The 55,611-nt window shown below is 68.0% G+C and carries 57 protein-coding genes and 1 pseudogene (1 of these 58 running past the window's edge); 31 read left to right on the top strand and 27 right to left on the bottom strand.

Annotated elements, in window-relative coordinates:
- The 4 genes from ELQ92_RS01970 to ELQ92_RS01985 all read left to right on the top strand — a co-directional run.
- On the top strand, positions 1 to 922 hold the 3' portion of the coding sequence (locus tag ELQ92_RS01970; RefSeq protein ID WP_128497271.1) for an aldo/keto reductase. 29 nt of this gene lie to the left of the window's left edge; the window shows 922 of its 951 coding nt (coding positions 30-951); its start codon lies beyond the left edge, outside the window; it ends in the stop codon at positions 920 to 922.
- A 149-nt stretch (positions 923 to 1,071) separates the two neighbouring features.
- Complete coding sequence (locus ELQ92_RS01975) at positions 1,072 to 2,868, top strand: circularly permuted type 2 ATP-grasp protein (RefSeq protein ID WP_128497272.1); 1,797 nt, start codon at positions 1,072 to 1,074, stop codon at positions 2,866 to 2,868.
- On the top strand, positions 2,862 to 3,791 hold the full coding sequence (locus tag ELQ92_RS01980; protein WP_128497273.1) for an alpha-E domain-containing protein: 930 nt from the start codon (positions 2,862 to 2,864) through the stop codon (positions 3,789 to 3,791). The genes ELQ92_RS01975 and ELQ92_RS01980 overlap by 7 nt, the downstream gene beginning before the upstream one ends.
- The gene (locus ELQ92_RS01985; protein WP_128497274.1) at positions 3,788 to 4,633 is read left to right on the top strand and encodes a transglutaminase family protein; all 846 of its coding nucleotides are present in this window, start codon (positions 3,788 to 3,790) and stop codon (positions 4,631 to 4,633) included. The genes ELQ92_RS01980 and ELQ92_RS01985 overlap by 4 nt, the downstream gene beginning before the upstream one ends.
- Positions 4,634 to 4,691: 58 nt before the next feature.
- On the opposite strand, the gene ELQ92_RS01990 is transcribed toward ELQ92_RS01985, so the two are convergent.
- Entirely contained in the window at positions 4,692 to 5,087 is a 396-nt protein-coding gene (locus ELQ92_RS01990) for a winged helix-turn-helix transcriptional regulator (RefSeq protein ID WP_424979540.1), read from the bottom strand.
- Between the two features lie 112 nt (positions 5,088 to 5,199).
- Here ELQ92_RS01990 and ELQ92_RS01995 point away from each other — a divergent pair, with 112 nt between their 5' ends.
- A complete protein-coding gene (locus tag ELQ92_RS01995; RefSeq protein ID WP_128497276.1) occupies positions 5,200 to 6,075 on the top strand; it encodes an SDR family oxidoreductase in 876 nt (291 codons plus the stop codon).
- Between the two features lie 174 nt (positions 6,076 to 6,249).
- Here ELQ92_RS01995 and ELQ92_RS02000 read toward each other — a convergent pair whose 3' ends face one another.
- The gene (locus ELQ92_RS02000) at positions 6,250 to 7,035 is read right to left on the bottom strand and encodes a LuxR C-terminal-related transcriptional regulator (protein WP_243694814.1); all 786 of its coding nucleotides are present in this window, start codon (positions 7,033 to 7,035) and stop codon (positions 6,250 to 6,252) included.
- A gap of 98 nt (positions 7,036 to 7,133) precedes the next feature.
- Between ELQ92_RS02000 and hxlB the strand changes: the two genes are divergently transcribed.
- Positions 7,134 to 7,727, top strand: a complete 594-nt coding sequence (gene hxlB / locus ELQ92_RS02005; protein ID WP_128497278.1) for a 6-phospho-3-hexuloisomerase — start codon at positions 7,134 to 7,136, stop codon at positions 7,725 to 7,727.
- A gap of 42 nt (positions 7,728 to 7,769) precedes the next feature.
- On the top strand, positions 7,770 to 8,396 hold the full coding sequence (gene hxlA, locus ELQ92_RS02010; protein WP_128497279.1) for a 3-hexulose-6-phosphate synthase: 627 nt from the start codon (positions 7,770 to 7,772) through the stop codon (positions 8,394 to 8,396).
- A gap of 137 nt (positions 8,397 to 8,533) precedes the next feature.
- Here the strand turns inward: hxlA and ELQ92_RS02015 are convergent, their stop codons facing one another.
- On the bottom strand, positions 8,534 to 9,955 hold the full coding sequence (locus tag ELQ92_RS02015) for an MFS transporter (RefSeq protein ID WP_128497280.1): 1,422 nt from the start codon (positions 9,953 to 9,955) through the stop codon (positions 8,534 to 8,536).
- Positions 9,952 to 10,377, bottom strand: a complete 426-nt coding sequence (locus tag ELQ92_RS02020) for a MarR family winged helix-turn-helix transcriptional regulator (RefSeq protein WP_128497281.1) — start codon at positions 10,375 to 10,377, stop codon at positions 9,952 to 9,954. Before ELQ92_RS02020 ends, ELQ92_RS02015 begins: the two co-directional genes overlap by 4 nt.
- Before the next feature lie 148 nt (positions 10,378 to 10,525).
- Here ELQ92_RS02020 and ELQ92_RS02025 point away from each other — a divergent pair, with 148 nt between their 5' ends.
- A complete protein-coding gene (locus ELQ92_RS02025; RefSeq protein ID WP_128497282.1) occupies positions 10,526 to 11,368 on the top strand; it encodes an alpha/beta hydrolase in 843 nt (280 codons plus the stop codon).
- 26 nt (positions 11,369 to 11,394) lie between these two features.
- Here ELQ92_RS02025 and ELQ92_RS02030 read toward each other — a convergent pair whose 3' ends face one another.
- Positions 11,395 to 11,985 (bottom strand): TetR/AcrR family transcriptional regulator, encoded by a 591-nt coding sequence (locus tag ELQ92_RS02030; RefSeq protein ID WP_166426677.1) that lies wholly within the window; start codon positions 11,983 to 11,985, stop codon positions 11,395 to 11,397.
- Positions 11,986 to 12,175: 190 nt separating this feature from the next.
- Here ELQ92_RS02030 and ELQ92_RS02035 point away from each other — a divergent pair, with 190 nt between their 5' ends.
- The 4 genes from ELQ92_RS02035 to ELQ92_RS02050 all read left to right on the top strand — a co-directional run bounded on the left by ELQ92_RS02035 (position 12,176) and on the right by ELQ92_RS02050 (position 17,097).
- Positions 12,176 to 13,426 (top strand): aminotransferase class III-fold pyridoxal phosphate-dependent enzyme, encoded by a 1,251-nt coding sequence (locus ELQ92_RS02035; RefSeq protein ID WP_128497284.1) that lies wholly within the window; start codon positions 12,176 to 12,178, stop codon positions 13,424 to 13,426.
- Between the two features lie 96 nt (positions 13,427 to 13,522).
- A complete protein-coding gene (locus tag ELQ92_RS02040) occupies positions 13,523 to 15,139 on the top strand; it encodes an ABC transporter substrate-binding protein (protein WP_128497285.1) in 1,617 nt (538 codons plus the stop codon).
- Between the two features lie 72 nt (positions 15,140 to 15,211).
- Positions 15,212 to 16,225 carry an ABC transporter permease gene (locus ELQ92_RS02045; RefSeq protein WP_128497286.1) on the top strand — a complete coding sequence of 338 codons (1,014 nt, stop codon included), beginning with the start codon at positions 15,212 to 15,214 and terminating at the stop codon, positions 16,223 to 16,225.
- Positions 16,222 to 17,097: an ABC transporter permease gene (locus ELQ92_RS02050; protein ID WP_208004205.1), complete on the top strand. Its 876-nt coding sequence runs from the start codon at positions 16,222 to 16,224 to the stop codon at positions 17,095 to 17,097. The genes ELQ92_RS02045 and ELQ92_RS02050 overlap by 4 nt, the downstream gene beginning before the upstream one ends.
- A 150-nt stretch (positions 17,098 to 17,247) precedes the next feature.
- Here ELQ92_RS02050 and ELQ92_RS02055 read toward each other — a convergent pair whose 3' ends face one another.
- The gene (locus ELQ92_RS02055) at positions 17,248 to 18,933 is read right to left on the bottom strand and encodes a dipeptide ABC transporter ATP-binding protein (RefSeq protein WP_166426678.1); all 1,686 of its coding nucleotides are present in this window, start codon (positions 18,931 to 18,933) and stop codon (positions 17,248 to 17,250) included.
- 155 nt (positions 18,934 to 19,088) lie between these two features.
- Between ELQ92_RS02055 and ELQ92_RS02060 the strand changes: the two genes are divergently transcribed.
- The gene (locus ELQ92_RS02060) at positions 19,089 to 19,913 is read left to right on the top strand and encodes an aldo/keto reductase (protein ID WP_128497287.1); all 825 of its coding nucleotides are present in this window, start codon (positions 19,089 to 19,091) and stop codon (positions 19,911 to 19,913) included.
- Positions 19,914 to 19,937: 24 nt separating this feature from the next.
- On the opposite strand, the gene ELQ92_RS02065 is transcribed toward ELQ92_RS02060, so the two are convergent.
- The 5 genes from ELQ92_RS02065 to ELQ92_RS02090 all read right to left on the bottom strand — a co-directional run bounded on the left by ELQ92_RS02065 (position 19,938) and on the right by ELQ92_RS02090 (position 28,029).
- A complete protein-coding gene (locus ELQ92_RS02065) occupies positions 19,938 to 20,219 on the bottom strand; it encodes a hypothetical protein (RefSeq protein WP_128497288.1) in 282 nt (93 codons plus the stop codon).
- A 179-nt stretch (positions 20,220 to 20,398) separates the two neighbouring features.
- Positions 20,399 to 21,589, bottom strand: coding sequence for a M20 metallopeptidase family protein (locus ELQ92_RS02070; RefSeq protein ID WP_128497289.1), 1,191 nt, complete (start codon positions 21,587 to 21,589; stop codon positions 20,399 to 20,401).
- Positions 21,590 to 21,740: 151 nt separating this feature from the next.
- On the bottom strand, positions 21,741 to 24,965 hold the full coding sequence (locus ELQ92_RS02075) for a glycoside hydrolase family 38 N-terminal domain-containing protein (RefSeq protein WP_166426679.1): 3,225 nt from the start codon (positions 24,963 to 24,965) through the stop codon (positions 21,741 to 21,743).
- Positions 24,962 to 26,815: a class I mannose-6-phosphate isomerase gene (locus tag ELQ92_RS02085; RefSeq protein ID WP_208004206.1), complete on the bottom strand. Its 1,854-nt coding sequence runs from the start codon at positions 26,813 to 26,815 to the stop codon at positions 24,962 to 24,964. The genes ELQ92_RS02075 and ELQ92_RS02085 overlap by 4 nt, the downstream gene beginning before the upstream one ends.
- Positions 26,816 to 26,967: 152 nt before the next feature.
- Positions 26,968 to 28,029: a LacI family DNA-binding transcriptional regulator gene (locus tag ELQ92_RS02090; protein WP_128497292.1), complete on the bottom strand. Its 1,062-nt coding sequence runs from the start codon at positions 28,027 to 28,029 to the stop codon at positions 26,968 to 26,970.
- 158 nt (positions 28,030 to 28,187) lie between these two features.
- On the opposite strand from ELQ92_RS02090, the gene ELQ92_RS02095 reads away from it, so the two are divergent.
- The 3 genes from ELQ92_RS02095 to ELQ92_RS02105 are packed head-to-tail and all read left to right on the top strand — an operon-like array spanning position 28,188 to position 31,164.
- A complete protein-coding gene (locus tag ELQ92_RS02095; RefSeq protein WP_128497293.1) occupies positions 28,188 to 29,438 on the top strand; it encodes an ABC transporter substrate-binding protein in 1,251 nt (416 codons plus the stop codon).
- Between the two features lie 8 nt (positions 29,439 to 29,446).
- Entirely contained in the window at positions 29,447 to 30,346 is a 900-nt protein-coding gene (locus tag ELQ92_RS02100; RefSeq protein ID WP_128497294.1) for a carbohydrate ABC transporter permease, read from the top strand.
- Positions 30,343 to 31,164: a carbohydrate ABC transporter permease gene (locus ELQ92_RS02105; protein WP_208004207.1), complete on the top strand. Its 822-nt coding sequence runs from the start codon at positions 30,343 to 30,345 to the stop codon at positions 31,162 to 31,164. Before ELQ92_RS02100 ends, ELQ92_RS02105 begins: the two co-directional genes overlap by 4 nt.
- Positions 31,165 to 31,262: 98 nt before the next feature.
- Here ELQ92_RS02105 and ELQ92_RS02110 read toward each other — a convergent pair whose 3' ends face one another.
- From ELQ92_RS02110 to bla, 5 genes are all read right to left on the bottom strand, one after another.
- Positions 31,263 to 31,868, bottom strand: a complete 606-nt coding sequence (locus tag ELQ92_RS02110) for a hypothetical protein (protein ID WP_128497295.1) — start codon at positions 31,866 to 31,868, stop codon at positions 31,263 to 31,265.
- A 32-nt stretch (positions 31,869 to 31,900) separates the two neighbouring features.
- Complete coding sequence (locus tag ELQ92_RS02115; RefSeq protein ID WP_128497296.1) at positions 31,901 to 32,563, bottom strand: cation efflux transmembrane domain-containing protein; 663 nt, start codon at positions 32,561 to 32,563, stop codon at positions 31,901 to 31,903.
- Entirely contained in the window at positions 32,560 to 32,904 is a 345-nt protein-coding gene (locus ELQ92_RS02120; RefSeq protein WP_128497297.1) for an ArsR/SmtB family transcription factor, read from the bottom strand. Before ELQ92_RS02120 ends, ELQ92_RS02115 begins: the two co-directional genes overlap by 4 nt.
- Before the next feature lie 28 nt (positions 32,905 to 32,932).
- Positions 32,933 to 33,880: an ROK family protein gene (locus tag ELQ92_RS02125; protein WP_128497298.1), complete on the bottom strand. Its 948-nt coding sequence runs from the start codon at positions 33,878 to 33,880 to the stop codon at positions 32,933 to 32,935.
- A gap of 71 nt (positions 33,881 to 33,951) precedes the next feature.
- A complete protein-coding gene (bla, locus tag ELQ92_RS02130; RefSeq protein ID WP_424979754.1) occupies positions 33,952 to 34,866 on the bottom strand; it encodes a class A beta-lactamase in 915 nt (304 codons plus the stop codon).
- A 174-nt stretch (positions 34,867 to 35,040) separates the two neighbouring features.
- Here bla and lplAB point away from each other — a divergent pair, with 174 nt between their 5' ends.
- Together lplAB and ELQ92_RS02140 are read left to right on the top strand one after the other, a co-directional pair.
- Positions 35,041 to 36,090, top strand: a complete 1,050-nt coding sequence (gene lplAB / locus ELQ92_RS02135; protein WP_128497299.1) for a lipoate-protein ligase LplAB — start codon at positions 35,041 to 35,043, stop codon at positions 36,088 to 36,090.
- Complete coding sequence (locus ELQ92_RS02140) at positions 36,087 to 37,052, top strand: DNA-methyltransferase (RefSeq protein WP_243694816.1); 966 nt, start codon at positions 36,087 to 36,089, stop codon at positions 37,050 to 37,052. Before lplAB ends, ELQ92_RS02140 begins: the two co-directional genes overlap by 4 nt.
- A gap of 117 nt (positions 37,053 to 37,169) precedes the next feature.
- Here the strand turns inward: ELQ92_RS02140 and ELQ92_RS02145 are convergent, their stop codons facing one another.
- Positions 37,170 to 37,487 (bottom strand): GyrI-like domain-containing protein, encoded by a 318-nt coding sequence (locus tag ELQ92_RS02145; protein WP_243694817.1) that lies wholly within the window; start codon positions 37,485 to 37,487, stop codon positions 37,170 to 37,172.
- A 279-nt stretch (positions 37,488 to 37,766) separates the two neighbouring features.
- Between ELQ92_RS02145 and ELQ92_RS02150 the strand changes: the two genes are divergently transcribed.
- The 4 genes from ELQ92_RS02150 (at position 37,767) to ELQ92_RS02165 (ending at position 39,324) form a co-directional block, all read left to right on the top strand.
- Positions 37,767 to 38,102, top strand: coding sequence for a hypothetical protein (locus ELQ92_RS02150; protein WP_128497301.1), 336 nt, complete (start codon positions 37,767 to 37,769; stop codon positions 38,100 to 38,102).
- A gap of 130 nt (positions 38,103 to 38,232) precedes the next feature.
- Complete coding sequence (locus ELQ92_RS02155; protein ID WP_208004209.1) at positions 38,233 to 38,436, top strand: hypothetical protein; 204 nt, start codon at positions 38,233 to 38,235, stop codon at positions 38,434 to 38,436.
- Positions 38,433 to 38,771, top strand: coding sequence for a CopG family ribbon-helix-helix protein (locus ELQ92_RS16435; RefSeq protein ID WP_208004210.1), 339 nt, complete (start codon positions 38,433 to 38,435; stop codon positions 38,769 to 38,771). The genes ELQ92_RS02155 and ELQ92_RS16435 overlap by 4 nt, the downstream gene beginning before the upstream one ends.
- A 31-nt stretch (positions 38,772 to 38,802) precedes the next feature.
- Entirely contained in the window at positions 38,803 to 39,324 is a 522-nt protein-coding gene (locus ELQ92_RS02165; RefSeq protein ID WP_128497303.1) for a thermonuclease family protein, read from the top strand.
- Between the two features lie 218 nt (positions 39,325 to 39,542).
- Here the strand turns inward: ELQ92_RS02165 and ELQ92_RS02170 are convergent, their stop codons facing one another.
- The gene (locus tag ELQ92_RS02170; protein WP_128497304.1) at positions 39,543 to 40,109 is read right to left on the bottom strand and encodes a hypothetical protein; all 567 of its coding nucleotides are present in this window, start codon (positions 40,107 to 40,109) and stop codon (positions 39,543 to 39,545) included.
- Between the two features lie 135 nt (positions 40,110 to 40,244).
- Here ELQ92_RS02170 and ELQ92_RS02175 point away from each other — a divergent pair, with 135 nt between their 5' ends.
- Positions 40,245 to 41,003 (top strand): DUF5677 domain-containing protein, encoded by a 759-nt coding sequence (locus ELQ92_RS02175; RefSeq protein ID WP_128497305.1) that lies wholly within the window; start codon positions 40,245 to 40,247, stop codon positions 41,001 to 41,003.
- A 65-nt stretch (positions 41,004 to 41,068) separates the two neighbouring features.
- Here ELQ92_RS02175 and ELQ92_RS02180 read toward each other — a convergent pair whose 3' ends face one another.
- The 6 genes from ELQ92_RS02180 to ELQ92_RS02205 all read right to left on the bottom strand — a co-directional run bounded on the left by ELQ92_RS02180 (position 41,069) and on the right by ELQ92_RS02205 (position 44,764).
- Complete coding sequence (locus tag ELQ92_RS02180; protein WP_128497306.1) at positions 41,069 to 41,263, bottom strand: hypothetical protein; 195 nt, start codon at positions 41,261 to 41,263, stop codon at positions 41,069 to 41,071.
- A gap of 58 nt (positions 41,264 to 41,321) precedes the next feature.
- Positions 41,322 to 41,633: a nucleoside triphosphate pyrophosphohydrolase family protein gene (locus tag ELQ92_RS02185; RefSeq protein WP_128497307.1), complete on the bottom strand. Its 312-nt coding sequence runs from the start codon at positions 41,631 to 41,633 to the stop codon at positions 41,322 to 41,324.
- Positions 41,634 to 41,702: 69 nt separating this feature from the next.
- Positions 41,703 to 42,317: a class I SAM-dependent methyltransferase gene (locus ELQ92_RS02190; RefSeq protein ID WP_128497308.1), complete on the bottom strand. Its 615-nt coding sequence runs from the start codon at positions 42,315 to 42,317 to the stop codon at positions 41,703 to 41,705.
- A 108-nt stretch (positions 42,318 to 42,425) separates the two neighbouring features.
- A complete protein-coding gene (locus tag ELQ92_RS02195; RefSeq protein WP_128497309.1) occupies positions 42,426 to 43,232 on the bottom strand; it encodes a hypothetical protein in 807 nt (268 codons plus the stop codon).
- Positions 43,233 to 43,310: 78 nt separating this feature from the next.
- Positions 43,311 to 43,778, bottom strand: coding sequence for a hypothetical protein (locus tag ELQ92_RS02200; RefSeq protein WP_166426680.1), 468 nt, complete (start codon positions 43,776 to 43,778; stop codon positions 43,311 to 43,313).
- 11 nt (positions 43,779 to 43,789) lie between these two features.
- Complete coding sequence (locus ELQ92_RS02205) at positions 43,790 to 44,764, bottom strand: DUF2599 domain-containing protein (RefSeq protein ID WP_128497311.1); 975 nt, start codon at positions 44,762 to 44,764, stop codon at positions 43,790 to 43,792.
- A gap of 497 nt (positions 44,765 to 45,261) precedes the next feature.
- On the opposite strand from ELQ92_RS02205, the pseudogene ELQ92_RS02210 reads away from it, so the two are divergent.
- Positions 45,262 to 46,144 (top strand): annotated as a pseudogene (locus ELQ92_RS02210) (IS5 family transposase).
- On the opposite strand, the gene ELQ92_RS02215 reads toward ELQ92_RS02210, so the two are convergent.
- From ELQ92_RS02215 to ELQ92_RS02225, 3 genes are all read right to left on the bottom strand, one after another.
- Positions 46,138 to 46,569 (bottom strand): SRPBCC family protein, encoded by a 432-nt coding sequence (locus ELQ92_RS02215; RefSeq protein WP_341810985.1) that lies wholly within the window; start codon positions 46,567 to 46,569, stop codon positions 46,138 to 46,140. The pseudogene ELQ92_RS02210 and the gene ELQ92_RS02215 overlap by 7 nt on opposite strands.
- Positions 46,570 to 46,612: 43 nt before the next feature.
- The gene (locus ELQ92_RS02220) at positions 46,613 to 47,671 is read right to left on the bottom strand and encodes a chymotrypsin family serine protease (protein WP_166426681.1); all 1,059 of its coding nucleotides are present in this window, start codon (positions 47,669 to 47,671) and stop codon (positions 46,613 to 46,615) included.
- Between the two features lie 348 nt (positions 47,672 to 48,019).
- On the bottom strand, positions 48,020 to 48,424 hold the full coding sequence (locus ELQ92_RS02225) for a hypothetical protein (protein ID WP_128497313.1): 405 nt from the start codon (positions 48,422 to 48,424) through the stop codon (positions 48,020 to 48,022).
- Positions 48,425 to 48,964: 540 nt separating this feature from the next.
- Here ELQ92_RS02225 and ELQ92_RS02230 point away from each other — a divergent pair.
- The 7 genes from ELQ92_RS02230 (at position 48,965) to ELQ92_RS02260 (ending at position 55,164) form a co-directional block, all read left to right on the top strand.
- A complete protein-coding gene (locus tag ELQ92_RS02230) occupies positions 48,965 to 49,183 on the top strand; it encodes a recombinase family protein (protein WP_243694884.1) in 219 nt (72 codons plus the stop codon).
- Positions 49,184 to 49,307: 124 nt separating this feature from the next.
- Positions 49,308 to 50,054: a DUF1684 domain-containing protein gene (locus ELQ92_RS02235; protein ID WP_128497990.1), complete on the top strand. Its 747-nt coding sequence runs from the start codon at positions 49,308 to 49,310 to the stop codon at positions 50,052 to 50,054.
- Positions 50,055 to 50,181: 127 nt separating this feature from the next.
- Positions 50,182 to 51,693: an ABC transporter substrate-binding protein gene (locus ELQ92_RS02240; protein WP_243694818.1), complete on the top strand. Its 1,512-nt coding sequence runs from the start codon at positions 50,182 to 50,184 to the stop codon at positions 51,691 to 51,693.
- Positions 51,694 to 51,726: 33 nt separating this feature from the next.
- Complete coding sequence (locus ELQ92_RS02245; protein WP_243694819.1) at positions 51,727 to 52,674, top strand: ABC transporter permease; 948 nt, start codon at positions 51,727 to 51,729, stop codon at positions 52,672 to 52,674.
- Positions 52,671 to 53,540 (top strand): ABC transporter permease, encoded by an 870-nt coding sequence (locus ELQ92_RS02250; RefSeq protein ID WP_128497315.1) that lies wholly within the window; start codon positions 52,671 to 52,673, stop codon positions 53,538 to 53,540. The genes ELQ92_RS02245 and ELQ92_RS02250 overlap by 4 nt, the downstream gene beginning before the upstream one ends.
- Positions 53,537 to 54,367, top strand: a complete 831-nt coding sequence (locus tag ELQ92_RS02255; protein ID WP_128497316.1) for an ATP-binding cassette domain-containing protein — start codon at positions 53,537 to 53,539, stop codon at positions 54,365 to 54,367. The genes ELQ92_RS02250 and ELQ92_RS02255 overlap by 4 nt, the downstream gene beginning before the upstream one ends.
- Positions 54,364 to 55,164 carry an ABC transporter ATP-binding protein gene (locus ELQ92_RS02260; RefSeq protein WP_128493680.1) on the top strand — a complete coding sequence of 267 codons (801 nt, stop codon included), beginning with the start codon at positions 54,364 to 54,366 and terminating at the stop codon, positions 55,162 to 55,164. The genes ELQ92_RS02255 and ELQ92_RS02260 overlap by 4 nt, the downstream gene beginning before the upstream one ends.
- Positions 55,165 to 55,611: the final 447 nt, after the last annotated feature.

A 55,611-nucleotide genomic window follows, 5' to 3' on the forward strand; every position in this document is an offset into this window, starting at 1 on the left:
CATCGGCCGCTCCGACCTGCAGGTCTTCCCGCTTGCCCTCGGCGGCAACGTCTTCGGCTGGACCGCCGATCGCGACGCCTCGTTCGCGATCCTCGACGCCTTCACGGACGGTGGCGGCGACCTCGTCGACACGGCCGACGGATACTCGCACTGGGTTCCGGGTCACACGGGCGGCGAGTCCGAGAGCGTCATCGGAGAGTGGATCGCGCGCACGCGCCGTCGCGACGACCTCGTCATCGCGACGAAGGTCAGCACTCATCCGCAGTTCTCGGGTCTCGCGCCGGAGAACATCCGTGCCGCCGCGGACGCCTCGCTCGCGCGGCTCGGTACCGATGTGATCGACGTCTACTACGCGCACTTCGACGACGAGAGCGTCCCCCTCGAGGACACCGTCGCGGCGTTCTCCGGCCTCGTCGATGCCGGCAAGATCCGCGCGATCGCGGTGTCCAACTACTCCGCCGAGCGCATCGACGAGTGGATGGCTGTCACGGAGGCGAACGGATTCCACGCTCCCGTCGCCCTGCAGCCGCACTACAACCTCGTCGAGCGCGACTTCGAGGGTGCGCTCCGTGAGCGGGCCGAACGCTACGAGTTGGGCGTCTTCCCCTACTTCGGCCTCGCCAAGGGCTTCCTCACGGGGAAGTACCGCGGGGGAGCGTCGGTCGACAGCCCGCGCGCCGGCGGGGCGGCCGAGTACCTGAATGCGCGAGGCGATGCCGTGATCGAGGCCCTCGACGCCGTCGCGGCCGCGCACGAGGTGAGCCTCGCGACGATCGCGCTCGCGTGGCTCCGCCTGCAGCCGACGGTCGTCGCGCCCATCGCGAGCGTGAGCCGGCTCGAGCAGTTGCCCGACCTCCTCGCCTCGGCGACGGTCGCGCTCACTCCGGAGGAGCTCGCGGCCCTGTCCGCCGCCTCCGCCTGAACCTCCTCCCTCCCCTCACCCCCCTGAACACTTCCTTTGTGCATGATTTTTTGAGCACAGAGGAAGTGTTCAGGGGGGGGGTGAGAGGGGGGGCGAGAGGGTGCGGGGACGAAACATGGGCGCAACACGGGCCGCTGTAGGCTCGGCCCATGGGAGACCTCTTCGACGGGTACGGCGCGACTCTGGCTCCGCGGAAGACCGTCTCGGGGGTACCGCCGTGGGACGAGATGTTCGAGCTTGCGGATTCTCCCGCCGGTGCCGCCGAGGCCCGCCCCGGCTACCGCGATATCTACAACTCGCTCGCCGCCATGACGCAGGAGGAGCTCCGCGGGCGCACCGAAGCGCTCGCGAGTTCGTACCTCGCTCAGGGCGTCACGTTCGACTTCGCCGGTGAGGAACGCCCCTTTCCGCTCGATGCCGTGCCCCGTGTGATCGAGCAAGGGGAGTGGGCGGGTGTCGAGGCGGGCATCAAACAGCGCGTCCGGGCGCTCGAAGCGTTCCTCTCCGACGTCTACGGCCGCCAGAACGCCGTCCGGGACGGCATCATCCCGGCGAGCCTCATTTCGTCCTCACAGCACTTCCACCGCCAGGCCGCCGGGATCACGAGCGCGAACGGCGTCCGGATCCACGTCTCCGGCATCGACCTCATCCGCGACGAGCACGGAGAACTGCGGGTCCTCGAGGACAACGTGCGCGTGCCGAGCGGCGTCAGCTACGTCATCTCCAACCGCCGCGTCATGGCCCAGACACTCCCCGAGCTCTTCGTCTCGATGAAGGTCCGCCCTGTCGGCGACTACCCGAACAAGCTGCTGCAGGCACTCCGTGCGAGCGCGCCCAACGGCGTCGAGGATCCGAACGTCGTCGTCCTCACCCCCGGCGTCTACAACTCCGCCTACTTCGAGCACACTCTGCTCGCCCGGCTCATGGGCGTCGAGCTCGTCGAGGGCCGTGACCTCTTCTGCGCGAGCGGAAAGGTCTTCATGCGCACGACGAGCGGTCCACAGCGCGTCGACGTGATCTACCGCCGGGTCGACGACGAGTTCCTCGACCCCCTGCAGTTCCGGGCCGACTCGATGCTCGGGTCTCCCGGCCTCATGCTCGCGGCGCGGCTCGGCAACGTGACGATCGCGAACGCCGTCGGCAACGGCGTCGCGGACGACAAGCTCGTCTACACGTACGTGCCGGACCTGGTCCGCTACTACCTCGGCGAGGAGCCTCTGCTCAAGAACGTCGACACCTGGCGGCTCGAGGACCCTGGTGCGCTCGAGGAGGTCCTCGACCGGCTCGACGAGCTCGTCGTGAAGCCCGTCGACGGCTCCGGAGGGAAGGGGCTCGTCGTCGGCCCCGACGCCTCCCGGAAGGAGCTGGACGATCTCCGGGACCGCTTGCGCGCCGATCCCCGCGGCTGGATCGCGCAGCCCGTCGTGATGCTCTCGACGATCCCGACCCTCGTCGAGGACGGAATGCGGCCCCGCCACGCTGACCTCCGCCCCTTCGCCGTCAACGACGGCGAGGACATCTGGGTGCTCCCCGGCGGACTGACCCGCGTGGCGCTTCCCGAGGGCCAGCTCGTCGTCAACTCGAGTCAGGGCGGCGGATCGAAGGACACGTGGATCGTCGGCGCCGCCGAACAGCGCGGCGACCCGGAGGACTCCCCGCACGACATCCAGGGCCTCGTCGCCGACCAGGCCACGGTCACGCAGGCGATCCCCATCATCTACGCCGACCAGCCGGAGCCCGCGCACTCGCCCTACGACCGGCCCGCACGCTCCGACCAGTCGGAACAGCAGCAGCAGAGCACCACGGGCGACGGCGTCCAGCAGCACTCGCCGTACGACGGACCGAGCGCGAGCCAGTCGGAACAGCAGCAGCAGTCGCGATCGGAATCCGAGGTGATCCCGACGGACATGATCGCCCCGATCGGGAAGCGGAGTGGCGCATGCTGAGCCGGATCGCCGAGAGCCTCTTCTGGATCGGCCGCTACATCGAACGCAGTGACGGCACGGCGCGGATCCTCGACGTGCACCTGCAGCTCCTCCTCGAGGACCCCTGGATCGACGAGAACTCCGCGTGCCACTCGCTGCTCAGTGTGATGGGCAGCGACCACGACGCGGACGTGCCGCTCACCCGGGAGGACGTGCTTCGTCGGCTCGCCGTCGACCGCACGCATCCGTCGTCGATCGCCTACTCGATCACCGCCGCGCGCGAGAACGCGCGGCGGGCCCGTGAGATCGTGTCGAGCGAGCTGTGGGAGTGCCTCAACACCACGCGCACGAGGATGCCGCGGCGCGTGGATCCCGATCAGGTGCATTCGTTCTTCCGCTGGGTGCGGGAGCGATCGGCGCTCGCCGTGGGCATCGTGGACTCGGCGACGAGCCGTGACGACGCGTGGCGGTTCTTCACTCTCGGGCGAAGCGTCGAGCGCGCCGACATGACTGCGCGGCTGCTCGCGACGCGCTCGCTCACGGAGGCGTCGGGGCCGTCGTGGACCACGATCCTGCGTTCGTGCGGCGCGTACGAGGCATACCTGCGCACGTATCGAGGGGTGCCGAGCGCGCGGAACGCCGCCGAGTTCCTCCTGCTCGATCGGCTCTTCCCCCGCTCGATCATCTTCTCGATCGTGCAGGCGCTCGAGTGCGTGGGGGACCTCGAGCCGCGTTCCGACCGTGTCGGGGTCTCCGGGCAGTCACAGCGACTACTGGGTCAGATCCGCAGCGAGCTCGAGTACACGCCCATCACGCAGATCCTCGAGGACCTGCCGGGGTACATGGACAACGTGCAGCGTGCGACGCTCGAGACGTCGGAGGCCGTGCGGCAGCGCTTCTTCCCGACGCAAGCGGAGCCGAGCTGGATCGGGGAGAACGCATGAAACGGTTGCGGATCGTGCACCGCACGGGCTTCACGTACGAGGGTCACGTGCAGACGTCGTACAACGAGGCGCGCATGCTGCCGTCGACGACCGACGGCCAGTTCGTCCTCGAGGCCGGGATCGAGATCTCACCCGGTGCGAGCCAGAACATGTACACGGACTACTTCGGAACGAAGGTGACCGCGTTCGAGGTGCTCTCGAAGCACACCGAGCTCTCGTTGACGGCGAGCAGTCTCGTCGAGGTGCGGCCGCGGCCGCACCATGACAGCGCGATCACGTGGGAGCAGCTCGATCAGCTCGTGCGGCGCAGTGTCGAGACGGTCGAGCAGAGCGAACAGACGCGCCGCACGCGACCGCCCGAGGATCTCGCCGAGCTCGCGCGCGAGGTCCGGTTGCGGCACGAGACGCCGTACGGCGCAGCCCTCGAGATCGCCGAGACGATCGGTCGCGAGGTCGAGTACGTGCAGGGCGTGACGGGTGTTCAGACGACCGCGGCCGACGCGTGGGAGAAGAAGCACGGTGTCTGCCAGGACATCACACACATCACCCTCGGGGCGCTGCGGTCCGTCGGGATCCCAGCCCGGTACGTGTCCGGTTACCTGCACCCGCGTCCGGATGCGCCGATCGGGGAGACGGTGACGGGAGAGTCCCACGCGTGGGTCGAGTGGTTCTCCGGCACCTGGCATGGCTACGACCCGACGAATCTCATCGAGATCGGCGACCGGCATGTCCTCGTCGGTCGGGGCCGCGACTACCAGGACGTCGCCCCGCTCCGCGGCGTCTACGCCGGCCCGTTCCGGTCGTCGCTCTTCGTCCGCGTGGAAATCACCCGCGAGTCCTGACCCCTCTCCCCCCTGAAAACTTCCTATGTACGTGAAAATTCGAGCACATAGGAAGTTTTCAGGGGGTGGAGAGGATGCGTGAGGTGTTGCCCGCGATCCACGAGACGAGCGGGAGGAGCTGTGCGGCGAGCTCCTGGCCGAGCGGCGTGAGGCTGTAGTCGACGCGCGGCGGGATGGTCGGCTGCGCTTCGCGGAGGACGAAGCCGTCGGTCTCGAGCAGTCTGAGCGTTTGCGCGAGCATCTTCTCGCTGATGCCCTCGACACCTCTCCGGAGTTCGCCCCAGCGCAGCGACCGTTCCGCGAGCGCCACGATCACGAGCACGCCCCACTTGCTCGTGACGTGATCGAGCACGATGCGCGTCGGACACGCGGCAGGGAAGACGCCGTCGGTCGTGCCCGGCCCCGAGAGCAATGATTCGAGAGTCGCCGGTTCGGCGAGGGCCTGCGAATTCACGAGACTTTCCATAAGGTGGGTAGCTTACCGGAAAGTGGGTACTGTCCGGCGGGAAGCAAAACACACGGTGCTGCGCTTGCCCTGGAGAACACACCCAAATGGAAGGACCCCCATGACCATCGCCGCCACCCCCATCGTCGTCACTGGCACCACCGGACACCTCGGCCGACTCGTCGTCGACTCCCTGCTCGCCCGCGGCGTCGTCGCCGCGGACATCGTCGCCATCGGGCGGAGCGCCGAGAAGCTCGCCGACGTCGCGTCGACCGGTGTGCGCACCGCGATCGCCGACTACTCCGACCGCGCATCGCTCGACGTGGCGTTCGCGGGAGCAGGCAGCCTCGTGCTGGTCTCGGGCAGCGAGGTCGGCCAGCGTGTCCAGCAGCACTCCAACGCGATCGACGCGGCGGTCGACGCCGGCATCTCGCGCGTCGTCTACACGAGCGCGCCCCACGCGACCACCTCTGCCCTCGTCCTCGCGCCCGAGCACAAGGCGACGGAGGAGTACCTGGCGTCGACCGGCGTCGCGAGCACCGTGCTCCGCAACAACTGGTACTCCGAGAACTACGCCACCGACGTCGAGCGCTCGGGCGAGTCCGGTGTCCTCCTGTCGAGCACGGGGGATGGCCGGGTAGCGAGCGCGTCGCGCGCCGACTACGCCGACGCCGTCGCGGCGGTCCTCACGACCGACGGCCACGAGGGCGCCGTCTACGAACTCTCGGGCGACATCGCATGGAGCTACGACGAGCTCGCCGCGGCGATCGCCGAGATCAGCGGCACGCCCGTCGAGTGGAAGAACGTGAGCGCCGAGGAGCACGTCGCGATCCTTATCGGCGCGGGCCTCGACGAGGGAACGGCTGGATTCGTCGTCGCTCTCGACGGCAACATCCGCGACGGACTCCTCGCTGAGACGAGCGGCGACCTCGCCCGCCTCATCGGCCGCCCGACGACGCCCCTCATCGACGGTCTGCGCGCCGCGACCTCGAACTGAGGACCGTGCGCTCGGCGGGTGCGCCGAGTGATCACCTTCGACGCCCGCCCCGTGAGTGACCGCGGGGTGGGCATCGTGGATGCCGGCGCCGCTCGCTCGCGCCCGTGACCTCCCTGTCCGAGTGGTGATCGCGCGTGACGAGTGAGGTCACCCGACGCGCGGCCGCCCGATCGGTCAGTGGGTCGCGAGGGCCACGAGCTCCGAGCGCGAGGCGGCGCCGGCCTTCCGCAGCAGGTTCGACACGTGGAATTTCACCGTGTTCTCGCTGATCGCGAGCTCCCCCGCGATGGCGCGATTGCGGGCGCCCGACGCGACGAGGCGGAGCACCTCGCGCTCGCGCGCGCTCAGCGCGACGCTGTCGAGCGACTCGGGCAACGCCGGGGGATCGAGCGGAAGCCGGATCGCGAGATCCGAGCCCCATCCCGGGGTCGACGAGACGCCGAGCTCACCGCCGAGTGCCGCGACCCGCTCGGCGATCGGTCGCAGCGAGTCATCGTGGGCGGTCAGTTCGCCGCGGCCGTCGTCCCGGATGTCGATGAGCAGATTCAGGCCGTCGCAATCCCACTGGATGCGGACGCGGTTCGTCTCGCCGTGATCGACGAAGGCCAGTACGGCGCTCCGGACGATCGCGCGCGCGGCGTGGGCGACCTCACCGGGGAGGGCTCGGCCCGTCGCGGGCGGCTCGACGAACTGGACGTCGAGGTCGCCGTGGCGGACGAGGGGCCTGAGGTCGTTCCGGAGCCGTGCGAAGGCGCCGACGACGGGCTCGACGAGGCTGTCGCGGAACTCGTCGCTCGCCGTGCGGAGATCCACGAGCGCTCCGGCCGCGAGGTCCGTCGCCATCGTCCGCGCGGCACGGTCGTCGAGGCGGCGCGAGCGGAGCACCGCGAGGATCGACTCGAGCGTCACCGCGTGACGGTCGGCCTGGTCGGCGGCGAGTTGGTGCGGGTCGGCGGTCATGGCCCGACTATACGCTCCGCCCATCCCATTCTTTCGGGTAGGCTGACCCGTTCCAACGGGGGAGCGTCCGGCCCCGATGCGCGTCCCAGGATGGAGAGATGACTTCCCCCGAGATCTCCGTGGCGGACTCCCTTGTCCTGATACGGGGCGAGCTCGACGCCCTCGCCGACCGCGTGCTCGCCGAGTCGGGTGCCGGTGCCGCCCCGAACCCCCTCGAGGCGGTCACCGACCTCGTCGCGTCCGCCGATCGGGTGTTCGTGGTGGGCGCCGGCCGTTCCGGTCTCGCCCTGCGGATGACGGCGATGCGCCTCATGCACCTGGGGCTCGACGTCCACGTCGTGGGGGAGGTCACGACGCCGGCCATCGCCGCGGGCGACGTACTCCTCACAGCGAGCGGGTCCGGTACGACGGACGCCATCGTGCGCGCGGCAGAGACAGCGGCCGACGCCGGAGCGCGGATCGCGGTGATCACGACGGCCGCCGCCTCGCCACTCGCATCGCTCGCGACCGCTGTCGTCGTCGTTCCGGCCGCCGAGAAGCGCGATCGATCGGGCGCCGCGTCGGCGCAGTACGCCGGCAGCCTGTTCGAGCAGATCATCGTGCTGCTCGGCGACGCCCTCTTCCACACCCTCTGGACGCGCTCGGGCGTGAGCGCCGACGAGCTCTGGCCCCGTCACGCCAACCTCGAGTGACGCCGACCTCTTCTCTCCCCCCACTACACGGATAGGAACATCATGAAACTGCAGTTCGCCATGGACACCCTCACGACCGAAGCCGCCCTCGAGCTCGCCGCCGCCGCGGCGCCGCACGTCGACATCCTCGAGCTCGGCACCCCGCTCATCAAGAGCGCCGGACTCTCCGCCGTGACAGCGATCAAGGAAGCGCACCCCGACAAGATCGTCTTCGCCGACCTCAAGACGATGGACGCGGGCGAGCTCGAGGCCGACATGACCTTCGCCGCAGGCGCCGACCTCGTGACCGTGCTCGGTTCCGCGGGCGACAGCACGATCGCCGGAGCGGTCACGGCCGCCAAAAAGCACGGCAAGGGCGTCGTCGTCGACCTCATCGGGGTCGCCGACAAGCCGAAGCGCGCCAAGGAGGTCGTCGCCCTCGGTGCCGAGTTCGTCGAGATGCACGCGGGCCTCGACGAGCAGGCCGAGGAGGGCTTCACGTTCTCCACCCTGCTGCGCGACGGCGAGGCGTCCGGCGTGCCGTTCTCGGTCGCCGGCGGTATCAACGCGTCGACGATCGCGTCCGTCCAGCAGTCCGGCGCTCAGGTCGCCGTCGCCGGCGGAGCCATCTACGGCGCGGACGACGTGGGAGCCGCCGCTGCGGAGCTCCGCGCCGCGATCACCGACTGATCGGCTGACCGGCCCCGCCGTCAGCCCATCGAGCGCTGCAGTTCGAGCCGAGCGCGACAGAATCATCTGTTGCGCGCGGCTCGAGGTGTAGCGCTCGCCGCGTTGCGGGGGTGGCCGGGGCGGCGGGCTGTCCGGTGTCAGCGGCGGGCGCGGTGCTGCTTGGGAATCGAACCCGTCGGCGTGCGCTTCGAGCCGACGTTGTGGCGCGTGTTCGTTCCGGGCAGCGGGATCGTGATGGGGGACGTGAGCGCCACTTGCTCGGAGAAGTCCTCGGGTACGACGCTCGTCGGCCGAGCGCGCTGCTTGCCGGTGTACTCGACGGCCACACCGAGTCGCGCGTCGCGGGAGCGGCGAACCCGCAGATCCTTCGCGATCACGAGCCACGTGAACGCGATCACCGCGGCGACAAGGCCCGCGACGCCGCCCACGATGAGCGCCCAGCGGGGCCCGAACGCGTTCGCGACGGCTCCGACGATGGGGGCACCGATGGGCGTCCCACCCATGAGGATCGCCATGTACAGCGCCATGACGCGGCCGCGCACGGCGGGTTCCGTCGTCGTCTGCACGTAGCCGTTCGCCGTCGTCAGCATCGTGACGGTCGCGAAGCCGATGAGGATGAGCGAGACGCCGAACGTCCAGAACGTGGGCATGAGCGACGACGTGATCGCCGCGAGACCGAAGCCCGCCGAGGCGAGGATGACGACGCGCAAGCGCGCGCGCTCTCGCCGGGCCGCGAGCAGCGCTCCCGTGAGTGACCCGATCGCGAGGATCGACGACAGGAGGCCGTACTCGCCGGCTCCGCGGCCGAACTCCACGGCCATCGTCGACGCGAAGATCGGGAAGTTCATGCCGAACGCGCCGATGAGGAAGACGACAGCGAAGACCACGAGGAGATCCGGGCGGCCGCGCACGTAGCGGAAGCCCTCCGCGAGCTGCCCCTTGGAGCGGGTGGCGCGCGGTCGCGGGCGCAACTCCGACGTGCGGATGTTCACGAGCGCGATGATCATCGCCACGAACGTCACGGCATTGAGCACGAACACCCAGCCCGCTCCGATCAGGACGATGAGGAGACCGGACACCGCCGGCCCGATCATGCGCGCGGCGTTGAACGACGCGGCGTTGAGGGCGACGGCGTTCGACATGTTGTGCTCATCGACGAGGTCCGAGACGAAGGTCTGCCGGGCGGGCCCATCGACCGCGTTCACGAGACCGAGGGCGAGCGCGAAGAGGTAGAGGTGCCAGAGCTCGGCGTGACCGAGGATGAGCAGGAGGCCGAGGCCGAGGCCCAGCAGCAGCAGGAGCGACTGCGTGACCATGATGATCTTGCGGCGGTCGAAGCGGTCGGCGATGAGTCCGGTGATCGGCACGAGAAGCAGCTGCGGACCGAACTGCAGCGCCATCGTGGTGCCGACGGCTACCGCGTCGTTGTCGGTCAGGTCGGTGAGGACGACCCAGTTCTGCGTGGTCGCCTGCATCCAGCTGCCGATGTTCGACACGAGCGCGCCGATGAACCACAACCGGTAGTTGCGGACGGAGAGCGAGCGGAACATGGCGCTCATCGTTCCGCCATCCTCTGCATGATGGCGGCGGCATCAGCGATGGTCGCGCGGTCTTCGGGGCTGAGCGCCTTGAGGGCGTGCGTCAGCCAGGCGTCGCGTTTCTTGACGGTGGCTTTCACGGTGTCCGTTCCGCTCGGGGTGAGCGTGATGGTGACGCGTCGCTTGTCCTCGCTGTCGGTCACCCGCGTGAGGTATCCGAGTTCTTCGAGGAAACCGACGGTGCGGTTCATGGAGGGGGCGGAGACGCGTTCGCGTTCCGCGAGGGAGCTGAGGGTGTGCGGGCCGTGCGTGAACAGGGCGGCGAGGACCGAGAACTGGCCGTCGCTGAGATCGTCGTCGGACTTCTCCGCGCGCAGTCGGCGAGCCAACCGGAACGTGCCCATTCGCAGATCCGAACTCTGTTCGGCGATGGTGCGAGGCATATTACTTAGCGTAACTCATTACCCTCGCTAACTATTCCCGCCTCCCCCCCCCTCTCTCCCCCCTGAACACTTCCTCTGTGCGCGAATTTTCAAGCACAAAGGAAGTGTTCAGGGGGGAGAGAGGGAGCGGCGTAGGTAGGGTGTGGGGGTGAGTGAGGCCCCCGAGACGCGGACCCTCGTCGACGCCGACGGGGTCACCATCTGGTACTACGTGTGGGCGGCGGAGGATCCGCGCGGCATCGTGCACATCGCGCACGGAGCGGGTGAGCACGCCGGGCGGTACGCGGCGCTCGCCGCCGATCTGAATGGCGCCGGCTTCGCCGTGATAGCGGACGACCACCGCGGGCACGGCGCGACGGGGGAGAATCACCTCGGCCTCGGTCGCCTCGGCGACGGGACGACGCGCGGGGCCATCCGGTCCGTGCTCCACGTCGGTCAGGCCATCGCCGACGCGTACCCCGGCGTGCCGATCGTGCTCCTCGGCCACAGCTGGGGCTCACTCATGGCGCAGAGGATCGTGACGCGCGAGCATCCCTACTCGGCGCTCGTCCTGTCCGGGACCTCGCTCGCCGTGCCCGGCGTCATCAACGCCGGCGACCTCAACAAGCGGTGGCGGACGCCGGGAAGCACAGGACTCGAGTGGTTGTCGCGGGACCCGACCGTCGGGGCGGCGTTCGCCAAGGACCCGCGAGCGTTCGACATCGCGCAGCAGCCCGTGTGGACGGCGATCCAGGCGTTCGCGTTCCTCGGGCGGCCGCCGCGGCGGATGCCGCGTGATCTACCCGTCCTGATCCAGGGGGGCTCGGACGATCCTCTCGGCGGAACGCGCGGGATGCGGCTGCTGCGTGACGCGTACGTGAAGCGGTCGAGGCTCTCGGACGTGACGCTCCAGGTCTACGAGGGCGCACGGCACGAGATCTACAAGGAGACGAACCGCGACGAGATCGTCGCTGACCTCATCGCCTGGCTCGACGCCCGCGTCCCGCGCTGAGGCGGGTCGGTGGGCGACGGGCGCGGTCAGGCGCGGATGCGGTCGAGGAACGCGTCGACGAGGGAGCGCTGCACGTCGGGCGTCATCTCCGTGGGGTACAGCACCGCCTGCACGGAGATTCCGTCGATGAGGACGAGGAGTTCGTTCACGGTGAGCGTGATGTCGAGGTCGGCCCGGAGCGCCCCGGCGTCGCGAGCCGCGGTGAGGCCGTCGGTCCACCAGCCCCGCGCGACGACCATCGAGTCCGCCCGCACCTCGGCGAGCGCGGGGTTCGTGATCGCGCGACCCATGTAGCTGAGGTCGATGAGGGCCTCTGTGCGCTTCTCGTCGTCGAGCGGCATCGCCTCGTGCAGCATCTCGCTCAGCAGTTCGAAGGTGTCGAGTCCCGCCGCCCGCTCCGCGACGCGGTCGTAGACGCGCTGATAGGCGAGCTTGTGCGCCTGGATGAGCACGTCGTCCTTGTTCGCGAAGTAGTGGGCGAGCGCCCCGTTCGAGACGCCGGCGGCCTTCGCGATCTCGCGCACGGTCGCCGCCTCGAGGCCCTGCTGGCTGATGACCCGCCACGTCGCTTCGAGCACCGTCGCCCGGCGCTCGTCATGGTCCACGATCTTCGGCATGTCGTGCGCCTCCCTCCTGCGCGAGCGTTCGGCGCGACTCCATCGTCGCAAGTGTTTTCGGACGCTTGCCCTATTTAACCTACCCGTAACGGGATCGAAATCTATTTCGGACGGCTGTACCAAAAACTGGATGCACCGGGCGCCCGCGGTCTCCGCATCCCTCGCCCGGTCCCCAGCGAGAAGGACCCCCATGACGATCGAGACCATGACGCCGTTGCTCAAGCCCGTCGATGCCGCACTGCGCGAACGTGCCGCTCGCGTCATCCCCGGCGGGATGTACGGCCACCTCAACGTGACGCTACTGCCGGCGTCGTACCCCCAGTACTACCGCTCGGGCGACGGCGCCCGCCTCACCGATGTCGACGGCAACGAATACATCGACTTCATGTGCGGCTTCGGTCCGATGATCTCGGGATACAAGAACCCCGTCGTCGAGGCGGCCGCTGCGGCACAGCTCGCCGAGGGCGATGCCCTCGGCGGGCCCACCCCGCGCATGGTCGAACTCGCCGAGTTGCTCGTCGACACCATCGGCCCGGCCGATTGGGCGATGTTCGGCAAGAACGGCACCGACGCGACGAGCCTCGCGGTGACGATCGCCCGTGCCGCGACGGGGAAGCGCAAGATCCTCAAGGGCACGACGGCGTACCACGGCGCCAACGCGTGGTTCAACCCGAACCCGCTCGGGTCGACACCCGAGGACCGCGCCAACATCATCTACTTCGAATTCAACGACATCGCGTCGCTCGAAGCGGCGGCGGCCGAGGCCGGCGACGACCTCGCGGGGATCATCGCCTCTCCCTTCAAGCACGACGGGCCGGCCGATGACCAGCGCCTCGCCGATGTCGAGTTCGCCCGAGCGGTCCGCGCGATCGCCGATCGGAACGCGGCCGTGCTCATCATGGACGAGGTCCGCACGGGCTTCCGGCTCGTGACCGGCAGTGCGTGGGAGCCGCTCGGCGTCGCCCCCGACCTCATCGCCTACAGCAAGGCCATCGCGAACGGCTACGCGCTGTCCGCCGTCGTCGGCATCGACTCCCTGGCGCAGGCCGCCTCCGACATCTACGCGACCGGATCCTTCTGGTACTCCGGCGTCGCGATGGCGGCGGCGATCGCGAACATCGGCCTGCTCCGTGAGACCGACACGCCCGCCTACATGGACCACGTCGGCGCGCTGTTCCGTACGGGTCTGCAGGCCCAGGCGGAGGAGAACGGCTTCGAGATCGTGCAGAGCGGGCCCGCCGTCATGCCGTACCTGCGGTTCGTCGGCGACACGGACTTCGCGACAGCGCTCGCGTTCTCCGGCGCCGCGGCCGCCCGCGGCGTCCTCCTTCACCCGGTGCACAACTGGTTTCTCTCCACCGCCCACACCGAGGCGGACATCGCCGAGGCCCTCGAGCGCACGGCGGACGCCTTCGCGGAGACGCGCTCCGTCATCGGCTGAGGCCCCTTCCGCTCGCTGACTCGCTCGACCATCCCGCTCCACCCCGACCAGCTCCATCCCCGACCGGCACTTGATCGACCTGACGAGGAGTTACCCGTGAATCCTGCACCACAGCGAACCCGACGCCGGTGGAGGGCCGTCGCGACCGCGGCGGTCGCCATCGCGCTCGCCCTGACCGGCTGCGCCGGCGGAGTCCCCGCGGCCACGTCGGGCGATCGACCCCTCGTGATCGCCCGCGCGATGGACCTCACGACGCTCGACCCGCAGCGCGGCTACTGCGACACCTGCCAGATCCTCTACACCGCCCTCTACGAGCGGCTCGTGACGATCGACCCCGCCGACACGTCGACGGTGCTGCCCGGTCTCGCCGAGACGTGGGAGGCGAACGCCGACAACACGGAGTTCACTTTCCACCTCGACACGGACGCCGTCTTCTCGGACGGATCCCCCGTCGAGGCCGCGGACGTCAAGTGGAGCTTCGAGCGCCTCGTGAACCTGCAGGGCTCCGCGTCGTTCCTCCTCGCCGGACTCGCGGGTATCGAGACGCCGGACGCCGAGACCGTCGTGGTCTCGTTCGAGAACCCCAATTCCGCCTTCCTCGCGATCGTCGCGGCTCCCTACCTCGGCATCGTCAACAGCGAGGTCGCCGAGGAGAACGGCGCGAGCGCGGCCGAGGACGCCGCCACGACGGATGACGCCGAGGGCTGGTTCCTCGCGAACTCCGCTGGTAGCGGCCCCTACACGCTCACCGACTATACGTCCGGTGAGTCGGTCGAGCTCGCCGCGAACGAGGAGTACTGGGGCGACGAGCCGCAGTTCACCTCCGTCGAGATGAAGGAGGTCACCGACTCGAGTTCGCAGTTGCAGCAGCTCCAGCAGGGCGACGTCGACATCGCGATGCAGATCTCCCCCGACGCGCTCGCGCAGCTCGAGGGGAACGAGGCGATCTCCACCGAGATCGTCGACTCCTTCAATTACACCTACATCGCGCTGCTCCCGGCGGCGCCCGGCGGTGAACCGCTCCAGGACGTGCGTGTCCGCGAGGCGATCCGCATGGCCGTCGACTACGACGGACTCGTCGACACCCTCGTCGCGGGATACGGCAAGCTCCAGGGCTCGCCTATCCCGAACGGGTTCGAGGGCAGTGAGGAGGTCGCGCTTCCGAGCTACGACCTCGACGGGGCCAAGGCTCTGCTCGAGGAGGCCGGGTACGCCGACGGCTTCACCCTCAGCGCCACGTACCCGAAGCTCGTCGCCTACGGCGTCGACCTCGACCTGCAGATGCAGGCGGTGCAGCAGGACCTCGCCGAGATCGGCGTCACCCTCGAGCTCAACCCCACCGACTTCAGCCAGTGGGCGTCGACGATGGGCGGGGAGGGCACACCCGTCACGGCCGTGTACTTCGCTCCCGACCACACCGACTCGAGCCAGTACGTGCAGTACTTCGGCAACATCGACCAGGGCGGACTCGTGAATCCGTGGACAGGTTCGGTGTCGCAGGAGCAGACGGACCTGCTCGCCGAGGCGCTCAGCCAGTCCGGTGACGAGCGCGTCGCGACGTACGAGGCTCTTGCCGAGTCGATGGCGGCCGACACCTTCGTGCTCCCCATGGTCAACCCGCAGTTGATCCTCGCTTACGCGAGCGACATCAGCGGAGTCGCCTACAGCCCCTGCTGCAACCTCGAGATCGGGCAGCTCGGCCTCAGCGGCTGATCGACGGGCGGGCGGAGCGCACCCCCTCAGCGCTCCGTCCGCCTCTTCCCCCCCGTCCCCACTGGAGACCTCATGACCCGCTTCGTCCTCCGTCGCCTCGCGATCGTCCCGCTCCTCCTCCTCGGGCTCGTGACGATCGCGTTCGTGATCTCCCGCCTCATGCCCGCTGATCCGATCGCCGCGATCGTCGGCGAGCGCAGCATGGGCAATCCGGAGGTCGTGCAGGCGGCGCGGGAGCGCTGGGGGCTCGACCAGAACGTGTTCGTCCAGTACCTCAGCTACGTCGGCCGACTGTTCACGGGCGACATGGGCACGTCGTTCCAGACTCGGGCGGCGGTCTCGAGCGACCTCGCTGAGCGACTGCCCGCGACGCTCGAGTTGACGATCCTCGCCCTCATCATCGGGGCGATCTTCGGAACGGTGCTCGGAGTGATTTCGGCGAGCCGGAAGGACTCGTTCGCCGACAACGCCGCGCGCGTGTTCGCCCTGCTCGGGTCTTCGCTCCCCGTCTTCTGGACGGGACTGCTCTTCCTCTTCGTCTTCTACGCGCAACTCGGGATCGTGCCGGGACCCGGGCGCTTGTCGGCCCGCGTGGAGGCCCCGCCGCACGTCACGGGCTTCTACACGATCGACGCGCTGCTCGCCGGGAACGTGCCTCTCTTCGTGGATGCGTGGGGACACCTGCTGCTGCCGGCGTTCGTCCTCGCGTGGGGGCTCATGGGCACGATCAGCCGGCTCGTCCGCGCGGCGATGCTCGACGAGCTGCACTCCGATTACGTCCGCACCGTCCGGGCGAAGGGCATCGCGGAGTCCGCCGTCATGCGGCGCCACGTGTTGCGCAACAGCCTCACGCCCGTCATCACGATCGTCGGATTCGCCTTCGGCTCGCTCCTCATGGGCGCCGTGCTCGTCGAGCAGATCTTCTCGTGGAACGGCATCGGAACCTACGCCGTCGAGGCGGCGCGGAGCCTCGACTACCCGGCCATCAACGGCGTCACCCTCCTCGGCGGCGTCATCTTCCTGCTCGCGAGCCTCGCCACGGACCTCGTGTACGCCGCCATCGACCCGAGAGTGAGACTCGCATGACCGCAGCACCCGGTGTCGCCGGTTTCGGCACGACGTCGATCACGGTTCTACGCACCGCGCGCGATTCCGCGTGGATGCGTCCGCAGATGGTCTTCGGCTACGTCATCGTCGCGTTCTGGCTCGTCCTCGTCGTGGGTGTGCAGTGGATCGCGCCGTTCGACCCGCTGGCGTCCGTCGGTCAGCGACTCTCCCCGCCGAGTGCGGCGCACTGGTTCGGGACGGACGCGCTCGGGCGCGACGTGCTGAGCCGCGCACTCCACGGTGCCCGGTACTCCCTCCCGATCGCCCTCGTGTCCATCGTCGCGTCGGTGGTCGTCGGGAGTGTGCTCGGCGCCGTCGCGGGGTACGTGGGCGGCATCGTCGACGCGATCATCATGCGCATCGCCGACATCACGATGTCGTTCCCCGCGATCCTCCTCGCGATGGCCGTCGCCGCAGCGCTCGGCCCGGGGCTCAACAACGCCGGCATCGCGATCATCATCGTCTGGTGGCCGATCTATGCCCGTCTCATGCGCGGGCAGGTGCTGTCGATCAAGGAGCGCGAGCACGTCGAGTCGGCGGTGGCGATCGGAGCGTCGCGGAGCCGCATCCTGTTCCGCCACATCATCCCGCACGCCTCGACGCCGACCCTTGTGAACGCGACGATGGACCTCGGTCAGATCGTCCTGCTGGTGGCGTCGCTGTCGTTCCTCGGTCTCGGCGCCCTGCCGCCGACGCCGGAGTGGGGCGCGATGATCACGGAGGGGGCGAAGAACTTCTACCAGCCGTGGATCGCCGCGGCACCGGGCCTCGCGATCGTCTCGATCGTGCTCGCGATCAACTTCATCGGCGACGGCCTGCGCGACGCCCTCGATGTGAAGGCCCGCCGCTAGCCCCCCCACCCCTGCGTTTGCGTACGCAACAGACAACCGCGGGTGCAATTACACGCGCGGGTGCCCGTTGCGTACGCAAACGACGCGACGGAACGGAACGGGACGGGACGGGACGGAACGGGGAGGGGTGGGGCGGGGAAGGGTGAGCGCTCAGGCGGGGAGGCGAGTGCCCGGGATCGCGCCGAGCAGTTCGCGCGTGTACTCCTCGCGCGGCGACTCGAAGAGCTCGTCGGGAGTGCCTGACTCGACGATGCGTCCGCGCGACATGACGTGCACGTAGTCGCTGATCTGGCGGACCACCGCGAGATCGTGGCTGATGAAGAGGTACGTGAGCCGGTGCTCGCGCTGCAGCCGAGCCAAGAGATCGAGGATCTGTGCCTGCACGACGACATCGAGCGCTGAGACCGCCTCGTCGAGCACGAGCACTTCCGGCTGCAGGGCGAGAGCGCGAGCGATCGCGACGCGCTGACGCTGCCCGCCTGAGAGCTGGTGCGGGTACCGGTCGGCTGTGTCGGCGGGGAGGGCGACCTCCTCGAGCAGAGCACGCACGCGCCCGGAGCGCTCCGCGGCGGTACCGATGCCGTGCACGACGAGCGGCTCCGCGATCGTCGCACCCACGGTGAAGAGCGAGTCGAGGGAGGCGAACGGGTTCTGGAACACGGGCTGGACCCGCCGGCGGAAAGCCGTCATCTCCGCCGCCGAGAGAGACGCGATGTCGCGTCCGTCGAACGCCACGGTGCCGCGCGTCGGAGCATCGAGGCCCAGGACGAGTCGGGCGGTCGACGACTTGCCGGATCCGGACTCGCCGACGATCGCGACGGTGCTGCCGCGCGGAATGTCGAGCGTCGAGCCCGCGACGGCCGCGAAGGTGCGCGGCTTGCCGAACGCCGAGTCGCGGACGGAGTACTCCTTCACGACGTCCGTGAGCGTGACGATCGCCTCACCCGTCTCGCCCGCGGCGGCGTAGGGGGTCACGCCTCGCGCTACTCCACGGCGCGCGGCGAGTGCGGGGGCGGCGTCGAGGAGCTTGCGGGTGTACTCGTGCTGCGGGTCCTCGAGGAGTTGAGCGGCGGCGCCGTGCTCGACGATCGTGCCGCGGAACATGACGAGGACCTCGCTCGCGCGCTCAGCGGCGAGGGCGAGGTCGTGCGTGATCATGAAGAGGGCCGTGCCCATCTCCGCCGTGAGCTCGTCGAGGCGGTCGAGCACCTTCCGCTGGACCGTGACGTCGAGCGCGCTCGTCGGCTCGTCGGCGATGAGCAGCTTCGGGCGGCACGCCAGCCCGATCGCGATGAGCACACGCTGCCGCATGCCGCCGCTGAACTCGTGAGGGAACTGCCGGAAACGGCGCTTCGGCTCCGGGATGCCGACCATGTCGAGCAGCTCGATCGCCCGCTTCGTCGACTCGCGTGACGACGTCCCGTGCGCTTCGAGGGCCTCGACGATCTGAGCGCCCACCCGGTGGACGGGGTCGAGGTTCGACATCGGGTCCTGCGGCACGAGCCCGATGCCCGCCCCGCGCACTCGCGTGAGGTCCCGGGCGCTCGCCGTGACGAGGTCGCGACCGTCGAAGAGGATGCTGCCCGAGTCGATGCGGGCATTCGTCGCCAGGAGCCGGTTGATCGCGGCAGCGAGAGTCGACTTGCCCGATCCGGACTCGCCGACGACGGCGAGCGTGCGGTGCGCCGAGAGGTCGAGGCTCGCATGCGAGACGGCGGTATGCCGGCCGCGGGAGGTGCTGAACGAAACCGTGAGGTCGCGCACGCTGAGGAGGGGTGCGGGGTCGGCGGTCGTCGAGTCGGCGGTCGTGGGTGCGATCAGCACGTTATCGGACATGGGTCCAAAATAAACTCCGCACGTTTCGACGGCGTGGACGTGTGTTTCCGATCTGTTTAATATCCGGCAGACCCGATGCCTTGGCCGATGCCCGGGAGGTTCCCCGTGCTACACCTGTTTTCGGACGATCGTCCGAAAACCTCAGGAGGTCATCGATGCACGCCCCGCCCGCCGCCCCTGCCCACCCGACGTTCGGAATGCCGCAACTCGGCCTCGGCGTCTTCGACATGGACGATGAGACCACCGCTCGAATCGTGTCGACGGCGATCGAACTCGGCTATCGATCCATCGACACCGCGTCGGTCTACGGCAATGAGCGAGGCGTCGGCGAGGGAATCCGGCGGTCCGGCATCGATCGCGGCGAGTTGTTCGTCACCACGAAGCTCTGGATCGACGCGCACGACGAGGTCGCCGCGGTGCGGGCGTGTGAGCAGTCGCTCGATCGGCTCGGCCTGGAGCGCGTCGACCTCTACCTCGTCCACTGGCCGTACAGCGCGGGAGGGCGGCACCGCGACGCCTGGCGCGGCCTCGAGGCCGCAAAGCGCGCCGACCTCACGCGGCACATCGGCGTCTCCAACTTCTCGCCGACCCAGCTCGATGATCTCGTCGCACTCGGCGGGGAGGTGCCCGTCGTCAATCAGATCGAACTGCATCCCTTCCATACGCGGACGGCGGAGCAGGCCACGCACAGAGCGCTCGGGATCGTCACGGAGTCGTGGTCGCCTCTCGCGCGGGGACGGGTGTTCCGCGATCCCGGGCTCCAACGGATCGCCGTGAAACACGGCGTGACCGTCGCGCAGGCCGTGCTCCGCTGGCACGTTCAATCAGGGTTCGTGACGGTGCCGAAGTCCGCCGTCCCCGAGCGTCTCGCCGAAAACCTCGACGTCTTCGAATTCGCCCTCGACCCGGAAGACATGGCCTTGATCGAGGAGCTCGACCGCGGCGAGCACATCGAGCCGGACTACTACCGCCTCGCCTGACGGTGGGGGACGCGGCTCTCGGGGTCAGAGGGCGAGCAGGTCGTTCGTGAGGTCCCACTCGCCGGCGACGGCCGGCCCCGACCCTGCAGTCGAGACCGAGGCGACGCTCGATTTCCGCTGGCCGCGCGTGAGGGCGTCGATGCGTTGTGCAGAGAGTGTGGCCCGGGCGACCCGCACGTCCTCCTCCGACACGTCCCAGTCGAATCGTGCGCCCAGTTGCACGCGGTACTCGTCGGACAGGTGCCCGAGCAGCGCATCCGCCTTCATCGTCGCCACCCACACCGCGTCGTCGCTGCGATCACCCATCGTCGACACCTCCTCGTACTGAGGAGACGGGCGGAACGCCGGATCATGACGGCGCGCAGCGTCGTCCGGAGGTGTGAGAGCGGGTGTCACGACGAGAGACACTACCAGCGCCTGAAGCCGGGAGGGACACCCACGTGTAGGGGGTCCCGCGCGAGGGTCGGACGGCGGGCTTCGCGGCGTCAGATGGCGGGCGCGGCGAGGTGGGAGAGGGCGAGCGCAGCGAGGGCCGCGGCCTGGTCGCCGAGCACGGAGTCGTCGAAGAGCACACGCGGGGAGTGGTTGTAGGCGACCGTCGTGGAGTCCAGCTCACGCGGGGTCGTCTGCAGGAAGATGAACGTTCCGGGCACTTCGTGCAGCACGAAGGAGAAGTCCTCGCTGCCCATCCGCGGTACGGCCATCGTCTCCACGCGGCCGGGCCCGAACGTGTCGCTGAGGGTCATCATCGCCGCAGCGGTGGTACCGGGGTCGTTCGCCGTGACGGGGTAGATCGTCTCGAACCGCACCTCGGCCCGGCACCGATGCGCCGATGCGATTCCGGACGCGATCCGCTCCGTCTCGATCGCGAGGGTCTCGAGCGCCTCGTCGGAGAGCGCCCGAACGGTCGCCCCGAGGCTCGCCGAGTCGGGGATGACGTTGATCGCTTCGCCCGCGGACAGCTGCGTCACGGTGAGCACCACGGGATCGAACACGCTGAAGCGCCGTGTCACCATCGACTGCAGCGCGGAGACCGTCTCGGTGAGCGCCGGCACGGGGTCGAACGCGCTCGACGGCTGAGAACCGTGACCGCCTTCACCGACCATGCGGATGCGGAGGGTGCTCGACGACGCCATCGCCGGACCCGACCGCATGGAGAAGACGCCGTTCGGGCCGGGGATCACGTGGATGCCGTAGGCGGCGACCGGTCGCGTTCCTGCTGCATCGAGCACGCCCTCGTCGATCATGATCTTCGCGCCGCCGTAGCCCTCTTCGCCGGGCTGGAACATGAAGATCACCGAGCCGTGGAGCTCGTCGCGGCGGGCGGCGAGCAGTCGGACGGCGCCGACGAGTCCCGACGTGTGAAGATCGTGACCGCACGCGTGCATCGCACCGTTCGTCGAGGCGAAGGGGAGGCCGGTCTCCTCCCGGACGGGGAGACCGTCCATGTCGCCGCGCAGGAGCACCGTCGGCCCCTCGTGCGCACCTCGTAGGACCGCCACGATCGAGGTCGTCGCGGTTCCGGTCGTGATCTCGAGGCCGAGGCCCTCGAGCTCGGCGAGCACGGTCGCTTGCGTCTTCGGCAGCTGCAGGCCGACTTCCGGAGCGGCGTGGAGCTTCCGGCGGAGGGCGACGAGGTCCGGCAGGAGTGCGTTGGAGTCCGCGGTGATCGACATCGAGTGGGGTCCCTTCGGTGATTCCCCAATGCTTCCACACCCCAGGCCGTCGCTGCGGGCCGCGAGAGGATGACCGCGATGCGCGGCTGTCTCCGTCTCGAGGCCCGGAGGGTCGACGAAAGCCGGCACATCGGCGGCTGCGGGGCCGGGGTCAGGCGAGGGTGAGGATCACCGCCCGAGGGCTGAGGCGCGGGATCTCGACGGTGACCGTGGTGCCCGATACGGTGAGCGGCTCACGCTCCTCGCCGAGGAACGTCGCCGCTGCAGCGGACGCGATACCGCCGGGGACCGCGACGTCCACACTCACGGGAGCGTCGACGAACGACTGCAGGCGCACCAGCAGCCGCCCACCTCCGAGGGAGTGAACGGCGACGAGCTTCACTCGTGCGTCGCTCACCGCGAGAAGGGACCTCTCGGCGGGCGCATCCGCTTCAGTCGAGCGGGCGTTCGCCTGCACGACGAGGGGTGGGTGGACGAGCGCGGCGCTCGTTGCGACCGCGATCTCCTCCACAAAGCCGGACGCCGAGGGCGAGCCCGACGTGGAGGATTCCGCTGGGCGGACGCCGATCGCGTAGGAGAACGTCGCCTCGAAGGCCTGCCGGGTGGGGAAGTTGGTGTCCCACACGTTGTTGTGGACCCACGAAAGGATCGTGCCCGGCTCGTACGGCGACGTGCTCGCGGGGAACGGCGCGTACGGCAGTGCGATCACGCCGCGCTCGACGAGCGGGACGTCCTTCGTGACCCACGCGACGGCGCCGTCCGCCGACTCCACCGTGACCCAGTCGCGGACCGCGCGCATGTGCTGCGGGGCTCCGGGGACGTGCTCGAGACCGTCGCCCGTGACGCCGCCGCTCACCTCGTACCGCACGACCGGGTCGTCTCCCGCGAACGGGAAAGCGAAGAACGCGCTCTCCTTCGCGTCCGTCATGTCCTTCGCGATGCGGTTCTCGATGACGAGGGCCGGCTCGCCGTGCCGCAGCCGCAGAGTCACGCGCACCCACTCGGCTCCCGCCGCCGGGTACTCGTAGACGAGCCGCTCCTCCACGGCGTCCGACTCGCGCTCGATGAGCGCGGCGGGACGCGCGCGCCACCGGTCGCCGAGCAGTTCGAGTTCCTCGGAGGTGGACGTCTTGTTCGACTGGTGGTTGAAGCCGCCGGCGCTCGTGTACAGGTCGTAGATGTACTCGTTGCCGCCGAAGAGCGAATCCGGGTTGAGGAGCTCGCGGCCCGTCGACAGTTCGACGATCGACGCGATCCGGGACATCGAGAGGTCGACGTGCACGCGGAGGTGCTCGTTCTCGAGCACGAGCGGATCGGCGACAAACGTCGATGCCGCTGCCGCCGACTCGGGATCACCGTCCGTCGTGCGCAGATCGATGCGCACGAAACCGACGGAAGGGAGGGATCGCACCCGCGCCGTGACGAACCGGCCCGCCTCGCGGTGCTCGTGGTTGCTCTGCGCCTCCTCCACGTAGGGGAGGGACTCGCCCGTCCGCCCGTCGTGAAGGGTGAACGCCGTGCCCATCGGCACCGTGCTCTCCCGCACGAAGATCCTCACGGCGGTGTCGCGTTCGATCGCCGTCGTGTTGACGGCGTAGAAGCTCGCGCGCGCACCGTCCGCTACCCCGAGGTCCGCTCCGAGGAATGCCGAGGCGCGCTCGAGGTACTCGCCGGCCGTCTGCTGCGCGACGATCGAGTTCGCGACCTTCCACTGCCACTGCACCTCGCCCGAGTCGAAGCCGTGGTCGGAGAACCGCCACGAGTTTCCCGCGCCCCACGTGTGCTCGTTGAACATCGAGATCGTGCGGTAGGTGTCCTCCGACTGCTCGGCCTCGCCGGGGAGATCGGCGCCGGTGACGAGTGCACGCACGGCGGACACGGTCTGCGCGTCCGTCACCTTCGCTTGCGCGTCGCGCACGAGGGTCATCGGGTATGCGGCCGATCCGACGCCCTCGACCCACCAGTCGCCCCAGTCGCCCTCGAACGTCTGGATCTCGTCGCCGAGGCGCTTCTCCGCGTCCTCGAAGAAGTCGGCGTTCGTGGAGATGCGGATGGTCGGAGAGAGCCACGTCTCGTTCCACTCGCGGGCGATGTCCGCTGCACGACGGCGGGCTGGGGCGTTGTCGCCCACGAAGCCCTGCGTCCTGAGGTGGACGATGTCCCACGGGTACGGCGTGCGATCGACGGCGTGCGAGGTGCCGTGCCAGCCGAAGACTCCGGGCGGGAAGGGGTACGGGTTCGCCGCGAGCGACTCGAGGTAGACGGGCAGGTGGTCCTCGACGGCGGAGTAGTCCTGGTGGAAGCCGAGGAGCGGACCCTCCATGTACGCCATGCCGTGTGGGCTGTCGGTGAGCCAGACGAGGACCGACTTGCCCGACGGCGCGGCCCAGCGGAAGAGCCGGGGGAGGAGCTGCCCGCCGTTCAGTTGCGGCATCGAGCGGCCCGCCCAGTTGTGGGCCACGGCGAGGTACTTCACGTCGTTCTCGGCGAGGGCGTCGGGCAGACCGACGACCGTGCCGGGGACGTCGGTCTGCATCGCGGACGGGATCGGGATGTCGTACTGCGCCGCGATCCGGCGCGCGGTGCGCAGCAGTTCGTGGAGTTCGTCCGTTGAACATGTGTCGGTGTGGAGGTTGTAGGGGAGCGCCGTGAGTTCTGCCCGCCCCTCGCGCACGTAGCCGACGAACTCGTCGACGAGGTGCTGCGGGCGGGACTGCGCCCAGCTCTCGAACGTGAAGATCGACTCGACGACCCAGCGGAAGCGCTCGCCGTCGAGCTCGCCCCCCGAGTCGCGCAGCAGCTCGAGAGCGGAGTCGAGGAACGAGCGCTGGTGCGCGAGCACGATCGCCTGCGGGTCGGTGTACCCGATGTCGAAGTGGGAGTGGTGCACGACGTGGATCGTCCAGTCGCGCACGGGGAGCACGGTGAAGGTCAACTCGGTATCGGCGTCGAGTGATGGCACGACGAGTCGCATGACGGTGTCCGACTCGACGGCCGGCACGAAGAGGCGGTAGGCGCCGCGGGGGCCGTCCTCGACCCGGACGTCGACGTCCTCGCCGTCCACGGTGCGGAGGGTGAGTCCGTTCACGTCGATGACGGTCGAGTCGTCGGTGGTCCCGGCCTCGACGTCGAGGGCGATCCCGCCGTGCTGCACCGCGGATCCGAGCGAGATGGGGCGGTGGATGTCGCCGATCTCGAGGCGGATCGCCTGCTCGCGCGCGCCGTCGCGCCCGGCGCGGACGAGCTGTTCCGGGATTACGCGGACGTTCTCGCCACCGACGACCTCCGTCGCTGCGGCGGCCGAGGAGAAGAGTCCCGCTCGTGCTCCCGTGTCGGTCCATGGTCGGGCGGCGATGAGTGCCTTTACCTTGCTCATGTCATTCCGTTTCTGTGGTGTCGTGCGTTGCGGTGGAATCGGGTGCCCGTGCCCGTGCCCGTGCCCGTGCCCGTGCCCGTGCCCGTGCCCGTGCCGGCGACGAAGGCCTTCACTGTGGCGAGGCGCCGTCCGACGCTCTCGCCGTGGGGCCGGATCGTGTACGGGCCGACCGCGGCGGGGACGATGAAGGTCTCGGCATAGTGCACGACCCAGGGCTCGAAGGCGCCGATGGGGCTCTCGACGATCGCTTCGTCCCCCTCGACGAGGTTGAGCACGTTGACCGTGCCGTTCGTGTCGTGCTGGACCACGTCGGTGAACCAGTGCCGCCGCACGTCAATGAACTCGAACTCGTGCAGTCCTGTCCGCTCCTCGACCCAGCCGTGGCCCTCGCCGATCGGCTCGACGCGGTCGACGAGATTGCGCGTCGTCCACTCGGTGTCGCGGTCCCACTGGATGTTCGCGGCGGCGTGCTCGAGGTGGATGGGACGGGGCCGCCCGTCGAGGCCGACGCGGCCCCAGTCGTGCATCTTGAACGTGAAGATGTAGGGCGTCGCGGAGATCTCGAGCACCATCGAGTCGGCGCCGGAGCAGTGCACGGTGCCGGCGGGGATGAGGAAGTGATCATGCTTCCGCGCCGGGAACGTGTTGACGTACGTCTCAGCGGGGAAGTCGGTGAAGCCCGTCGCTGCCGCGTGGAGGTCGGCGAGCATCGCATCGCGGTCCACGTCGGTCTTCACGCCGAGGTACACGACGGCATCGTCGGAGGCGTCGAGCAGGTAGTAGCTCTCGTCCTGCGTGTAGTGCATGCCGAACGTGTTCTGGATGTAGTCGGTGAGGGGGTGCACCTGGAGCGAGAGGTTGCCGCCGCCGACGGTGTCGAGCATGTCGAAGCGGATGGGGAACTCGGCGCCGAAGCGCGCGAAGGTCTTCTCGCCGAGGAGCTCGCGCGGGTGACGGAAGACGAGGTCGATCGCGGGGATCTCGACCGTGTCCTCTCCCGACGCGATGAGCAGGCTGTTCTCCTCCGGGACGCAATCGAAGCCCCACGCGAAGTTGTCCTCGCCTGAGATGCCGAGGTTCTCCTTCATCCACTGCCCGCCCCAGACGCCGGGATCGAAGAAGGGCACGACCCGGAAGGGGCGCGTGACGGCGAGTTCGAGCGCCGCGCGGAAGCCGTCGCCCGTGAGGAGCCGGGCCTCGGTGACCGAGTCGTTCGTGTCGAGCACGAAGTCGAGTCGCTCGAAGAGCGAGCGCTTGTGCCGGTCGGCGACGCGCCACTCGACGAAGAAGCCGCGCTTGACCTTTCGGATCGCGTCCTCGTCGCCGTTGCGGGCCCGCCAGTTCGGCGCGCCGGCGCGCTGCCGGCGCTGGATCTCCCAGCGGGCCAGGTCGGCGAGCACGACGACATCGAAGGGAACGGGCGCGAGCGTCGCGCCCCACCCGATGACGATGCTGCGCCCGCTCGCCGCCTCGATGTCAGCGGCAGCGCGGTCGAGTTCCGCCGGGTCGTAGAAGTCGCGCAGCGTGTGGTGACTCATGACGCCGAAGACGCGGTCGTCCGTCAGGTTGCCGTCGATGAGGGCGTCGATGCGCTCAGGGGAGAGGGCCGCGAGTTCCTCGATGTCGAAGATCGTCGCGTCCGGGAGGTGCCGCTGGATCTCGGCCCGGAGGGCGGGGAGATCGACGCCGGGGTACGTGTCGACGGCGATCGATCCGCCTTCGCCCGCTTCGGCCGCGATGCGCGCCCACGCGTCGGCGCCGCGCCGGACATCGTGTCCGTCGGGCAACGGGATCGTCGGTCGCGGGTCGTACGCCGCCGTGCGGCGGAGCGCGGATGGGTGAGAAGCCATGGCCTCCCTTTCGCCTGTTTCGTCGTTGAAGAGACGGGGTCGATGTGGTCGCCGGAGGGTGGTGGTCGGCGCTCGGGCCCGAAGCGTTGGTAACGATATCAGTCGAGGAGCGGGTGCACCAGAGCCATCTCGCTCCGGCCACGCGGACGGCGTCAGAACAGGTCGCGGAGGGTGACGGGAAGCTCGAGAGTGCGTGCGTCGAGCGGCTGCGGAGCGTCCCCGAGTCGATCGAAGAGCATGGCGGCGGCACGGCGACCGAGATCACCGGCGTCGTGGTCGACGACCGACAGGCGCACGGGCGCGATGTCGGCGAAATCGAACGAATCGAAGCCCGCGACGCGGATGTCGAGGCTCGAGGTGCCCGCAGATCCGCCGGAGCGTCGCCGCGCGACGATCGCGCGGATGGCTCCGACGGTGTTGCGGTTGTTGGCGCTGAACACGGCGGTCGGCGGGTCAGCGAGCTCGAGGAGTTCCGTCATCGCCTGTTCGGCCGAGCCGACGTCCTGCTGCCCCACACGGATGAGCTCGTCGTCCGGCCGCAGGTCGAGTGCCTCGTGCGCGAGGGTGAAGCCCTCGAGTCGGCGCCGTCCCGTGAAGACCGATCGCTGACCGAGGTAGGCGATGCGGCGGTGTCCCTCGGCGAGGAGCGCGGCCGTCGCACCGCGGGCCCCCTCCACGTCGTCGATCAGGACCGTGTCCGCGGCCACGTCCGCGACGGCCCTCGATGCGAGCACGAGGGGAACCCCGCCGAGCCGCTCCGGCTGCAGATGGGCGGCGTCGCCTGCGCTCGACGGCACGACGATGAGTCCCTCGACGCGCCTCCCGATGAAGTCGGCGACGAGCTGCTTCTCGAGGTCGGCGTCCTCGTTCGAGTTGCCCACGAGGATGCGGCGGCCGTGGGACGAGGCGATCTCCTCGACGCCCCGCAGCATCTCGGCGTAGTACGGGTTGGCGATGTTCGTGATGGTGACGCCGACGAGCCCGGACCGGTGCCCGGGTCGGAGACTGCGCGCATTCTCGTTGCGGTGGTACCCGAGGGTCTCGACCGCCCGCGCGACCCGTTCCTGTACCTCGAGCCTGACGTTCTTGCCGCCCGAGAGGACGCGCGACACCGTCATGGGGCTGACTCCCGCCTCGAGCGCGACGTCGTGGACGGTGGGACTCGACGACCGGCGAGCGCGCGGTCTCGCGTCGTTCGGTCCGTCGGTCGTCATAGCGCCACGGTATACCGAAGCGGCCGGACCGCCGGGGAGCGGCCCTTGTGGCCCTTCGGGCGGCGTGTTACTGTGCGTGTGCTTGGTAACGATAACAACCGGTCCCGACCGGATGCACCTCACCCGCCATCACATCTGCTCGAACAAGGGAGTTCAGCGTGAGATTCTCCAGAAGCGCCGCGGCAGCGGCAGTCCTCGTGCTCGGCGCCGCCGCGCTCTCCGGATGCTCGGCCGGGGGCGCCTCGGGCGCCGACTCCGGCGAGCTCGTTTTCATCACCGACAAGACGTGGGACTTCGACAACTTCTCGAAGGAGTCGAAGAAGGACATCGACGTCGCTCTCGAGACGACGGCGTACGCCGACCAGGAGGCTTTCCAGGCCTTCGTGAAGCAGTCCTTCCGCACCAACAAGAGCCCAGGGCTCTTCACGTGGCACACCGGCGGCCAACTCGAGGAGCTCGTCGCCGAGGATCTCGTGGCGCCCACGACCGACATCTGGACGAAAGCCGTCGAGAACGGTGACGTCGCCGAGTCCGTCCGTGACCTCTACACCGTCGACGGCGAGCAGTACTGCACACCCATCAGCGTGGACGACTGGGTCATGTACTACGACAAGCGCACGTTCGAGGAGTACGGCCTCACGGCGCCCGCCACATGGGACGAGCTCATGACGGTCTCGGACACCCTCGTCGACAACGGTGTCGCACCGTTCTGGAACGCTGGCGGCAACCCGTGGGCCTTCGTCTGGTTCCAGATCCTCGCCGCCGGCACCGACCTGGACCTCTACACGGGCCTCACGACGGGCGACGTGAAGTTCACGGACCCGGAGGTCGTCGAGGTCATGAACATCTGGCTCGACATGAAGGAGAAGGGCTACTTCACGGACCCGGGCTCGAAGGTCGCAGCCGAGACGCAGATGAAGGATCAGGAAGTCGCGATGATCCCGTTCGGCACCTGGTACGCGAGCACCCTGACCACGGTCGGGCTCGAGAGCGGCACCGACTGGGGTGTCTTCCCGATCCCGAACGTCAATCCGGACCAGGAGACCACGCCCGTCGCGATCGAGACCGCTCCGGCATGCACGGCATCGAACTCGCCGCAGAAGGACGTCGGCCTCGAATACGCGGAGTGGTGGATGAGCTCGGAGGCGCAGACCGCGTGGAGCGAGCAGGAGGGCAACCTCCCGTACAACCCGAACGCCGAGGCATCGACCGAGGAGTTCCAGACCATCGGTGCCGAGTTCGCCGACCCGAGCTACGAGTTCTACCTGCGCTGGTACGAGGCGGCCCCCGCGCCGATCCTCACCGCATCCCTCGACCAGTTCACGGGCTTCATGACCAACCCCGGTGACCCGACCCCGTACCTCGAAGGCATCCAGCAGGTCGCCGACGAGTACTGGGCCGGCAACTGACGACCGGGATGGCCCGCCGTTCCTCGACGAACTACCAACGCGCCGCCTGGGGCTTCCTGGCCCCGGGCGTCGTGGCGGTCGTCCTCGTCCTCCACCTGCCCGTCGTCTACACCGTCTATCTGAGCTTCACCGACTTCAACGGACTCGGTGATCCGGACTTCGTCGGTCTCGACAACTACGTGCGGATGTTCCGCGACCCCGCGGTCCTGACGTCAATCGTCAACACACTGTTGTGGGTGGTCGGGACCCTCGTCGTCCCGGTCGGCCTCGGCCTCGTCGTCGCGTATCTGGCGTTCGGGCTCCCCGGAGGCGCCTGGCTGCGCGTGCCGTTCCTCATCCCGTACGCGCTGTCCGGTGTCGCCGTCGGCGTCGTGTTCTCGTTCGTGTTGCAGAACGGGGGAGCGCTGTCACAAGCGCTCGAGTGGCTGAATCTCCCCGGATCCGAGTTGCGCTGGCTGCAGGACGCGCCCCTCAACACGTTCGCGATGATCATCGCCTCGGCGTGGCAGGGCGTCGGAGTGAACGCTCTCCTCTTCACGGTGGGGCTGCAGTCGATCCCGAAGGAGCCACTCGAGGCCGCGAAGGTGGATGGAGCGGTGGGCTGGCGCCTCTTCCGCTACATGATCTGGCCGCTGCTTCGCCCGTCCACGACGATCGTCGTGGGCCTCTCGATCGTGAACAGCCTCAAGACGTTCGACATCGTGCAGTCGATGACCCAGGGCGGACCGAACCGTGTCTCGGAGACGCTCGGCGTGACGATGTACCGGAACACGTTCCTCAACAGCGAATACGGGCTCGGCGCCGCCGTCGCCCTCTTCCTCACGGTCATCACTCTCGCGGCGTCGATCATCTACCTGCGGAGGCAGCTCACCATCGGCGACCCCGTGAAGAAGGCGGTGCGGTCATGATCTCGAGAATCGTCCGGTACGTCGTCCTCGGTGCGCTCGGCATCCTGTGGCTCCTTCCCATCTACCTGCTGCTCGCCAACGCCGGGAAACTGACCTCCGAGTACTCCGGCTCGCAGTTGTGGTCACCCGGCAACCTGCCGGCCCTGCTGTCCAACGTCGGCGAGGTGTTCTCGACCACGGACGTTCCCTCGGGGCTCGGCGTCACCTTCCTTTACGCGACGATCGCGCCGTTCATCGCGGTGGTCCTCGGCGCGGGCATCGGTTTCGCCGTGATCGTGCTGAAGCTCAAGCACGGCTTCTTCTGGTTCTTCGCCGTGTTCTGCGGCACCGTCTTCCCGCTGCAGATCATGGTGATCCCACTCTTCGCGGCGTTCTCGCAGATCGGTCTCTTCGACACCTTCACGGGCATGACGATCGTGTACGCGGCGGTGGCGACGCCGTTCTCCGCGTTCGTGATGCGCAACTTCTTCGCGGGCATCGCGGAGACCGTGTTCGAGGCGGCGGTCGTCGACGGGGCGAACCCCTGGCGGATCTTCACCCGCATCTATCTGCCGATGTCGCGCAGCGCTCTCGTGGTCGTGTTCATCCTGCAGGCGACGTGGGTGTGGAACGACCTCCTGCTCGCTCTCGTGCTCACCCAGAGCGCGTCCACGCGACCGGTCATGCCGCTTCTCGCGGCGCTGCAGTCCACGGAGGGCGGCGGCTCCGCCTACACGGTCGTGCTCACGGCGGCGCTCATCGTCTCGATCCCGACGGCGCTCCTGTTCATGTTCACGCAGCGCATCTTCCAGCGCGGTCTGTCCCTCGGCCAGTACTGAGGCGGTGGGTACTGAGGCTCTGGCGCGTCCTGGAGGGCCGGCTTCGCCGGCGCTCCACTCTCCGCCGACCGCCACGGGAGTGCGGGCCGCTCGGAGGGTCACCGGGGGAGGCGCACGCCCGCCGATCGGAGTTCGAGTGCGGCGAGGTGCCGGACGACCGCGGGGTCACCGCGACGCCAAGCGGCGATGACCGCGGGGTCGACGGCCAGGACGTCGCGCGGTTCGTGCTCCGTCAGGGCCCGGAAGGCGAGCAGCTCGACGGCGTTCGGGGAGGCGGCGAGTCGAGCGAGCCGGCCCCGGCGGACGGCACTGGAGAGCCGCGGCCGGACCCATGCGAGCGCAAGGATCGCGACGACGATCGCCACGATCATCCAGGAGACGATCGCAGCAAGCGTGTGGACGCCGAGTTGCCAATTCTCGCCGGCCGTCGCAAGCGAATCGGCGGCGCTGCTCGCGGCGTCGAAGGGGCCGCCGATGCTCTCGCCGATGAGCGGCGTCGACGACAACGCGTCCCCGACGTCGCTCATCGTCGACGAGAGCCCCCGCCCGGATTCCTGGACGTTGCGGCCGATCGTGTCGAGCGCCGTGATGGTGCCGTGGATCGTCACGGCCAGCAGGATCCCGGCGACGAGCACGACGAGCGCGATCACGTCTCCGAGGATCTGCCCGGTCCGCTGCCGCCGAAAATCCGAATACAGCTTCACGCGATCCTCCTCGTGCTCGAAAGGTCATCGTCTCATCTGTCGTCGTGCTCCTCCTCGAGAAGCATCCCCACGGAGGTGGCACACGCGTCCCCGCGCCACGCCTCGATGCCCTCGTGGACTGCGAAGCCCGCGATGACGAGTCCCGCGACGGCGTCAGCCCACCACCAGCCGAGCAGGCTGTTCGCGACGAGCCCCACGAGGACGGCTGCCGACAGATAGGTGCAGATCAACGTCTGGCGTGAGTCGGCGACGGCGCTCGCCGAGCCGAGTGCGTGACCGGTCCGCCGTTCCGCGACGGAGAGGAACGGCATGATGACGACACTGAGTGCGGTGATGACGATTCCCAGCGTCGAGTGCGCGACCTCCAGGCGAGCGGTGAGCGCGAGCGCCGACGAAGCCGTGACGTAGACCGCGAGAGCGAAGAAGGCGACGGCGATCACGCGCAGAGTGCCCTTCTCCCACCGCTCCGGGTCTCGGCGCGTGAACTGCCAGGCCACGGCGGCGGCGGAGAGGACCTCGACCGTCGAGTCGAGGCCGAAGCCGATGAGGGCCGCCGAGGAGGCGAGGGTGCCGGCTGTGAGGGCGACGATCGCTTCCACGAGGTTGTACGTGATCGTCGCGGCGACGATCCATCGGATGCGGCGCTCGAGCAGTTCGCGGCGCTCTCGAGTGATCGGAGGCGAAGCGGTGCTCATGAGCACGTGCACCCGTCGTTCGAGCAGCACGTGGGATCGACGTGCAGGACGACTCTCACGAGCTCCCCGAGAGCCGGGGCGAGGTGCGGGTCGGCGAGCCGGTAGAGGGAGCGGCGTCCGTCGCGGGTGGCCTCGACGAGGCCGCAGCCTCGGAGACACGCGAGCTGGTTCGACATGACCTGGCGGGAGACGCCGAGGGTGTCCGCGAGGTCGGACGGGCGAGCGGGTGCCTCGCGGAGCGCGAGGAGGACGCCGGTCCGCGTGGCATCGGACAGCGCGTAGCCGAGGCGAGCGATGGCGGCGGCGTGCGTCGTCGTGACGGTCGTGTCTGCGAGAGGCATGCCGCCTACAGTACAGCGTTCGCTGTATTCAGGCGAGGGTGTCGCGGGGGGACGCCGGGTGGGCGGCGCCGACACCCCAGGCGGCCGCTCCGAGGAGCGGTGCGTCGGCGAGAAGGGTCGAACGACGGACGAGGGGCGGTGCCCCGCCGCCGTCGAGCAAACCTCTCCGGAGGGGCGGTTCGAGCAGGTCCCACGAGCGGGAGATCGATCCCCCGACGACGAGTTCGTCGGCCCGGAAGCGGCCCAACCAGGGCGCGAGTGCGACGCCGAGCGAGTGGAGGGCGTGATCGAGCACCGCCGTCGCGTCGGCATCGCCCGCGCGAGCGCTCGCCGCGATCTCGGCGACCGTCGTCGTGATGCCGGTGCGGCGGGCGAAACCCGTCATGATCGCACGAGTCGACACGGTGTCCTCGAGCGGGCCGCCGTGGACGTCGATGCGGAAGGCGTAGCCGTCCGGCGGTACCGAGGGCCCATCGGTGACGGGCAGCCCGGCGTCGAGGAAAGCGGAGCCGACGCCCGTACCGAGCGTGATGCACACGGAGCGGTGCGCGCGCTGCGCCGAGCCGAACGCCCACTCGCCGATGCCGTAGGCGACGGCATCGTTGAGGAAGTTGACGTTGTGCGGACCGATGTGGAGGCGACGCGCGAACTCCGGGTGCAGGGGGATGCCGGCGAGTGATGCGAATTTGGCGACTCCGGCGAACGTGCCGATGCCGGTGTCGTCGTCGAACGGCCCGGGCATCGCGACGATGCACTCGTGGGCAGCCGGATCCACAGCGAGAGCCGGTCGGGCGATGTCGTCGAGAAGAGCGCCACGTCCGGCGTGCGGATCGATGTCGTGATCGGCGCGACTCTCGACCCGCGCCGTCCGCCCGTCCGTCACGACGATCGCCGCGGTCACGTGCGATCCACCCACGTCGAGGACGCGGATGCGGCGCTCTGCCGACGCAGGAGACAGCGACGGCACTTCGTTCACGTCGTCAGCCTAGCCGCCACTGGTAACGCTACCAAGTGCGCGTTCCGAGCAGGGACGCGATGGTCGGCGTCTTACTCCGTCGACGAAGGGCGGAGGGCGTCGACGGCGATCTCGGTGGCTCGCGCGATGAGGGCGTCGTCGGACTCCGCATCCTCGGCGGCCCGGTCGGAGAGGATTGCGAGCACGAGGGGGTCGCTGCCATCCGCCGGCCAGATGACCGCGATGTCGTTGCGGGTCCCGTACGATGCCGAGCCCGTCTTGTCGGCGACCGTCCAGTCGCCGGGCACGCCGGCACGGATGAGGTCGTCCCCCGTCGTGTTGAGTCTCAACCAGTCGGTGAGCAGGGCGCTCTCGTCCTCGCTCAGCGCGTCGCCGAGGACGTAGGCCCGCAGGTCCGCGGCGAGCGCCGCCGGTGTGCTCGTATCGCGGACGTCGCCCGGTATGGCCGAGTTGAGGTCGGGCTCTTCGCGCTCCGACACCGTGACGTCGTCGCCGATCTCCTCGAGCGCGGAGTCGAATCCCTCGGGGCCGCCGAGCGCCTCGAGGAGGAGGTTTCCCGCCGTGTTGTCGCTGTAGCGGATGGCGGCATCGGCGACGTCGCTCAGGGTCATACCCTCGTCGACGTGCTCCTCCGTGATGGGGGAGTGGGCCACGAGGTCGTCCTCCGTGAACGTGACGACCTCGAGGAGACCGGGGATGCCGACGGTGTCGAGAAGGGCGCCGGCGGCGAGGGCCTTGTACGTGGACGCGAAGGCGAAGCGTTCGCCGGCTCGCCACTGCACCTCGGCCCCGGTCGCGGTGTCGAGCGCGTAGACGCCGAGTCGTGCGTCGAACTCCTCCTCCAGGGCCGTGAAGGCGGGATCGGTCGCCGGGGGTGTGGGAGACATCGGCGTGGCGGAGGGAGTGGGTGTCGGTGCAGTCGAGGCGGGCGCAGGGCTCTCGCCGGTCGAGCACCCGGTCAGCGCGAGGAGGCCGAGCCCGAGAATGAGCGCGAAGCCACCGGGGCGGCGGGACGAGACGGTGAGCGGCACGACGAGATCTCCTCCGGTGACGAGCGGTGAGTCTTCGACACTACCCACGCCACCGGCCTGTCCGCGTCCCCCGCGGCAGGCTCGTCCCCCGGCGGGCGTGATCGCAGCGCTCGCGGATAGTGTGTACGCATGCACGGTGAGTACAAGGTCCCGGGTGGCAAACTCGTCGTCGTCGATCTCGACATCGTCGATGACCGGCTCGCCGACGTCCGCATCGCGGGAGACTTCTTCCTCGAGCCCGACGACGCCCTCGACGCGATCAACGCCGCCGTCGAGGGACTTCCCGCGGAGTCGGATTCGTCGCGCATCGCCGCGGCGGTGCGCGCGGCGCTCCCCGAGGGGGCGACGCTCTTGGGTTTCAGCCCCGAGGCCGTCGGCGTCGTGGTGCGCCGGGCGCTCACGAACGCGGCCGACTGGCGCGATTTCGACTGGGAGATCGTGGACTCCGGCGCCATCTCGCCGCGCATGCACCTCGCGCTCGACGAGGTCCTCACCGCGGAGGTCGGGGAGGGCCGCCGCGGTCCCACTCTTCGCATCTGGGAGTGGAACGAGTCAGCCGTCGTGATCGGCAGCTTCCAGTCGGTGAAGAACGAGGTCGACCTGGAGAACGCCGCGGCCTACGGCTTCGACGTCGTCCGTCGCATCTCGGGCGGTGGGGCGATGATGATGGGCTCCGGCAACGTCATCACCTACTCCCTCTACGTGCCCGCCGAACTCGTTCAGGGCATGACGTTCGCCGACTCCTACGCGTTCCTCGACGAGTGGGTGCTGCAGGCGCTGCAGTCGCTCGGCATCGACGCGACCTACCAGGGCCTCAACGACATCACGAGCCCCGCGGGCAAGATCGGCGGGGCCGCGCAGAAGCGGCTCGGTTCCGGCGCCGTACTGCACCACGTCACCATGAGCTACGACATCGACGGTGAGCTCATGACGAAGGTGCTGCGCATCGGCCGCGAGAAGATGAGCGACAAGGGCACGAAATCCGCCGCGAAGCGTGTCGATCCGCTCAAGAGCCAGACGGGGCTCTCCCGCGCCGAGATCATCGAGCGCATGCTGCAGTCGTTCCGCTCGCTCACGGGCGCGCGCGAGGGGCACATCACGGAAGCCGAGTTCGCCGCAGCCGAGCAGCTCGCCGAGTCGAAGTTCGCGTCCGACGCCTGGCTCCACCGCGTTCCGTGACGTCGCAGGACGAGAGACGCCTCCCCGAGTCGAGCACGATCATCGAGGGCGACAACCTCGAGGTCACGGCGTCGCTGCCTGACGGGGCGTTCACGGTCGTCTATCTCGATCCGCCGTTCAACACGGGTCGAGTGCAGCGGCGGCAGTCAGTGACGAGCGAGCGGATCCTGCCCGTGGATCCGGCGGCCGACGAGACCACCGCCACGGAACCGTCCGATGTCGAACCAGCCGGCCCGCCGATCGACGCCGAGGCACCCGAGACTCCTCCCGGTCGCGGTGCTCTCGACCCGAGCACGCGCGTCGTCACGGGCTTCAAGGGAGCGACGTATCGGCACGTGCGCGGCGAACTGCGCGTCTTCGACGACGCGTTCGACGACTACTGGGAGTTCCTCGAACCGCGCCTCACGGAGGCGTGGCGCCTCCTCGCCGACGACGGCACGCTCTACCTGCACCTCGACTACCGCGAGGCGCACTACGCGAAGGTCCTGCTCGACGCGCTCTTCGGGCGCGACTGCTTCCTCAACGAGATCATCTGGGCCTACGACTACGGCGCGAAGTCGCGCTCGCGCTGGCCCACGAAGCACGACACGATCCTCGTCTATGTGAAGGACCCCGCCGCCTATCACTTCGACTCCACCGCGGTCGATCGCGAGCCGTACATGGCGCCGGGCCTCGTGACGCCGGAGAAGGCGGAGCGTGGCAAGCTCCCGACGGATGTCTGGTGGCACACGATCGTCTCCCCGACGGGGTCAGAGAAGACGGGTTACCCGACGCAGAAGCCGCTCGGCGTCCTCCGCCGCATCATCCAGGCGTCGAGCCGACAGGGCGACTGGGTGCTCGACTTCTTCGCGGGCAGCGGCACGACGGGCGCGGCCGCGGCCGAGCTCGGCCGCAACTACGTTCTCGTCGACTCGAACCCGGCGGCCATCGCCGTCATGCGCGATCGTCTCGGCTCCGCGTGAGAGGCAGACGCGCGACACCCGGCGGTCGCCTGCCCTTCGACAAGCTCAGGGACCGTGCTGCCGCAGGATCGCAGAGACGGTCTTCGAACGGTCGCTGAGCCTGTCGAAGCGCGAGCGTCAGGCGCGTTCCACCGGGAGCCAGAGTTCGCACGTGGCGGTGCTGAAGTCCTCGGTTCGGTCGAGGATCGAGACGAGCGATGGTCCGGGGCGGAGCCGCCACGGGTTCGACGGAAACCGATCGGTCGCCGTGGCGGCCCACACCGACTGCAGTGCCGCCGGGTAGCCGCCTTCCGTGCGGAACACTGCCCACGTGCCGGCCGGTACCTCGATCACATCCAGATCGGCGGGGATGTCCGCCGCCTCGGTGACGGCGACGCCGTGCAGGTAGGTCAACTCGCTGCCCTCGGCGTAGTCGGGGTCGACGTCGGCGCTCACCTGGCAACGGACGTACTCAGGCAACGGCATTCCGGCCAACGACGAGAACATCCGTCGCAGGTGGTACTCGGTCGTCCCGAGTCCGGTCGCCAGTGCGGCGACGTCGAGGTCGACGAAATCTTGCTGTCCCAGCGGTGGAGCCCCTCCTCAGTCCCCGAAATGAGGAAGCTCCGTCCGGGCCCGGCCCCAGGAGCTCAACGGACGACCGCTGCGCGGCCGGCACGGACGACCGCTGCGCGGCCGGCGCTGTGGGCACCCTGCGGGCGCCGTCTTCTTACCGTGAAGCCTTCGGCAGCATACGTCGACGAACTTCCCGAATGGGGAGGGCTGGATGAGTGGCTCGCAGCCGAGCAGATCCTCGGGGTTGCCTTCGGTCAGCAGGTCATGGAAGAACTAGGAGAAAGCGTCGAGGAGCGCGTGCAGAAGCTGGGACCACTCGTGGAGTGGGCGCAGGTCCTCAGCCAGAATCTACGACTCCTGAGGAAAGGTCGAAACGATGCGGCAGTCCGTGATCTGGCGGCCCATGCAGAGAAGCTGGTTATCGAGCTCCCCGAGAAGAACGGGTGGGATCTCCCTCCCGCATCAAGCCCGCGTATCCGACCCCTTCATGAGTAGGAAACGGCTGCAACTAGACCATATTGACCAATAGTGTAGCCGGTATCTGTGCCGCACTTTAGTTGCGGGAGTCGAGTGGACGCGAAGCGCCGACAAGCACGGGGTACCTCGCGAAGACGCGTTATACGCGATGATGCACGCCGACGTGTCGTCGGAAATCGACGGCGAGCCGGGGGAGCAGACCATCGTCTACGTGGGCCACCCGCACGGACAGACGGAGCGTTACCTTGAAGTGATCGCGGCGCACCGGCCGCCGCGGACAATCGTCATCTTCCACGTCATGCCCCTCACAGGCCAGTTCCGTTACCTGCTGCACGAAGGAGAAGCACAATGACCGACGACAAGTACGAGCGGCTGGCCGAGCGCGCCGAGCGCGGCGAACTGACCGTGAAGCCCGGGACCGTCCGCCGCGGCCCCGGCGCTGGCGCTGCGGCCCTCGACGCCCTGATGGAAGCGACGGGAGCCGCCAGTGCCGACGACGCGGTGCACCTCGCGATGGGGCGGCCGCCGGTCGGCACCAAGCGTGGCCCCTCCCCCGTGGTCCGCGCACGGGTGCCCCAGGCGCTCAAGGATCGACTGCACGCTCTCGCCGAGCGCGAGAACCGAGACGAGTCCGACATCGTCCGGGAGGCTCTGGCCGCCTACGTCAAGGTGCGTCAGGTCTCCTAGGGCCCGAAGAAGGTTGGAAGGGGAACCGGTCGTGAGCGTCTCGCGGCGACGACGTGCCGCGTCGACGTTTCTCATCGCTCTCATGCTCGGCGGGATCACGGCTTGCACGCCTGCCCCCTCCGACCAGGCGTCGACGGTCGAGGCTGAGGAGGGTGAAGTGGTCGCGGTCGTCGACGGAGACACGATCGACGTGCAGCTGCCCGACGGGGAAGCGCGGATCCGCATCATCGGAATCGACACCCCGGAAATCGCTCGAGAACCCGGCGAGACGAGCGACTGCTACGCCGACGAGGCCCGAACGTCCGTGAACGACCTCCTCTACGGCCGCACCGTCGAGCTCCGCAGCGACCCGACGCAAGACGACGTCGACCGGTACGGACGGCTGTTGCGACACGTCCTCGTCGACGGGAAGAGTGCGGCCGTCCTGGCCCTTGGAGCCGGCGTCGGCCACGAGTACACCTATGACGCGGACTACGACGGCCAGGCGGCGCACAGAGAAGCCGAGAAGTCCGCAGCCAGTCACGGGGTCGGCCTTTGGTCCGCCTGCAGCTGACACGGTGATCCACGACCCGCCGCAGCGTGCCGCCGCTGATAGGGCGGCTGGCGCCGTCGTTGTCTCGACCCTTGTATGGGCCCGTGCGAGGCCGTGCGGTCACGCAGCTTGTTGCGCAGCACGACACGTGCGCGTAACGTATGACGTGCGAAGGGCACTAGCCCCGAGAAGTAAGCCTGGCAGTCATCCGGACGGTTCGACGAGCCAGGCTCGCGCATTTAACGGAGGCGAACGACGGCCTCGACGATCGAGTCGCATCGGCGGATCCAGTCGCCGCGTGCTTGGTAGCACCAGGCCACCGCATCAGCGACCCAGAGCTGTGGGTGCTCCGCCGGACCCGCATGCGCATACTGCAGGTCCGCGCGGCCGTCGCGGCCCCGCAGCGTCGCAGCGATCAACTTCCGGTCCGCGTGTTCCAATGACTCGTCGCGCTCGAGGACAAGCCGGTTCGCGCCGCCGTCCGCCGCGTCGATCACGAGCTGTTCGACGCACAGCGTCCGCGCCGTCTTGTCGTCGGCGCCGTGGACTTCATACACGACCACGCGGACGTCGAGCTCGCACATGCTCGACAGGATCGAGCGTCGCGATGAATCCGACTCGTGCGTGAAGTGGATACGTCGCTGCCCGCGACGCACCAACCCCCGTAGCTCACGGCTGGTTGCCTGGAGATCCCCGGAGGAGACCGCCGCAGCTGCGATGTAGTAGCCGCGTGCTTTCGATTCGTCGACGAAGACGTGGCTGCCTCGTCCGAACCGTTCCATGATCTTCGACCGTACAGCGTGCATGCCGTTCTCCTCGCCTCCGCGCGGCGCTCAGCGCGCCTCACCCGTCATAGGTGTCGGCACGGCACCTGATCGGACACGAACCGCAAACTCTCCCCGTTCATCGCGCGTGTCGCCGGTGTGAGACACGATGGGCTCATGTCGTCACGGCCCGTCTCCTACCGGCAGGTACTCGAAGAATTGCTCGATATCTGGGATCAAGCTCAGACAGCTCGAACGGACGCACAATTGGTGAGGGACCCTGCGGATCGGATCCGCGTCGGGGTCATCGTTCGGGGGCTTGCCGCTCACGCGGTCGACTGCGGTCGGGGAGTCCTAACGCTGTACCGAGCGAGCCAGCCTGTGCCGGCAATCCCGTTGGTCCGGTGCCTTATGGAGGATGCAGTCACGGCGATATGGGTTCATGCAGTCGAGGACGCGTGGCGCTCGTTCAGTAGCGACGGTGCCAAGAGCCGTGCTCGAGCTCTACGTGAAATGCAAGAGCTCGACCCGTCGGACCTCATCGCCGGCGAGCGTCTGGCCGAGACCGAGAAGCTGCTCGAAATGCTCGGGCCCGCCTCGGGCCACCTCATCCAACAGCGGATGCAGGCAATCGAGGGTGGGGAGAACTGGTACCTGCTCTACCGCGCTGCCTCAGCGTGGACGCACGCGGGAGTGCCCATCGTGGACCTCTACACGGAAGTCGATGAGAGGTCTGAGATTGGGATGTCTGCTCGCCCTCACGCCTCGTTCCGCAACGCCAGCGCGTACATCGCCCTCGCCGCAACGTACCTGCTCCATACGCTCGCGATCTGGGATAGGTGCCAAGTTGACCGGCCCGACAGAGAACGCCTCGACGACCTCACCCAGCGGCTCGGGCTCACGTCCACGTACAAAGCGCGCGCATCAAGCACCTGACCCCGGGCGGGCCGACTTCGGCCGCAACGACGAGCTGCACGCGCCAATCGGTTTAGAGCGCGTTTCTACTGTTCGACGCCGACGATGATTCCGTTGTTCATCGTGGCCGCAAGGTCGCACAACGCTTCAGCTTGAGCGAGGGTGACGATGTCGCGTTCCTGCGGCGTGAGGACGCGATCGGCGCTCTTCAACTCGGTGCGGATCTCCGTCAGTTCCTTGCGGAGAGCGATGAAGTGCTTCGTATCCGGGCTCAGGCTCATGCGCACATAATGGCACCTCCCATCCGAGGTCCCGCCACATTGTCCGTAAGAGGATGGTCTAACGCGCGGGCTTCCAGACGAGCCACTTCCGACCAACCTCGTCCCACAGATCGACTTCGAACCGTTCAGCCAGCAACAGGACCTGAGCGAATACATCCGCCATCTCTGCGCGAAAGTCGGCCTCGAGCTCCTCCGAGGATCGGCCCTTGTCCCGCGCCTGCCCGGCTCGCGCGAGATAGGCCTGTGTCAGTTCGCCCACCTCCTCGTGCAGCTTGAGTAAGAGCCAGTCGTCGGTTCGCTCGATCTCGTTCCGCGCGGCATAGCCCTGGGACACAAGCTCGACGTCACGTTGTAAGCGTTGTAGTTCCATCAGAGCAGTCTCGTGGTCGCTCCGGAGGCCGAGCAACCATGCGCTCCGTCGAGGTCCGACGGGGACCGCTCAACGCCCAGTGACGCGCAGCCGAGCAAGGATGGCGCCATGAGGGCGGGGTTTCGGCGCTGCTCCCGTGCGCGTGTGGATCTCCACGACCTCGAAGCCCGCTCGTCTCACTTCCTCCGCCAGAACCTCGGGCGGCCACCGGTACGCCCCGACAACGGCGTGCTCGAAAGGCTCGACCGCGGGGCCGGTGAAGAACCCCAGCAGCAGACCTCCCCCGGGCCGCAGGACGCGTGCGAACTCACCGAGAGGACGAGCGATGGTCGCGGGTTTGTGATGGATCAGCGAGTACCAGGCGAGGACGCCCCCGAGGCTCCCGGGGGCGTCTGGAAGCACGTCGATGCTGCCGACATCGAACGGCACTCCGGGATGAACCTCCCGAGCATGAGCGATGAAGGCCCGTACGTGATCGACGCCGCGCGAATCGTGGCCCTTCTCCGCCAAATATCCGGTCCAATGCCCGGGACCGCAACCGGCATCCAATATCGGACCATCAATCTGACCAGCCCAGGCCGTCACCAGCTGCACATCCGAAGGGTGAACAGACTCCATTGACCCGAAGAGAGTCGTGTACTCCTCTGCTCGCTTCGAGTAGGAGGTCTGAACATCCGACGGCATAGGACCAGCCTAGGCAAGCCGTCCTGTCCGTATGGGGATCGTCTTTCGGAATTCAGGCCGCAGATTCTTCGGCGCGAGGTTGAGCTGACATAATATCCAATATCGGCTCTAATTAGAGAGTGGTTTCGATTCGGCGAGAAGTGCTTCGTGCATCTCGTCGCGATCAGCCGGAGAGATCGACGCCAGGTCGGCCGCCGACGTGATGAGATGCCCACCCGCTGTGAGTCTCATGTCCGAAAGAAGCGATGACGAAAAGATGGGTATGCCGTTCTCGCTCTTACGGCGCTCTCGCCCGACGAGGCTATCCGCGTACTGCAACTCATAGAACACGCGATCTAGCGACCATGGAGACCACTCTGTGACGGACTCGAGCTCGACGTCTGGCAGTGGGTTGTCCTTGTCTGCGATCAGCGCCAATGCCACGAGCTTCGGCCAGCTCAGGCCCTCAACGGTGGTGATTAGCCAGTGCGCTGTGCGTTCGTCGAGCCAATCGCTGACGGCAACGTTCGCCAGCGTCGCCGCAATGTGGGGCAGCTTGCGCTCTTCAAACGATCCCCGCGCGACCTGCAGGACGTGTTCGATGACCTCGTCTGCGGGTGATCGCCCGTCCAGCCGCGCCCGGATGATCTCGTCACCCCGCAGTGTGGCGCCCTCCTCGAGGTGCTTGATCAGACGATCGCGCGCGAGGACGACAACGGCCCCGATCCTGCTCTTCTCGCGCGCTGACAGGAGACGGCTGCTCGCTTCGCTGAGAGCAGTGGTGATGCCCGTCCCGAGCACGGCACCGAACACGGCGCCCGGGGGACCCGCCACGGCAGAACCGACGCCGGCACCAGCGAGCGCGCCCGCGAGGTCGGCTCCGTAGCCCAGCCATCGGTCGACTATCGACGCGTCAGGATCCGGGGTAGACGGCACGGGGCTCACACTACTGATCAGAAGGCCCCCCGCGCAGCTGCCTGAGGGGCTTTCCGTTACGTCGGTTGTCGCCTTGTTTCAGCGGGGTTGCAGCATTGGCGATTGGCGTCCGCCTCGTCGGAGAGTGAGGAGTGCAGCGACGACGCTGACCCCTGCTGCGAGCGTCCCGGTCGCGATGACGGTGAGTGTCCACATCTCGTCGGCTGGCCTACTTGTTGCCTCGTTGTTCGACGCCTCGCCGAACAACACGACCATCACCAGGAACGCACACGAGGCAACGGCGGCGGCCAGCGTGCTGAGGGTCGGCAGTGACGAACCACCGATCGCTGCAGACCAAGCTCGACCGAGATACCAGCCGAGGGCGAGGAGAGACAACGCCATGACGGAGTACAGCGCTGTAGCGGCGATCATCAGCGCCGGCGTATCGCTATCGCCGTCGAAAGGGACTGCGGGAGAGGACGTCGACGCACCCATCGCCCCCATCGCCACCAAGCTGGCCAGGAGCACCACTGCGGACACGGCACTCGCTCGAAGGTTCCTCTGCATGATTGTTCCTCTCACCATGAGCATTTCGACGTGACAGCCTTGACCGGATCCTTACTTGTGCCGCGGCTGCTCTCGAGGTCCCACGTCGGCTTCTTGTCGACCCCGAGCCATCCACCGACCCCGATGAGCGCCTTTCCCCAAGCATGGCAAAGCCACTGTTGACGATAGGTGACCTTCCGAAGCTCTGTACCTTTCGACTTGCTCGACTTCGTCACCTTATTCAAGAGCTCACTCCACCCAGCCCAGTCCGCATCGTGGGAATTGATAGCCGCCATCATCGGCGTCACTGACACAGAGATCGCGGGCTTGCCCTTATACGTCCACCACTTGAACTTCGAGATGAGGTCGACTCCCAGCCAGGGATCGGCAACGACGGGGAACGCAGAATCCTTCGTGACCCCGACGTGCTGCGTGATCGTATTCCCTTGCATCGTGTAGTGGGTTTCCACCGCCTCGCCGTTCGCGTCAGTGGCCCAGGGCGGCGCCACAAAGACCGCTGGCGACCCGTCCAAGTTGTAGGCAACGGCTCCCCCGCCTTCTAGCGGCTCGAGTGCGGCTCCCTCAGGAAGGTCGATCGTGTAGTCGTATGTCGTCGGCGCGCTGGAATCGTTCAGGACCGAGTGGATCGCGACGGAGCCGTCGTCAAGGACTGCTGGGACGACGCTGTATGACTCGTCGACAGACAGCGAAACCAGATTTTCTGCCAACGAGGAGTCTGCCGACTCTGCCACAGGTAACTCGACGGTCAAGTCCGTGCCACCGTCATCAAGGCTGACGGTGTTCCCGTTGACGGCCGCCTTCTGAGCGGATAGATCATCGAAGCGCTCTGCTACCGGCGATACGTCGGTGACATGCTCTGCGTCCGAAACGGCGTCGTCCGCGTAGGCGGGCACCACCGTCGCCCCTCCGATCATCGCCCCAAGTGAAATGGCAACGAGAACCATCTGATCCCGACGCCGTCTCACGCCGACCGATTGCGTGTTCATGTTCCCCCCTTCTACCGCGGACCCCCGGTTCGCCTGCTGTGAATCTAGCTCGGACGTCTCAGGAGCACAGTCGGGCAGATAGGGGACGCAGTTGGGGGGTGACGCGGGAGTGCCGCAGCCGTCGCTTCTGACTCGGTGCAACTCCGAATGTTGGGACACGAATCTGTCGAGCCGTCACGTTGTCCGTATGGGGATCGTTCCACGAGACCCCCCGGGAATCTTGTGGGCTTGTGTGATGCTTCGCCATGGTATGGCAACTTTCCTCGCTCGCACCCCAGGCGAGAGGGCGCCTCTCAGAAGACTCTTCCTACGCGGTAGCGCGCCACAAACAGGGCAAAATTATCGGGTGGGGGCCGGCTTGCCCCCACCCGATAAGACCAGAACGATTCGCGGGAAGTGTGGGTGGCTGTGGCTTACTTCCCGCTGCTCGAGCTGGTATGTGGGCTAGGGTGTGTTGCTAAAGGCGCTTCGGTAGCTAGCGGGTAAGTCTTGGACGCGTGTCGCGCGATGTGATTTCCGATGAGGCGTGGGCTGTGATCGGTCCGCTGTTCCCGACTGCCAAGGTGACCGGGCGGCCTCCGGTGGATAGACGCATTGTGGTCGAGGCCACCGCGTGGAGGTTTCGCACGGGTGCGCCGTGGCGGGACGTGCCGGAGCGGTTCGGGAACTGGAACACGATCTACAAGAACTTCAACCGGTGGGCCGAACAGGGCGTGTGGGTGCGCGTGCTGGAGAAGGCGCAGTCGCTCGCGCAGCAGTCCGGGGACCTGGATTGGGTCGCGTCGATCGACTCCACGATCGTGCGCGTGCACCAGCACGGCGCTACCCTTCCCCGCACCACAGGGGGCTCTGTCGAACTACAAGAAGTTCGGTGAGGAACCGGCGGATCACGCGATCGGCCGCTCCCGCGGTGGGCTGACGACAAAGAACCACCTGGTCTGCGACGGGAAGGGCAGGGCCCTCGCGTTCATCCTCACCCCGGGACAGGCGGCGGACACCAGCATGCTGACTGCGACGCTGAGCGAGATCCGCGTCCCGAGCGGGAGGGGCAGGCCGCGGTCCCGGCCGGACCGGGTGCTCGCGGACAAGGGCTACCCGTCGAAGGCAAACCGGGCCTGGCTGCGCGAGCGCGGAATCGCCGCGACGATCCCCGAGCGTGACGATCAGATCGCCCACCGGCGCAAGCGGCGCGGGCGACCGATCGATTTCGGCGACGAGCAGCGGGTCCGCTACCGCGGCCGCAACGTTGTCGAGCGATGCTTCAACAAGCTCAAGCAGTGGCGCGGGATCGCGATGCGTTCAGACAAGACCGCCTGCAACTACCATTCCGGGCTCTGCCTCGCCGCGACACTCCACTGGCTCACCAGCAGCGTTCACTGAGCATCAACGTCGGCTGCTTGGTCCTCGCTCGCGCGCTTCAACCCTGCTAAGTGATACCGCCACCCCTCTTCGTGTTCCGCAGGCAACGAGTGCGGAGTCCGAGCGCGGGAGAATCCTGACTCGGTGAGTGTGACCGAGGTCGACTCCCCGTGCGTAACGAGGTCAATCACGACGTCGAGGGGGTGATCCCAGCCCTCTTCCGTCCAGCTGAATCCGAGAAGACTCGGCTCGTCGCATCGCGTGACGCTTCCCGTCGCACTTGCCTGGCGGCCTTCCTCGACCCAGGTCTCAACGAGCGGAGAGCCGACGACCGCCTCAAAGCGCATCTCAGGCCACCACGCGCCCCTACCAACGGTCAGGCACCGCCAGACAACGTCAACAGACGCGTGGATGCTCGTCGCCACCGTCACCGAATCACGAAGCACATGACCAAGCTATCGACTCAACAGGAGCCTTTAGCAACACGACCTAGGGCACATAGGCGAGGCCCCAGCCGGTCCCGGGGGTAACAGGCTGGACAATGACCTGGGAACTGCATAGCCGACCACCTGCGTCGCCGGTGCACGTAGGGGACACCGGACCGTGGATTCCGCTGATGATCCCCGAGGCGTGCAGGAGTCCATCGACAAGACGGTAGGCGGGGCCGCCACTGTCACCCTGGCCTGCGGCCGGGGTGCCCGAAGTTTGGGTGGTGTAGGCGGTTCCCCAGTAGCAGACGGCCGGTTCTTGGAAGCACGTCGTGTTGTTCGTCGAGGTCACATTGTTGTTGCACACATTTCCCGAGTACGCACCGCTGAAGCAAAGTGAGTGCCCGACAACTGGGATCGAACCGCCACGCACCAGAGTGATGGGAGTGGTGCTTGTATTTGTTCCCGTAAACACCGCTGGATAGAGCGCTCCGACACTTCCGCCCGTCCAGCGCCCCAGGTCGTACTGACTGACGGAACTCGTCATCGTGCCGAGTGAGGATCCGTTCCCCACTACTGTGCTGTAGTTCCATTCATTTCCAGGGTTTTGTCGTCCGCAGTGGTCCGCAGATAACATCGCCGCTTGATTCGTTGTGATGTTCTGAATTCGGTAGCCGGTGCTGCAGCCGTAGCCCGTCTCCAGGTCCTTCATATATGCACCGCTAATTAGGGTGGAGAACGTCGCGACGTTCCTGAACGCGGTAGCTTGCATCTCCGGAGCTGTCTCAACGGAAACATCGAGTCCTGTCGTCTGCTTCAGGCGGTCGCTGAGACCACTCATGTCAATCCGCGACGTCGGCGCTGCGATCCTTACGGTGAGAGACGAACCGTCTTTCGCGGGAAGAATGTCCGCGATCTGAACTCCAGATTCGAGTTTGCCGCCATCGGACGTGAGCGTTCCAATCGCTGCGTCCACCTCTTCCTTTGAGTGGATCGCCGGAACAATCGAGACACGCTGAGCAGGAAGATACTCATCAAGTTTGGCCTGAAGAGCGGTCGGGTCTTCGGTTGAGTAGACCAACAAGGTTGAAGTAGCCGAATCCCACTCAAACGTGTTCACGTCTGGGGCCGAGGGACTAGACATTAGATCCCACAGACCATCCTCAGTATCGGCGGAAAGTCCGTCACTGTCTTTGCCCGGGGTCTCCCACACTGCGTCAGACGGGATCGGTCCGGTAAATGGGACAAGCCCGGGCCTGTCTTTATCCGCCGCCGCTGCTGGCGTTAGAGAACTAAGGCCGACGAGAGCCGCGACCGCAACAACACTGAACGTTGTCCTATACATAGGAATTTTCATAGAGAGCGAGTCCTTCGCGCACGGATCCGAGAGAGAGCCACCCAACTCGATTCGAATGCTTAGTCAGCTAACCAAATGATGCAGACGGTCTGCAAGAAGCGACGTTGCAACTCACCCGAATGGGGGTAACTGCACTTTCTGTTCCCCCACAATCGCGCTCTCGATGCGCGATTCTTGTGCTTCCTCAGGGAGTTCCATTTCAAACGTCGTGGCAGCCATATCGGCCGTGCACGCTCCGTCAGGCGGCGGTGCCAGCTCGACCAGCACCACCGACGGAGTGAGTAGAGATATGGCGGAGGGCGTAGACGGGCAACTCGAACTGCCCCACGTAGTAATCAGGACGTTGCCCGTTTCCGACCATCTGGCTTCTGGCCCGTACGATGATTCGGTTGCGGGCGGTGCATCGGTTGGCCGACCGGAGAATTTATCCACATAGGCCTCATCATGGGTACAACCGGCAGTCAGGCTTACAAGGGCAATCGCAACGCCGAACATTCCCATCTTTTTCAGTCTCATCATCAGCCTCCTGAAGTGTCCGATTCTCGCGCGGCCTGTTGCTCGTGAAGCAGGCTCCCATGCTCCGGAGATTGTTCGTTGCCCACCGCCGCGGGCTACACCACTTTAGGTGGTACTGCTGCCCGAGCCGCTCGCTTACTGCCCCAATCACAAGGTGACGTCGAGCGGACAGCACCGAGGAGTTCGCGGGCGCGTAGATGGGGAGGCCACGTGCGACACGATCCCTTTTGGTTACCTGCAGCATCACGCGACGGTCGACCCAGTCCGTAAGGGGATCCTGATGCGGACACGGGGTAGCGCCGACACGAGCTCGCAGAACCCGCGGGCTTCTCGTCTCACTGACGCTGTCCGGTAATCGTCTCGGGAGCGGAGGGCTATCCGCGACAGTGAGCAGTAGCCGTGGTGCGCTGTCCGAAATCGATCGTTTTCAGCTGGAGTCTCGACGTCGACGCCTAAGTGCGCGACACGCCGACCCCTGATCCGCCGGAAACTCTCGCCGAAACCACACCGCGCCGGAACATCAGCGGCACCGTTTTCGGTATGGCAGATGAAGTCGGTTACGCCCGAGTTTCGAAGCGCCAGCAGAACCCCGACGCTCAAGAGGCAGAGCTTCGCGCCGCCGGCTGTGAGCGATTATTCGTCGACCACGGCGAATCCAGCCGTGTCACCGACCGCCCGCAGCGGCTCGCCAGCGTCGACCACCTGCGGCCAGGGCGACACGCTCATAGACCGCCGGCTCGATCGCCTCGACGGCAGTGAGCGCATCTTGATCGAACACACCTCACCGGATGGGGTCGATCCATTTGGATGGATCGGGAATGCAACAAAGCGACATGAGGTTACCGCTCGGCGTCTGGTTTCTGATGAAGTGGAGCGTGTGGGAATGAACGCAACGGTCGAGACCGCGATCGGCGAGTACGAGGCGTGGCAGCAGAAGCGGCGCGACGCCGTGACCGCGCCCCTCGGGAACCTCGCGCTCGTGCTCACGCACTGGAGCCCCGCCGGCGCCCCGGCCGTCGACGACGCGACCGCTCGCGAGGGCCAGCCCGACTCCGCCGTGCTCACGCGCTTGCAGCGCACCGACATCGACACGGGCGAGCCGCAAGAGGGCTACCGGATCTGGCGCGCCGACTCTCCTGCGAACCAGGCGTTCGAGGGCATCGAGTACTACGACTACGCGCCGGAGTGGGTCATCGAGGGCCGGTTCGAACTCGTCGATGAGCAGCGCGTCGTGCCCTTCGAACACCTCCGCGACGCCGGTGCCACGCGTGCCCTCCCCGTCTCGGGTGACCTCGTCTTCGACCTCGACGGCGTCGAGTACCGCTTCGCCGCGTTCGACACCGACCACGACGGGCACGCGAGTCTGCAGCTCGTCTTCGGCGACACGACGAACGGTCGCGAGAGCTACGGCGCCGGCCGCTTCCTCTTCCTCGACCACCCCGGAGCGACGAGCGACCTCGCCCCCGGAGACAGCATCCCGATCACGATCGACTTCAATCGCGCCATCGTGCCGCCGTGCGGTTTCTCCAACCAGATGAACTGTCCGCTCCCGCCGCTGCAGAACCGGTTGCCGGTCCCGCTCCGCGCGGGGGAGAAGCGAGTGCGCTTCTTTGACGGCTTCTCGATCTGACGGACTCTCGTCCGCAGCTGTGGCGTCGGGATTCGTCCGTTCGCACTCGCACCTCCTCATTCATCTCCGCGGCACCGCCGCCCCGGGGACGCGATCGGCGTCCCCGCACCCAGCAAAGGACTCTGACGTGATCACACGCCACCACCGAAACCGACTCACGGCCACACTCGCCGCCGCCACCGCGAGCCTCCTCGTCCTCGCGGGCTGCGCGGGAGGCGCCGGATCGACCGGGGCCGCCCCCGACGCGAACGCCGAGATCATCGTCGGCTCGCAGAACGAACCCACGAACCTCGACCAGATCTTCGGCGGCAGCTCCGGCGTCACCGAGGTCTTCACCGGAAACGTCTACGAGGGCCTCTTCAGGATCACCGACGACGCCGAGGTCGAGCCGCTCCTCGCGGCCGAGACCGAGGTCTCCGAGGACGGCCTCACCTACACGTTCACGCTGCAGGACGCGACGTTCCACTCGGGAGCGCCGCTCACCGCGGAGGCCGTGAAGTACAGCCTCGAGCGCTTCATCGGCGAGGAGTCGATCGCGGCCCGCAAGAGCCAGCTGAGCGTCATCGACACCGTCACGGCCGTCGACGACAAGACCGTGGAAGTGACGCTCTCGAGCAAGTCGATCAGCTTCACCTACAACCTCGGCTACGTCTGGATCGTCAACCCGGAGGCGGGCGACCTCACGGCCGCGGCCGACGGCACCGGTCCGTACTCCCTCGGCGACTACCGCAAGGGCGACTCGATCACCCTCGACGTCAACGACGACTACTGGGGCGACGCGCCCGCCAACGGCGGCGTGGTCTACCAGTACTACGCCGACCCGACGGCCCTCAACAACGCCCTCGTCACGGGCGCGGTCGACCTCGTGACGAGCCAGTCGAACCCCGACAGCCTCGCCGAGTTCGAATCGGGCGACTACGAGATCATCGAGGGCACGTCGACGACGAAGGAGCTGCTCGCGTTCAACGACCGCGTGGCTCCCTTCGACGACGTGAACGTGCGGAAGGCGGTCTACTCGGCCATCGACCGCGAACAGCTGCTCGACGCGATCTGGGACGGCCGCGGCCAGCTCATCGGCTCGATGGTCCCCCCGTCGGAGCCGTGGTACCTCGACCTCGCGGACAACAACCCGTACGACCCCGAGCTCTCGGCCGACCTGCTCGCCGACGCGGGCTACGCCGACGGCTTCTCGTTCACGATCGACACCCCCGACTCGGGCGTCCACTCGACGGTCGCGGAGTTCCTCCAGACGGAGCTCGCGAAGGTCGGCGTGACGGTCGACATCAACATCATCACCGACGACGAGTGGTACGAGAAGGTCTACACGGACCACGACTTCGAGGCGACGCTGCAGGGCCACGTCAACGATCGTGACATCAACTTCTACGGCAACCCTGACTTCTACTGGGGCTACGACGACGCCGAGGTCCAGGGCTGGCTCGCCGAGGCCGAGCAGGCCGACTCGACGGAGCAGCAGACGGAGCTCATCACGCAGGTGAACCAGAAGATCTCGGACGACGCCGCGAGCGTCTGGCTGTACCTCAACCCTCAGCTGCGCATCGTGCGCGACGGCATCACCGGTGTGCCCGAGAATGGGCTCAACTCCCTCTTCTACGTGTACGACATCCAGGAGGCGTAGGCCATCGGCCGGTATCTGCTCCGACGGACAGGATTGCTGCTGCTCGCGTTCGCGCTGGCCGTGGTGATCCTGTTCGTCGTGCTGCGGTTGCTGGGCAATCCCGTTTACGCGCTCATCAGTGTCGGAGCGACCGACGAGGAGATCGCGGCCGCCGCCGCGCGTCTCGGCGTCGACCGCCCGATCCTCGAGCAGTTCGGCGACTACGTGCTGCAGCTCACACGGCTCGACCTGGGCAGGTCGTTCACGAACAACCTGCCCGTCGGCGACGAGATCCTCCGTCGGCTCAACGTGACACTGCCGCTCACAGTGCTCGCGTTCCTCCTCTCCGTCGTCATCGCCGTGCCGGTGGGTTTCATCGCCGCGTGGCGCTCGCGCACCTGGTACGGGACGGCGTTCTCGGCGGTGTCGCAGCTCGGCGGCGCGGTGCCCGTGTTCTGGGTCGGCATCCTGCTCGTCACGGCGCTCGCCCTGAACGCGCGGATCTTCCCGGCCGGCGGCTTCCCGCGCACCGACTGGGAGGACCCGGGCGCCGCGCTCCTTGCGCTCACACTCCCGGTGCTGACGATCGCGATCGTCTCGGGAAGCGACCTCGCCCGGTACGTGCGGAGCGCGACACTCGACGTGCTCGGGCAGCAATACATGCGGGCGGCGCGGGCGACGGGGCAGAGCTTCGCGGGCGCGTTCGTGCGCCACGGGATCCGCAACGGGATCGTGCCGGTGATCTCGATCCTCGCGATCCAGCTGTCGACGACGTTCGTCGGGGCGGTCATCGTCGAGCGGGTCTTCGCGCTGCCGGGACTCGGCGACATGCTGCTCGTGGCGATCCAGGAGCAGGACTTTCCGAGCGTGCAGGGTGTGCTGCTGGTCTCGACGACTCTCGTGCTGCTGCTCGGCTTCGTCGCCGACGTCGTGCAGCGGATCATCGATCCACGGTTGCGGGCGTCCGTCTCCGGCAACCGGAGAGCGAGGGCGATCGCGTGACCGTCACCGTTCCCACCGCCGCTGAGCAGAAGCCCGCAGCCCGACGCACGCGCGGTCGCACGTCGATCAACCTCGTCGTCGGAGGCGTGCTCTTCGGCGTCATCGTCGCCGTGGCGGTCCTGTCGTTGTTCGCGCTCCCGTACGAGCCGTCCGACACGACGGGCGGGCGGCTGCAACCGCCGTCGGGCGAGCACTGGGCGGGGACGGACCGGCTCGGCCGCGACCTCTTCACGCAACTCATGATCGGCGCGCGCCTCGCGATGCTCACGGGACTCGGGTCCGTCGCGATCGCCGCGGTCGTGGGGGTCGTCGTCGGCCTCGTCGCCGCGACGGCGGGCCGCTGGATCGATGACGCGCTCTCGAGCCTCCTCGACATCGCGATCGCCTTCCCGACGCTGCTGCTCGCGATGCTCGTCGTCGCGTGGCGTGGCGCCTCCCTCGACTCCGCGATCCTCGCGATCGGACTCGCGGGCTCGGCGGTCATCGCGAGACTCACGCGCGTGACCGCCTCGCGCGTCCTCGCGCAGGAGTTCGTGAAGGCATCACGTACATCGGGCACGGGCACCCTCCGCCTCATCCGCCTGCACGTGCTCCCCAACGTCTGGCCGACGCTCATCGTGCCGCTCGCCCTGCAGTTCGGCGGCGCGGTGGTCGCGGAGGCCTCGCTCTCCTACGTAGGCCTCGGCTCGCCGCCGCCGAACGCGTCGTGGGGGCGCATGCTGCAGGAGGCGCAGAGCACCGTGCTCGTCGCGCCGTCGGCGGCGATCCTCCCCGGGCTCCTCCTCGTCGCCACGATCATCGGCGTCAACCTTCTGGCCGACGGTCTGCGCGACGTCGCCGATCCGGCGGGACGGAGCATCCGATGACCGCGCTGCTCACGGTCAACGCGCTGAGCGTTCACGTCGACGGAGCCGGGGCCCCGCTCGTCGACGACGTCTCCTTCGAGCTCGGCGAAGGCGAGCGGCTCGGCGTCATCGGCGAGTCGGGCTCGGGCAAGTCCCTCACGGCGCTCGCGGTGCTCGGGCTGCTCGCGCATCCGTTGCGCGCGAGCGGGTCGATCCGCCTGGCGGCCGACGGTGGGGACGTCGAGGTGGTGGGCGCCCGCCAACGCCGACTCGACACGGTGCGCGGGTCGACGGTCGGCGCGGTCTTCCAGGAACCGCTCGCGTCGCTCGACCCGCTCATGCGCATCGGTGCTCAGCTCGCGTGGCCGCTCCGTCAGCACCGGGGACTGCGGGGCGACGCCCTCCGGCGTGCCGTGCTCGACGCCCTCGCGGACGTGCAGCTCGCGGAACCGGAGCGCATCGCGCGCTCCTTCATCCACGAGGTGTCGGGCGGTCAACGGCAACGAGTGGCGATCGCCCTCGCCCTCGCGGCCCGCCCCCGTCTCCTCATCGCCGACGAGCCCACGACGGCCCTCGACGTGACGGTGCAGGCCGGGGTGCTCGAGCTCATCCAGTCGGCTGTCGCCGAGCGGGGCATGTCGCTCGTGTTCATCAGCCACGACCTGCCCGTCGTCGCCGGCATCGCCGACCGGGTCGTCGTGATGCGGGCGGGGCGCGTCGTCGAGGCAGGGGAGACGCGGCAGCTGCTCTCGGCGCCACGGGAGGGCTACACCCGGACGCTCGTCGCCGCCTCGCGAGCACTCGACGACCTGCTTCCCGCCGCGCCACTCGACGGAGGGCGAGTATGACCGCCGCGACGCCCGGTGAGGCGCAGGCGAACGCCGCGCCGGTCGTCCTCGCCGCCGATCGCGTGAGCTTCTCCTACGGTCGCGGGGCCGAGGTGCTCCACGACGTCTCGCTCGCACTCGTCCCGGGTGAGAGTGTCGGTCTCGTCGGGGAGTCGGGCGCCGGGAAGACCTCGCTGCTCCGGTTGCTGCTCGGGCTCGGCGCGCCCACATCGGGTGAGATCCGCTTCGAGGGACACGCGCTCGACCGTCGCGACACCCGCTCGATGCTGGCGTTCCGTCGGGCTGTGCAGCCCGTCTACCAGGACCCCTTCTCCTCCCTCGACCCGCGCATGCGCGTGGGGGACTCCGTCGCGGAGCCGCTGCGCTCCCTCGGGATCGCGGGCGGCCGTACCGAGCGGGCCGCTCGCGTCACCGAGCTCCTCGAGTCGGTCGGGCTCCCGGCCGATGCCGCCGAGCGCTACCCTGACGCGTTCTCCGGAGGGCAGCGTCAACGCATCGCGATCGCGCGCGCCCTCGCACCCGAGCCGCGCGTGATTCTCGCTGATGAGCCCGTGAGCGCCCTCGACACGTCGGTGCGGATGCAGGTCATCGAGCTGTTCCAGCGTCTCGCACGGGAGCGGGGGATCGGGCTCCTGCTCGTCTCCCACGACCTCACGATCGTGGCCGCGCTGTGCCGTCGCATCGCCGTGCTCGAGGGCGGAATCATCGTCGAGCAGGGCGAGACGCGCTCGGTGCTCACCGAGCCGCGGCACCCGTACACGCGGCGCCTGCTCGACTCCGTTCCCCGCCTGCCCTGAACTGCGACCGCAACCGCCGACCGCCAACCGCCGAACGGCACGAAGCAATCCGGTTCGGCGTGGAGGGATCGACGCGGCGAATGGCGAGCGTCTACGATCCAGGTCGGCGTGGATGGCGAACAGCTACATCGCGACGACCACTGACGCGTCCGCCTCTGGGCCGACGCCGGGCAACTCGACGACGTACTCCTACGATGCAATCGGCACCGTCACCAGCGTCTCTCTTCCGACGGGCGCGGTGGCCAGTGCCACCTACGCGACGGGCACGAGCCGCGCAGGCACGGGCGGGACGAAGTTCCAGCCGAACTCCTCCATAGACGCCGCCGGTAATGGGAAGAAGTTCGACTACGACGGCAACAACAACGTCATCCCAGAGCCCAGAGCCCAGAGCCCAGAGCCCAGAGCCCAGCGCCCTGCCCCGGCTTGTCTCCGCGCTCCCGCCGACTC

The sequence above is a fragment of the Labedella populi genome (assembly GCF_004078655.1).
Taxonomy (GTDB): Bacteria; Actinomycetota; Actinomycetes; order Actinomycetales; family Microbacteriaceae; genus Labedella; species Labedella populi.

Coding starts and splice junctions, on each gene's coding strand:
- ELQ92_RS02015 (WP_128497280.1), bottom strand. CDS start 9,955: ATGAGCGCCATGTTCCGCTCGCTCTCCGTCCGCAACTACCGGTTGTGG.
- ELQ92_RS02055 (WP_166426678.1), bottom strand. CDS start 18,933: ATGTCCGATAACGTGCTGATCGCACCCACGACCGCCGACTCGACGACC.
- ELQ92_RS02035 (WP_128497284.1), top strand. CDS start 12,176: ATGACGATCGAGACCATGACGCCGTTGCTCAAGCCCGTCGATGCCGCA.
- ELQ92_RS02235 (WP_128497990.1), top strand. CDS start 49,308: ATGAACGCAACGGTCGAGACCGCGATCGGCGAGTACGAGGCGTGGCAG.
- ELQ92_RS02075 (WP_166426679.1), bottom strand. CDS start 24,965: ATGAGCAAGGTAAAGGCACTCATCGCCGCCCGACCATGGACCGACACG.
- lplAB (WP_128497299.1), top strand. CDS start 35,041: ATGCACGGTGAGTACAAGGTCCCGGGTGGCAAACTCGTCGTCGTCGAT.
- ELQ92_RS02020 (WP_128497281.1), bottom strand. CDS start 10,377: ATGCCTCGCACCATCGCCGAACAGAGTTCGGATCTGCGAATGGGCACG.
- ELQ92_RS01980 (WP_128497273.1), top strand. CDS start 2,862: ATGCTGAGCCGGATCGCCGAGAGCCTCTTCTGGATCGGCCGCTACATC.
- ELQ92_RS01985 (WP_128497274.1), top strand. CDS start 3,788: ATGAAACGGTTGCGGATCGTGCACCGCACGGGCTTCACGTACGAGGGT.
- ELQ92_RS02090 (WP_128497292.1), bottom strand. CDS start 28,029: ATGACGACCGACGGACCGAACGACGCGAGACCGCGCGCTCGCCGGTCG.
- ELQ92_RS02230 (WP_243694884.1), top strand. CDS start 48,965: ATGGCAGATGAAGTCGGTTACGCCCGAGTTTCGAAGCGCCAGCAGAAC.
- ELQ92_RS02070 (WP_128497289.1), bottom strand. CDS start 21,589: ATGTCGATCACCGCGGACTCCAACGCACTCCTGCCGGACCTCGTCGCC.
- ELQ92_RS02000 (WP_243694814.1), bottom strand. CDS start 7,035: ATGACCGCCGACCCGCACCAACTCGCCGCCGACCAGGCCGACCGTCAC.
- ELQ92_RS02225 (WP_128497313.1), bottom strand. CDS start 48,424: ATGAGACTGAAAAAGATGGGAATGTTCGGCGTTGCGATTGCCCTTGTA.
- ELQ92_RS02255 (WP_128497316.1), top strand. CDS start 53,537: ATGACCGCGCTGCTCACGGTCAACGCGCTGAGCGTTCACGTCGACGGA.
- ELQ92_RS02050 (WP_208004205.1), top strand. CDS start 16,222: ATGACCGCAGCACCCGGTGTCGCCGGTTTCGGCACGACGTCGATCACG.
- ELQ92_RS02030 (WP_166426677.1), bottom strand. CDS start 11,985: ATGCCGAAGATCGTGGACCATGACGAGCGCCGGGCGACGGTGCTCGAA.
- ELQ92_RS02085 (WP_208004206.1), bottom strand. CDS start 26,815: ATGGCTTCTCACCCATCCGCGCTCCGCCGCACGGCGGCGTACGACCCG.
- ELQ92_RS02180 (WP_128497306.1), bottom strand. CDS start 41,263: ATGAGCCTGAGCCCGGATACGAAGCACTTCATCGCTCTCCGCAAGGAA.
- ELQ92_RS01995 (WP_128497276.1), top strand. CDS start 5,200: ATGACCATCGCCGCCACCCCCATCGTCGTCACTGGCACCACCGGACAC.
- ELQ92_RS02115 (WP_128497296.1), bottom strand. CDS start 32,563: ATGAGCACCGCTTCGCCTCCGATCACTCGAGAGCGCCGCGAACTGCTC.
- ELQ92_RS02185 (WP_128497307.1), bottom strand. CDS start 41,633: ATGGAACTACAACGCTTACAACGTGACGTCGAGCTTGTGTCCCAGGGC.
- ELQ92_RS02100 (WP_128497294.1), top strand. CDS start 29,447: ATGGCCCGCCGTTCCTCGACGAACTACCAACGCGCCGCCTGGGGCTTC.
- ELQ92_RS02200 (WP_166426680.1), bottom strand. CDS start 43,778: ATGCAGAGGAACCTTCGAGCGAGTGCCGTGTCCGCAGTGGTGCTCCTG.
- ELQ92_RS02105 (WP_208004207.1), top strand. CDS start 30,343: ATGATCTCGAGAATCGTCCGGTACGTCGTCCTCGGTGCGCTCGGCATC.
- ELQ92_RS02260 (WP_128493680.1), top strand. CDS start 54,364: ATGACCGCCGCGACGCCCGGTGAGGCGCAGGCGAACGCCGCGCCGGTC.
- ELQ92_RS02065 (WP_128497288.1), bottom strand. CDS start 20,219: ATGGGTGATCGCAGCGACGACGCGGTGTGGGTGGCGACGATGAAGGCG.
- ELQ92_RS02170 (WP_128497304.1), bottom strand. CDS start 40,109: ATGCACGCTGTACGGTCGAAGATCATGGAACGGTTCGGACGAGGCAGC.
- ELQ92_RS02155 (WP_208004209.1), top strand. CDS start 38,233: ATGATGCACGCCGACGTGTCGTCGGAAATCGACGGCGAGCCGGGGGAG.
- ELQ92_RS02045 (WP_128497286.1), top strand. CDS start 15,212: ATGACCCGCTTCGTCCTCCGTCGCCTCGCGATCGTCCCGCTCCTCCTC.
- hxlA (WP_128497279.1), top strand. CDS start 7,770: ATGAAACTGCAGTTCGCCATGGACACCCTCACGACCGAAGCCGCCCTC.
- ELQ92_RS02060 (WP_128497287.1), top strand. CDS start 19,089: ATGCACGCCCCGCCCGCCGCCCCTGCCCACCCGACGTTCGGAATGCCG.
- ELQ92_RS02175 (WP_128497305.1), top strand. CDS start 40,245: ATGTCGTCACGGCCCGTCTCCTACCGGCAGGTACTCGAAGAATTGCTC.
- ELQ92_RS01975 (WP_128497272.1), top strand. CDS start 1,072: ATGGGAGACCTCTTCGACGGGTACGGCGCGACTCTGGCTCCGCGGAAG.
- ELQ92_RS02205 (WP_128497311.1), bottom strand. CDS start 44,764: ATGAACACGCAATCGGTCGGCGTGAGACGGCGTCGGGATCAGATGGTT.
- ELQ92_RS02120 (WP_128497297.1), bottom strand. CDS start 32,904: ATGCCTCTCGCAGACACGACCGTCACGACGACGCACGCCGCCGCCATC.
- ELQ92_RS02190 (WP_128497308.1), bottom strand. CDS start 42,317: ATGCCGTCGGATGTTCAGACCTCCTACTCGAAGCGAGCAGAGGAGTAC.
- ELQ92_RS16435 (WP_208004210.1), top strand. CDS start 38,433: ATGACCGACGACAAGTACGAGCGGCTGGCCGAGCGCGCCGAGCGCGGC.
- hxlB (WP_128497278.1), top strand. CDS start 7,134: ATGACTTCCCCCGAGATCTCCGTGGCGGACTCCCTTGTCCTGATACGG.